General features: G+C 47.2%; 54 protein-coding genes (2 of these 54 cut by a window edge). 17 read left to right on the top strand and 37 right to left on the bottom strand.

Annotation, left to right across the window (positions count from 1 at the left end; translation table 11 throughout):
• Together V6Z81_01305 and V6Z81_01300 are read left to right on the top strand one after the other, a co-directional pair.
• On the top strand, nt 1–499 hold the 3' portion of the coding sequence (locus V6Z81_01305; GenBank protein ID MEG9861134.1) for a glutathione S-transferase N-terminal domain-containing protein. Its footprint begins 125 nt before the window's first position; only the last 499 of its 624 coding nucleotides appear in the window; its start codon lies beyond the left edge, outside the window; it ends in the stop codon at nt 497–499.
• Between the two features lie 993 nt (nt 500–1,492).
• Nucleotides 1,493–2,053, top strand: coding sequence for a Smr/MutS family protein (locus V6Z81_01300; protein ID MEG9861133.1), 561 nt, complete (start codon nt 1,493–1,495; stop codon nt 2,051–2,053).
• On the opposite strand, the gene hflX is transcribed toward V6Z81_01300, so the two are convergent.
• Genes hflX through V6Z81_01275 form a run of 5 tightly spaced genes read right to left on the bottom strand, consistent with a single transcriptional unit; the run spans nt 2,033 to nt 8,588 of the window.
• Nucleotides 2,033–3,391 carry a GTPase HflX gene (hflX, locus tag V6Z81_01295; protein ID MEG9861132.1) on the bottom strand — a complete coding sequence of 453 codons (1,359 nt, stop codon included), beginning with the start codon at nt 3,389–3,391 and terminating at the stop codon, nt 2,033–2,035. The genes V6Z81_01300 and hflX overlap by 21 nt on opposite strands.
• A gap of 42 nt (nt 3,392–3,433) precedes the next feature.
• A complete protein-coding gene (locus V6Z81_01290; protein ID MEG9861131.1) occupies nt 3,434–4,291 on the bottom strand; it encodes a D-amino-acid transaminase in 858 nt (285 codons plus the stop codon).
• Nucleotides 4,292–4,301: 10 nt separating this feature from the next.
• On the bottom strand, nt 4,302–5,771 hold the full coding sequence (locus V6Z81_01285; GenBank protein ID MEG9861130.1) for a potassium transporter TrkG: 1,470 nt from the start codon (nt 5,769–5,771) through the stop codon (nt 4,302–4,304).
• Between the two features lie 12 nt (nt 5,772–5,783).
• Nucleotides 5,784–7,160: a Trk system potassium transporter TrkA gene (trkA, locus tag V6Z81_01280; GenBank protein ID MEG9861129.1), complete on the bottom strand. Its 1,377-nt coding sequence runs from the start codon at nt 7,158–7,160 to the stop codon at nt 5,784–5,786.
• 30 nt (nt 7,161–7,190) lie between these two features.
• Nucleotides 7,191–8,588: a sigma-54 dependent transcriptional regulator gene (locus V6Z81_01275; GenBank protein ID MEG9861128.1), complete on the bottom strand. Its 1,398-nt coding sequence runs from the start codon at nt 8,586–8,588 to the stop codon at nt 7,191–7,193.
• Between the two features lie 293 nt (nt 8,589–8,881).
• Between V6Z81_01275 and ispF the strand changes: the two genes are divergently transcribed.
• From ispF to V6Z81_01260, 3 genes are read left to right on the top strand one after another with little or no spacing between them, the layout of a single operon-like run.
• Nucleotides 8,882–10,102: a 2-C-methyl-D-erythritol 2,4-cyclodiphosphate synthase gene (gene ispF / locus V6Z81_01270; GenBank protein ID MEG9861127.1), complete on the top strand. Its 1,221-nt coding sequence runs from the start codon at nt 8,882–8,884 to the stop codon at nt 10,100–10,102.
• Between the two features lie 3 nt (nt 10,103–10,105).
• A complete protein-coding gene (locus V6Z81_01265; GenBank protein MEG9861126.1) occupies nt 10,106–10,600 on the top strand; it encodes a phosphatidylglycerophosphatase A in 495 nt (164 codons plus the stop codon).
• 7 nt (nt 10,601–10,607) lie between these two features.
• The gene (locus V6Z81_01260; protein ID MEG9861125.1) at nt 10,608–11,105 is read left to right on the top strand and encodes a CinA family protein; all 498 of its coding nucleotides are present in this window, start codon (nt 10,608–10,610) and stop codon (nt 11,103–11,105) included.
• 2 nt (nt 11,106–11,107) lie between these two features.
• Here the strand turns inward: V6Z81_01260 and V6Z81_01255 are convergent, their stop codons facing one another.
• The 8 genes from V6Z81_01255 to eno form a co-directional block, all read right to left on the bottom strand.
• On the bottom strand, nt 11,108–11,554 hold the full coding sequence (locus V6Z81_01255) for a type II toxin-antitoxin system RatA family toxin (GenBank protein ID MEG9861124.1): 447 nt from the start codon (nt 11,552–11,554) through the stop codon (nt 11,108–11,110).
• Nucleotides 11,555–11,569: 15 nt separating this feature from the next.
• Nucleotides 11,570–12,535, bottom strand: coding sequence for a lipoyl synthase (gene lipA, locus V6Z81_01250; protein ID MEG9861123.1), 966 nt, complete (start codon nt 12,533–12,535; stop codon nt 11,570–11,572).
• A gap of 30 nt (nt 12,536–12,565) precedes the next feature.
• Nucleotides 12,566–13,978: a dihydrolipoyl dehydrogenase gene (gene lpdA / locus V6Z81_01245; GenBank protein MEG9861122.1), complete on the bottom strand. Its 1,413-nt coding sequence runs from the start codon at nt 13,976–13,978 to the stop codon at nt 12,566–12,568.
• A 2-nt stretch (nt 13,979–13,980) separates the two neighbouring features.
• Nucleotides 13,981–14,937: a 2-oxo acid dehydrogenase subunit E2 gene (locus tag V6Z81_01240; GenBank protein MEG9861121.1), complete on the bottom strand. Its 957-nt coding sequence runs from the start codon at nt 14,935–14,937 to the stop codon at nt 13,981–13,983.
• Between the two features lie 12 nt (nt 14,938–14,949).
• Nucleotides 14,950–16,338: a pyruvate dehydrogenase complex E1 component subunit beta gene (locus V6Z81_01235; protein ID MEG9861120.1), complete on the bottom strand. Its 1,389-nt coding sequence runs from the start codon at nt 16,336–16,338 to the stop codon at nt 14,950–14,952.
• 30 nt (nt 16,339–16,368) lie between these two features.
• Nucleotides 16,369–17,421, bottom strand: coding sequence for a pyruvate dehydrogenase (acetyl-transferring) E1 component subunit alpha (gene pdhA, locus V6Z81_01230; GenBank protein ID MEG9861119.1), 1,053 nt, complete (start codon nt 17,419–17,421; stop codon nt 16,369–16,371).
• Nucleotides 17,422–17,554: 133 nt separating this feature from the next.
• Nucleotides 17,555–17,887, bottom strand: coding sequence for a septum formation initiator family protein (locus tag V6Z81_01225; GenBank protein MEG9861118.1), 333 nt, complete (start codon nt 17,885–17,887; stop codon nt 17,555–17,557).
• Between the two features lie 142 nt (nt 17,888–18,029).
• Nucleotides 18,030–19,304, bottom strand: coding sequence for a phosphopyruvate hydratase (eno, locus tag V6Z81_01220; protein MEG9861117.1), 1,275 nt, complete (start codon nt 19,302–19,304; stop codon nt 18,030–18,032).
• A gap of 116 nt (nt 19,305–19,420) precedes the next feature.
• Here eno and queC point away from each other — a divergent pair, with 116 nt between their 5' ends.
• From queC to queF, 3 genes are read left to right on the top strand one after another with little or no spacing between them, the layout of a single operon-like run.
• The gene (gene queC / locus V6Z81_01215; GenBank protein ID MEG9861116.1) at nt 19,421–20,173 is read left to right on the top strand and encodes a 7-cyano-7-deazaguanine synthase QueC; all 753 of its coding nucleotides are present in this window, start codon (nt 19,421–19,423) and stop codon (nt 20,171–20,173) included.
• A complete protein-coding gene (gene queE / locus V6Z81_01210; GenBank protein MEG9861115.1) occupies nt 20,166–20,801 on the top strand; it encodes a 7-carboxy-7-deazaguanine synthase in 636 nt (211 codons plus the stop codon). Before queC ends, queE begins: the two co-directional genes overlap by 8 nt.
• Nucleotides 20,801–21,241 carry a preQ(1) synthase gene (queF, locus tag V6Z81_01205; GenBank protein ID MEG9861114.1) on the top strand — a complete coding sequence of 147 codons (441 nt, stop codon included), beginning with the start codon at nt 20,801–20,803 and terminating at the stop codon, nt 21,239–21,241. Before queE ends, queF begins: the two co-directional genes overlap by 1 nt.
• Here the strand turns inward: queF and kdsA are convergent.
• The 4 genes from kdsA to tpiA form a co-directional block, all read right to left on the bottom strand.
• Nucleotides 21,238–22,089 (bottom strand): 3-deoxy-8-phosphooctulonate synthase, encoded by an 852-nt coding sequence (gene kdsA, locus V6Z81_01200; protein ID MEG9861113.1) that lies wholly within the window; start codon nt 22,087–22,089, stop codon nt 21,238–21,240. The two genes, queF and kdsA, sit on opposite strands and share 4 nt — an antisense overlap.
• Before the next feature lie 17 nt (nt 22,090–22,106).
• Complete coding sequence (locus tag V6Z81_01195) at nt 22,107–23,735, bottom strand: CTP synthase (protein MEG9861112.1); 1,629 nt, start codon at nt 23,733–23,735, stop codon at nt 22,107–22,109.
• Nucleotides 23,736–23,840: 105 nt separating this feature from the next.
• The gene (gene secG, locus V6Z81_01190) at nt 23,841–24,206 is read right to left on the bottom strand and encodes a preprotein translocase subunit SecG (GenBank protein MEG9861111.1); all 366 of its coding nucleotides are present in this window, start codon (nt 24,204–24,206) and stop codon (nt 23,841–23,843) included.
• Nucleotides 24,207–24,313: 107 nt separating this feature from the next.
• On the bottom strand, nt 24,314–25,078 hold the full coding sequence (gene tpiA / locus V6Z81_01185) for a triose-phosphate isomerase (GenBank protein ID MEG9861110.1): 765 nt from the start codon (nt 25,076–25,078) through the stop codon (nt 24,314–24,316).
• Between the two features lie 198 nt (nt 25,079–25,276).
• On the opposite strand from tpiA, the gene V6Z81_01180 reads away from it, so the two are divergent.
• The 7 genes from V6Z81_01180 (at nt 25,277) to lexA (ending at nt 32,535) form a co-directional block, all read left to right on the top strand.
• Nucleotides 25,277–27,232, top strand: a complete 1,956-nt coding sequence (locus V6Z81_01180; GenBank protein MEG9861109.1) for a SurA N-terminal domain-containing protein — start codon at nt 25,277–25,279, stop codon at nt 27,230–27,232.
• A 32-nt stretch (nt 27,233–27,264) separates the two neighbouring features.
• Nucleotides 27,265–28,773 (top strand): anthranilate synthase component I, encoded by a 1,509-nt coding sequence (gene trpE / locus V6Z81_01175; GenBank protein MEG9861108.1) that lies wholly within the window; start codon nt 27,265–27,267, stop codon nt 28,771–28,773.
• Between the two features lie 31 nt (nt 28,774–28,804).
• Nucleotides 28,805–29,386 (top strand): aminodeoxychorismate/anthranilate synthase component II, encoded by a 582-nt coding sequence (locus tag V6Z81_01170; GenBank protein MEG9861107.1) that lies wholly within the window; start codon nt 28,805–28,807, stop codon nt 29,384–29,386.
• Nucleotides 29,379–30,407 carry an anthranilate phosphoribosyltransferase gene (gene trpD, locus V6Z81_01165; protein MEG9861106.1) on the top strand — a complete coding sequence of 343 codons (1,029 nt, stop codon included), beginning with the start codon at nt 29,379–29,381 and terminating at the stop codon, nt 30,405–30,407. Before V6Z81_01170 ends, trpD begins: the two co-directional genes overlap by 8 nt.
• A gap of 7 nt (nt 30,408–30,414) precedes the next feature.
• Nucleotides 30,415–31,215 (top strand): indole-3-glycerol phosphate synthase TrpC, encoded by an 801-nt coding sequence (gene trpC, locus V6Z81_01160; protein ID MEG9861105.1) that lies wholly within the window; start codon nt 30,415–30,417, stop codon nt 31,213–31,215.
• 10 nt (nt 31,216–31,225) lie between these two features.
• Complete coding sequence (moaC, locus tag V6Z81_01155; GenBank protein ID MEG9861104.1) at nt 31,226–31,714, top strand: cyclic pyranopterin monophosphate synthase MoaC; 489 nt, start codon at nt 31,226–31,228, stop codon at nt 31,712–31,714.
• Nucleotides 31,715–31,818: 104 nt separating this feature from the next.
• Entirely contained in the window at nt 31,819–32,535 is a 717-nt protein-coding gene (gene lexA, locus V6Z81_01150) for a transcriptional repressor LexA (GenBank protein ID MEG9861103.1), read from the top strand.
• 13 nt (nt 32,536–32,548) lie between these two features.
• Here the strand turns inward: lexA and V6Z81_01145 are convergent, their stop codons facing one another.
• The gene (locus V6Z81_01145) at nt 32,549–34,705 is read right to left on the bottom strand and encodes a ComEC/Rec2 family competence protein (protein ID MEG9861102.1); all 2,157 of its coding nucleotides are present in this window, start codon (nt 34,703–34,705) and stop codon (nt 32,549–32,551) included.
• A 97-nt stretch (nt 34,706–34,802) separates the two neighbouring features.
• On the opposite strand from V6Z81_01145, the gene gltX reads away from it, so the two are divergent.
• Entirely contained in the window at nt 34,803–36,215 is a 1,413-nt protein-coding gene (gene gltX / locus V6Z81_01140; protein ID MEG9861101.1) for a glutamate--tRNA ligase, read from the top strand.
• 93 nt (nt 36,216–36,308) lie between these two features.
• Here gltX and V6Z81_01135 read toward each other — a convergent pair whose 3' ends face one another.
• Together V6Z81_01135 and V6Z81_01130 are read right to left on the bottom strand one after the other, a co-directional pair.
• The gene (locus V6Z81_01135; GenBank protein ID MEG9861100.1) at nt 36,309–36,566 is read right to left on the bottom strand and encodes a hypothetical protein; all 258 of its coding nucleotides are present in this window, start codon (nt 36,564–36,566) and stop codon (nt 36,309–36,311) included.
• Nucleotides 36,567–36,828: 262 nt separating this feature from the next.
• Nucleotides 36,829–37,002 carry a hypothetical protein gene (locus V6Z81_01130; protein ID MEG9861099.1) on the bottom strand — a complete coding sequence of 58 codons (174 nt, stop codon included), beginning with the start codon at nt 37,000–37,002 and terminating at the stop codon, nt 36,829–36,831.
• A gap of 174 nt (nt 37,003–37,176) precedes the next feature.
• Between V6Z81_01130 and gltA the strand changes: the two genes are divergently transcribed.
• Nucleotides 37,177–38,487: a citrate synthase gene (gene gltA / locus V6Z81_01125; protein ID MEG9861098.1), complete on the top strand. Its 1,311-nt coding sequence runs from the start codon at nt 37,177–37,179 to the stop codon at nt 38,485–38,487.
• Here the strand turns inward: gltA and lpxB are convergent.
• From lpxB to V6Z81_01040, 17 genes are all read right to left on the bottom strand, one after another.
• Nucleotides 38,484–39,695, bottom strand: coding sequence for a lipid-A-disaccharide synthase (gene lpxB / locus V6Z81_01120; protein MEG9861097.1), 1,212 nt, complete (start codon nt 39,693–39,695; stop codon nt 38,484–38,486). The two genes, gltA and lpxB, sit on opposite strands and share 4 nt — an antisense overlap.
• Nucleotides 39,692–40,546, bottom strand: a complete 855-nt coding sequence (gene lpxI / locus V6Z81_01115; GenBank protein ID MEG9861096.1) for a UDP-2,3-diacylglucosamine diphosphatase LpxI — start codon at nt 40,544–40,546, stop codon at nt 39,692–39,694. The genes lpxB and lpxI overlap by 4 nt, the downstream gene beginning before the upstream one ends.
• 5 nt (nt 40,547–40,551) lie before the next feature.
• Nucleotides 40,552–41,367 (bottom strand): acyl-ACP--UDP-N-acetylglucosamine O-acyltransferase, encoded by an 816-nt coding sequence (lpxA, locus tag V6Z81_01110; GenBank protein ID MEG9861095.1) that lies wholly within the window; start codon nt 41,365–41,367, stop codon nt 40,552–40,554.
• Nucleotides 41,364–41,873 (bottom strand): 3-hydroxyacyl-ACP dehydratase FabZ, encoded by a 510-nt coding sequence (fabZ, locus tag V6Z81_01105; GenBank protein MEG9861094.1) that lies wholly within the window; start codon nt 41,871–41,873, stop codon nt 41,364–41,366. Before fabZ ends, lpxA begins: the two co-directional genes overlap by 4 nt.
• Nucleotides 41,870–42,934, bottom strand: coding sequence for a UDP-3-O-(3-hydroxymyristoyl)glucosamine N-acyltransferase (gene lpxD / locus V6Z81_01100; protein ID MEG9861093.1), 1,065 nt, complete (start codon nt 42,932–42,934; stop codon nt 41,870–41,872). Before lpxD ends, fabZ begins: the two co-directional genes overlap by 4 nt.
• A 24-nt stretch (nt 42,935–42,958) precedes the next feature.
• Nucleotides 42,959–45,265, bottom strand: coding sequence for an outer membrane protein assembly factor BamA (bamA, locus tag V6Z81_01095; protein MEG9861092.1), 2,307 nt, complete (start codon nt 45,263–45,265; stop codon nt 42,959–42,961).
• A gap of 186 nt (nt 45,266–45,451) precedes the next feature.
• A complete protein-coding gene (gene rseP / locus V6Z81_01090; GenBank protein ID MEG9861091.1) occupies nt 45,452–46,588 on the bottom strand; it encodes an RIP metalloprotease RseP in 1,137 nt (378 codons plus the stop codon).
• Between the two features lie 21 nt (nt 46,589–46,609).
• Nucleotides 46,610–47,845: a 1-deoxy-D-xylulose-5-phosphate reductoisomerase gene (locus V6Z81_01085; GenBank protein MEG9861090.1), complete on the bottom strand. Its 1,236-nt coding sequence runs from the start codon at nt 47,843–47,845 to the stop codon at nt 46,610–46,612.
• An 11-nt stretch (nt 47,846–47,856) separates the two neighbouring features.
• Entirely contained in the window at nt 47,857–48,708 is an 852-nt protein-coding gene (locus V6Z81_01080) for a phosphatidate cytidylyltransferase (GenBank protein ID MEG9861089.1), read from the bottom strand.
• Entirely contained in the window at nt 48,692–49,516 is an 825-nt protein-coding gene (locus V6Z81_01075) for an isoprenyl transferase (GenBank protein ID MEG9861088.1), read from the bottom strand. Before V6Z81_01075 ends, V6Z81_01080 begins: the two co-directional genes overlap by 17 nt.
• Nucleotides 49,517–49,535: 19 nt before the next feature.
• The gene (gene frr, locus V6Z81_01070) at nt 49,536–50,114 is read right to left on the bottom strand and encodes a ribosome recycling factor (protein MEG9861087.1); all 579 of its coding nucleotides are present in this window, start codon (nt 50,112–50,114) and stop codon (nt 49,536–49,538) included.
• Nucleotides 50,115–50,139: 25 nt separating this feature from the next.
• Nucleotides 50,140–50,862 carry a UMP kinase gene (gene pyrH / locus V6Z81_01065; GenBank protein MEG9861086.1) on the bottom strand — a complete coding sequence of 241 codons (723 nt, stop codon included), beginning with the start codon at nt 50,860–50,862 and terminating at the stop codon, nt 50,140–50,142.
• Nucleotides 50,863–50,871: 9 nt separating this feature from the next.
• Complete coding sequence (gene tsf / locus V6Z81_01060) at nt 50,872–51,801, bottom strand: translation elongation factor Ts (GenBank protein MEG9861085.1); 930 nt, start codon at nt 51,799–51,801, stop codon at nt 50,872–50,874.
• A 5-nt stretch (nt 51,802–51,806) separates the two neighbouring features.
• Nucleotides 51,807–52,649, bottom strand: a complete 843-nt coding sequence (rpsB, locus tag V6Z81_01055) for a 30S ribosomal protein S2 (GenBank protein MEG9861084.1) — start codon at nt 52,647–52,649, stop codon at nt 51,807–51,809.
• A gap of 202 nt (nt 52,650–52,851) precedes the next feature.
• Nucleotides 52,852–56,397: a DNA polymerase III subunit alpha gene (gene dnaE / locus V6Z81_01050; protein MEG9861083.1), complete on the bottom strand. Its 3,546-nt coding sequence runs from the start codon at nt 56,395–56,397 to the stop codon at nt 52,852–52,854.
• Nucleotides 56,398–56,537: 140 nt separating this feature from the next.
• On the bottom strand, nt 56,538–57,155 hold the full coding sequence (locus V6Z81_01045) for a GIY-YIG nuclease family protein (protein ID MEG9861082.1): 618 nt from the start codon (nt 57,153–57,155) through the stop codon (nt 56,538–56,540).
• 23 nt (nt 57,156–57,178) lie between these two features.
• A protein-coding gene (locus V6Z81_01040; protein MEG9861081.1) for an ABC transporter ATP-binding protein crosses the window boundary here: on the bottom strand, nt 57,179–57,671 show its 3' portion. Its footprint extends 209 nt past the window's final position; 493 of the gene's 702 nt are visible here — the last part of the coding sequence; its start codon lies off the right edge, out of view; its stop codon occupies nt 57,179–57,181.

Raw genomic sequence — 57,671 nt, 5'->3', positions numbered from 1 at the left:
GTTTCTGGCGATTTCGCCTAACGGTAAAATTCCGGCGATTGTTGACGGTGATCTGTCCATATTCGATTCTGGCGCCATCCTGATTTATCTCGCTGAAAAGACCGGCAAATTTCTTCCCACAGAGACTGCGGCCCGCTACCGGGTCATGCAGTGGTTGATGTTCCAGATGGCCCATATAGGCCCCATGATCGGTCAATTGGCCTGGTTTACGCGCAGTGCGCCGGAGCAGGTACCGCTTGCCATTGACCGGTACATGCAGGAAAGCGCCCGTCTGCTGGGTGTCATGACGCGGCAACTGGAAAAAACCCGGTATATTGCCGACGATGATTATTCGATTGCCGATATCGCACTGTATGGCTGGGTATCTCTCGCACATGAGCCGGTCAGCGAAGCTGCAGGGGACGCCATCGGGGATGCAACCGCACTGAAGCGGTGGCTGAAATCCGTTGGCGGCAGACCGGCCACGGTGAAAGGTATGGCTATACCTAAGGTTGACTGACGGCCTGTGTTAATAAACTCTCTATCAAACGCCTCCCGGCGTAAGATGGCTCAGGATAAAAGGCTTAAAAAGGGTCAAAATACCGTCGATAGTGAGTTGAAACTCTTAATTTGTGTGTAGATTTATATGTTAAAAAAATTATCGCTGATGATTTGTTTATCTTTTTTAGCTTCCTGCGTAACACCGTTGACCACTGGGGGTACACAAGTAGCTGAGATTACAAGCATGAGAGGGAGAGACATAGGGCAGTGCAAACATCTTGGGATTGTCGAAGCGTCCGAGAGCTATACTTGGTCAGTTAATGATGACCGAAAATCCGCATTGAACAAGATAAGAAATCAGGTTGCTGTCCGTGGCGGAAACGCATTTGTAATCAATGATCATTACTCAACAGAATTCACTACATCCATCCAGGCAGATGCTTACGGCTGCTAACATTGAGAGTATAGGCAGGAAATAGAGAGAATATTAGTCAAGCCGGTTAGCAAATTAGGGGATCTCTATGGCTGCCGAAGGCAGAAAACGCAAGAGTTAAAAAGGGGCATTCCGGTTTTGGGCACTAAAGTATATAAGCCAAAGGTCAAGGTGAATCATCGACGCTATCCATCTGAACATAAAAGAATTTAAGGGCAGGCCATTATTTTACCACTCTGGAAGTTGTCCTGCTGGCCACGCTGTGAATTGAGGTGCATATTACCCCAAAAATGAAAGGGCTAAAAAAGCGTCAAATGCCATCAATTAAGCTTATTAAACGTGAAAAAATGACAAAAGAGTCCTCATTCGGGATTAATACAAATCCCGGTACATAGATTTCCCCAGTCTTGTCCACAGTTTATAAGAACGGGGATAAGGAAAGCAACCGCTTAAACAAGAAATTTTATATAGTTAATGTGTTTTAGACTTATATAAATATTAATATCTGTTGTTAAACATATATTTATTATTTACCATAATATATATTATGCGCATAATGGAACATAGCGGACGAATGGAATGCCCCATAATCGATACGACAAAAACCGGAAAGATACCCGCTCTCTAACAAGTCAGGAGCAGGATTTATGGCAGAGTGTCACGGCAGGTGTCTCTCCCCTGTCCTCTCCTATGCGTGAAAAGCCGTTGAAGTCTTCCGGAAGACCTCGTCAGGAGTTGTCTCCGAAAACGGCCATCGGTAAATCAGCTCAAAAATCAGGTTTAATGAGGGCAAATCTGATGAAGGATGGACTTGACGGCCAGACGGAACGGCGTATTCGCCGGGGGCAGATTAACTGTGAAGCGCGTCTGGATTTACACGGTTTTAGACGCCGGCAGGCCTATAAGGAACTTATGAACTTTATTACACGCTCACGGGTCAGAAAACTGCGGTGTGTTCTGGTGATTACCGGCAAAGGCCCTCATACCTGGGGAGAAGACCCCAGAGGCATACTACGGAGCCTGTTTATGGAATGGCTGGAGAACGATACGGCCTTATCGGAACACATTATAGGCTCCCGCCCTGCCCATCCCAGACATGGTGGCTCAGGAGCCTTCTATTTATGGTTGCGCCACCCTTGAGGCTTCCAGACCTGAGAAGTCTGCCTGAGAAAGGGAAATCTGCGGAAATCGCTTTTGAAAGCGCCCCAGCGCTACGGAACTGAAGGCTACCTCAAGGAAAATCCGTCCGGCCTCGTTATGCTGGCTCACAATACGGCTATGACGGTAGAGCCAGGCACGGCAGGCCTCATCCGCCGGGCCAAGATCAAGAGAAATGATAGTCTCCTGAGCACCCAAAAGCGTATCCAGATGGTTGAGAAGAGCGTCAACCCCCTCTCCCGTCATGGCCGATATGGGGATGCCCTTATTGCTGCCGGTTTCCCTTGAATCATGAGGGAGGCGGTCAATTTTGTTGAGAACCTGCACAATTTTCGGGCTTTTTCGCATCTCGTCCTGACCCGAACCGGAGCATGGCTCATTGATACCAAACGAGCCCAAAACCTCAACGACATCGGCCGCCTGAGCACGCATATCCGGATGGGAACTATCCTGAACATGGAGGATAATGTCGGATTCTACGATTTCCTCGAGAGTAGCCCGGAAAGCCGCCACAAGATGGGTGGGAAGATTGGAGATAAACCCCACCGTATCGGATAAAACGACCCGGCGGCCCGAAGGCAGGTCAATATTGCGTATGGTCGGGTCAAGGGTGGCGAATAATCGATCATCCGCCATAACCGACGCGCCGGTTATGTGATTAAACAAGGTAGATTTACCCGCATTGGTGTACCCTACCAGCACAATGGTAGGCCACGGGGCTTTTTGACGCGGTTTACGGTGAAGCGCCCGGGTGCGCCTTACGGTCTCTAAGCGGCGGCGTAATTGGGTGATACGCTTCTGAATAAGCCGCCGGTCGGCCTCAATCTGGGTTTCACCGGGCCCCCCGACAAACCCCAAAGCGCCACGCTGGCGCTCAAGATGGGTCCAGGTACGCACAAGGCGGCTTTTTTGGTATGTCAGACGGGCAAGATCGACCTGAAGCCGCCCTTCTCTTGTGCGGGCGCGCGCGGCAAAAATCTCCAGAATCAGGCCGGTTCTGTCCAGAACTTTCACCTGCCATGCCCGCTCCAGATTGCGCTGCTGAACCGGCGTCAGGGCGTGGTTTACTATAACCACCTCAACGGAATGCTCCTTGAAGGTAGCCCCAAGGGCCTCCATCTTGCCCCTGCCGAAAAACGTTGCCGGGCGGATATGAGATAGAGTGTCAACCACTCTATGCGTATTTTTATCGTTATTTACGCCACGAGCCAAACTAACAGCTTCCTCTAATTGGGCGCAGTCACTACGACGTACGGATGCGCCACCGACCCCCCTCTCCTCTTTCAAGACAGGATGCAAAACAAAAATAACAGAGCCCATGCTGTTATCTGTTGTACCGGATCGGGTGAGAGTACCGATTATTCACGTCCTTTCCGAGAGTGCTCCGTAGGCCTGCTTCAAATTGGCAGCCATAAAACCCGGACCACCATTACCGATGATATGGTCATTAAGCCGGACAACCGGTAAAAGCACGGAGGATGATGCAGAGACAAATATTTCCCGAGCGTTGAGGGCCTCCTCTATCGTGAAAGCTCGCTCTTTTATAGGAATACCAGCCTGTCGTGCGGTTTTAAGCAAGATTTGTCGGGTGATACCGTTCAAAATGCCATGGTCTGCCGGGCGAGTTACCAACTGCCCTGCTTTATCTACAATCCAGACGTTTGTCGCCGCTCCCTCTGTTATGTAACCCTCACTGTCTACAAAAAGGGCTTCATGAGCACCTTCCCCTTGCGCTTCCTGACGGGCAAGAACATTGGGCAACAAAGAAAGACTTTTTATGTCACACCGTTTCCAGCGAATATCAGGAACGCTAATAGCACGAATACCGGTCTTCTCCATGGTTTCAAAACGGGTGCGGGGAATGGTACGTGCTATAACTACCAAAGACGGTGTAACAGAGGGCGAAGGAAAGACATGATCCCGACGAGCCACGCCTCGAGTTATTTGGCAATAAACCATGCCATCGCGCACCCTGTTTTGACGCATAGTCTCCCGCAAGATTTTTCTAAGAGCTGAGCTTGATACAGGCCAGTTTATTTTAAGAGCCTCAAGAGAGCGTCCAAGGCGGTCAATGTGAGCCATCTCATCAATGATCTGACCATCTTGTACGCCGTATGATTCATAAACCCCATCTGCAAATTGGTAACCACGATCCTCAACATGGACTAAACTGTCGTGATAACGCCGATAGTAACCGTTAACATAAATGATACGAGACATAAGAAAGTTTTTAAGCTCTGTGAAGAAGAATGGTTAAGACACTAAAAAAAGATAAAAATTCAAGCCTTCCTACTACCATACCAAGACTCAGCATGAGTTTAACGGTGGGGGAAAACACATCAAAAGCAGACCCTTCATGAAGTGATGTCGGTTGAATAATATCTAACAAGGGGCCGGTATTACTCAAAGCACTGGTAGCTGCTACTAAAGCAGGTAAAAACTCTATATCTGACCATGAGATCAGTAAAGATAGAACAACAAGGGCAAGAATAAGGGCAACTAAATGCGCCCATATAGAGGCCATCATATCGGAAGTGACCATTCGACCACCGATGCGGTTGATTATTATGGCATGAGGAAATGCAAGCTGCATCATCTCCCCCCTCCCCTGTTTGATCATTGCCAAAATGCGCACCACTTTTAGTCCCCCTGCTGTTGATAAGCTTGCACCTCCAATAAGAGTCAGAGCAACGAGAAAAAATGCCGGAAAAGCAAAAGAAAACTGCATCTCTCCATTATAATATCCTGTGGTAGATAAGAGGGAAGCAGCCATAAAAAATCCATTTCGCGCAGCCTCTACCCAATCCGGCAGCCCATAGTTAGCCATGGCGTTTTGAAAAAAGAACATCAAAATAAACCCTGAAGTGATAACTAGAATTATTTGAAAAATCCCCTCTTCATTTTCCCAATACCCTCTTAAATCTCCCCGTAGAATCTTCTCGTGGCAGATAAAACTATAAGCCCCCGCAATCATGAAAATAAGCAACACCATTTCTGAAAGTGGAGCCTGAAAAGAAGCAATCGAGCCACTTACCGTCGAAAAACCCCCTGTTGAAATGGTAGAAAGGCTCAAACAAAAAGCATCAAAAGCAGGAATGCCTCCAAGCCATGTCAGAGCAATACATAAAACAGTAAGGATGACATAAGGTGCAAGCAGCGCTCTTGCCGTTAGCTGTAAGCGCCTAAATCCATCGTCGGCTTCTTGTCGGACGATGTTGAGTTGAAGAGTTGCATCTGCAGACAAAACACCCGATGGTGCTAATAATCCGCCAATCATCACAAGAGTTGTAAATCCTCCGGCCCATTGCAGCAGGGCGCGCCAGACTAAGATAGAACGCGGGGCTTGTTCGGGGTCTGCCAGTACCGTAGCACCGGTAGTTGTAAATCCGGAAACGGCTTCAAAGTAGGCATTGATGGCTGAAAACTCGCCACTATAATAAAAAGGCACACCCGCAAACAAGGGTAGCGTAATCCAAACAATAATAATCAGTATGAAAATCTCAGGCCTGTTGATTTCCAACCGTCGTACGCCTTGAGAGGCAATAATCAGGCTACCACCAAAAAAACCAGCTATACAACTACCAAAAAAAAACCCTTGTGCCTCAGTTGCATGACCCGCCCATGCTAAAGGCAGAAGCATCAAGACAGCAAGAACGATGATAAACCAGCCATAAATATAAAGGATGGTGGCTTGGTTCATGAGGGTTTCCGCCTAAAAATACTCAAAACTTACTCGAAACATTTGCTCAACCTTATGTATCTGTTCTGCGTGAGCAAAAACGATAATTCTATCCCCTTCTCTGACGGTTAAATCTCCTGACGGCATGATGAATTGCCCCTCCCGTACGATAGCGCCGATGATAATACCCTCCGGCATATGAATCTCTGAGATCTTCATGCCCAGTAAGGGTGATGTCTTGAGTACTTCTGCATCAACCACCTCAGCCATGCCATCTGCAACGGAATAAAGAGCTTTAATGCGCCCCCGCCGTACATGCTGAAGAATAGACGAAATAGTTGTTGTGCGAGGATTGATAGAAACGTCAATACCAAAAGAACGCATCATCGGTGCATATTTGTTGTCATTGATAAGGCACAAAGTGCGCTGGCAGCCTTCACGATGGGCCATGACGCTGGCAAGAATGTTAACTTGATCATTGTTGGTGAGGGTCACAACAGTTTCGGTATTCATGGCTCCAGCCTCCCGTAAAATTTCCGGCTCAAGGCCAGACCCGTGAAGAACGATAGTGTTATCAAGATCCTTCGCTGCCATCATCGCACGATCCTTCTGCTGCTCTATTAGTCTTACACTCACCTTGGAGTCGGTTTCCTCCAGACGTTGCGCTACATAACGTCCTATATTACCTCCCCCAATGATAATAATATGGCGGGCATAAGGCTCTTCGTGACCAAAAATAGAGAGCGTTCGCTTGACTTTTTCTGTAGCGGAGATAAAAAACACATCATCCCCCACAAGTAGCTCTTCATCACTGTGCGGAATAAAGAGTTTTCCTTCCCGTACGACCCCTGTCACAATGGTAGATAAGTTAGGAAAGAGCGACGTAAGCTGCCGTAAAGGTGTATTAACAACAGGACAATCATCCTCAAGGGTAACTCCTACCAAGGTTACCTTGCCTTCTACAAAAGAAAAGGTTTCAAAAGACCCCGGCAACGCAAGGCGTCTGAGTACAGCATCTCCGGCTTCAATTTCAGGCGATATAATGACGTCAACAGGAGCGTGCTCACGACTAAAAAGATCATGCCATTCAGGTTTGAGATAATTTTGACTCCTAACGCGTGCAATTTTTGTAGGCACACTAAAAATTGAATAACAAACCTGACAAGCCACCATATTGACTTCATCGTGCAAGGTAACCGCTATTAGCATATCGGCATCTTGTGCTCCGGCTTTTTGCAGAACATCCGGATGAGAGGCATGTCCTATGATAGTTTTTACATCAAGAGTTTGACTTATATTCCGGATTAACTCCGGCGAGTGATCAATTACCGTTATGTCGTTATTCTCTTGCGACAAACGTCGCGCAATACCGGTTCCCACCTGCCCTGCGCCACATACAATGACTTTCATATCTGTTTTCTCCGTATAACGGTAATAGATCTATGTATCTTGATGGGCACGATTACTGATACCAAGAAATTTCAACTTGCGATGCAGGGCTGAACGCTCCATACCAATAAAATCAGCTGTTTTAGATATGTTACCCCCAAATCTCTTAACTTGCGCCTGCAAATAATCCCTCTCAAAAGATTCTCTGGCCGCCCGCAAGGGCATCGCCATAATATGCTCTTGGTCCGTGCTGGGCAAAGCCATTATTTGATCGGGCATATCATTGGGTAACATAGTAGCGGTTATAATATCTTCATTTCCATTAGCTAAAATCATTAAACGTTCAACATAATTACGAAGCTGGCGTATATTCCCAGGCCAAGTATAACTCTGCAGGACTGCAAGGGCATCATTGCCGATGCGACGAGGGGCCAGACCCGAAGTTGTGCATATCCGCTCTATGAGGTTTTCTACCAGTGCCGGAATATCAGCCCGCCTATCTGTCAAAGGAGGCACTCCTATAGGTGTTACGTTCAAACGATGATACAGGTCTTTACTGAAACGGTCCTTTTCAATCTCACCTTCCAAATTACGACTGGAGGATGAGATAATTCTCACATCAACCTGAACCTGACGACTGCCACCTACACGCTGAAAGCGCTGCTCTACTAAAACCCGAAGGGTTTTTTTCTGGGTTTTTAAGGGCATTTTCCCTATTTCATCAAGAAACAACGTCCCGCCATGCGCTTGTTCTAAAAGCCCCACTTTTTGGATACCCTGCCTTGGCTCTTCTATGCCAAACAATTCCTGCTCTACCCGCTCCGGAGTCATGGTTGCAGCATTCAGGGCAATAAAAGGAGCCGCCGCTCGTTTAGAGCGCGCATGAATGAGGCGCGCTACCATCTCCTTGCCCGACCCAATAGGGCCAGTGATTAATATGCGACTTGAGGTGGGTGCAATTTTCTCAACGGTTTGCCGCATGAGCATAACGGCGGGGGATTTTCCGACTAGTTCAATTATACCTCCTGCCCGAGCAAGGAGTTCCTGATTTTCTCGTCTTAGACGTGTAGTTTCTATGACACGGCGAATTGTCTGAATTAAATGATCTGCCCTGAAAGGTTTTTCTATAAAGTCATACGCCCCTTTTTTAATGGAGGAAACCGCCATATCTATATTGCCGTGACCGCTAATCATCACGACAGGAATCTCCGGATAATTTTCTTTGAGTTGTTCTAATATCCGCAAACCATCCATAGAATCATTCTGCAGCCATATATCAAGTAATATTAACCTGGGAATACGATCTTCAATTGCGCTAAATGCCTCTGCGCAACCGGTGGCAACTCGTGTCTCATAGCCATCATCTGACAAGACACCTGCAATGAGGTTGCGTATCTCAGCTTCATCATCAACAATTAGTATATCAGCAATTTTATCCTGAGTGCTCATGGCCCTCCTGATGACGAATATTAGCGTTTGATAGCATGTTACAAAAATGCAAGGCTAACTCTAGCGGCCAGATCTCATAACGCATACAGACTTTACCAAATAATGCGTGAGATGGCCGTATATCCGCATTGAATTGTAAAACCGCATATTGCGGACACCAAGGAACTGTCATGTACTTTTAACCCCAACAAGAGAGATGGCACCCCCAAACAAAGGGTGTTTAAACAAGACACACGTCTATTCTTATCCCTTATTAACTGTATTTCAATCATAATTGTGCCATGATGATGGCCATGATAATGCCCTCCCCGTCTCATTCTTGTAGCACTATTGCGCTGATTGTTGCCGCCGGACAAGGTGAGCGAGCGGGCGGTGGTATGCCTAAGCAATATCGTATGCTATGCGGAGAAACTGTTTTGCGGCGGGTGGTGCGCGTTTTTTTGGAAAATCCTGCCATAAGTGCTGTTCAAATTGTTATAGGTGACTCTCAGGAGGGTCATTATGAGATGGCTTTAGCAGATTTGGACGGTAGGGATGGTTTGCTTACTCCTGTTATAGGAGGGACAACACGGCAGATGAGTGTACGGGCGGGTTTGGAAAGTCTGGCGGAAAGAGAACCTCCACCGGATTATGTGTTGATACATGATGGTGCCCGCCCTTTTGTGTCTTATGAAGAAATCAGTGCTGTTTTGGATGCTCTTAAAACCAAATCTGCTGCTGTGCCGGTTTTACCGTCTACCGATGCCTTGAAATACCGCGATGAAAAAACAGGACAGGTTTTGGATATACAAAGATCGATAAAAAAAGAGAGCACTTTATGGCGCACTTTAACTCCCCAAGGGTTTCACTTTGCTGATATTATTGAGGCTCATCGAAAAACACAGCAAGAGTATGATGATGATATTGCTTTGGCTCAAGCGGCGGGGTTTGAGTGTCAATTTGTTGAGGGTCGTAACGAGAACATCAAACTTACTACCCATGCTGATTTTGAACAGGCAGAGCAAACTCTCAAGAGACAGTCCGTTCCTCTACCCCGAACGGGTTTTGGATATGACGTACATAGATTTGGTAAGGGTAATCACGTAATCCTATGCGGTGTGACTATTCCCTTTGAGAATGGCCTTGAAGGGCATTCAGATGCTGACGCAGGATTTCATGCCGTGACGGATGCTATTTTGGGTGCTTTGGGGGGCGGTGATATTGGAGATCATTTTCCGCCCCATGATGGTCGCTGGAAAGATGCGGCTTCTTTCGTGTTTTTAAATCATGCAGCGAGTCTGGTTAGTAATGATGGAGGGGTTATTAATCATGTGGATGTGACGCTGATTTGTGAGAAGCCTCATCTCATGCCCTATAAACAATCTATGAAAGAGAGCACTGCCCACGCTCTGGGCATAAAACCCCGCCAAGTGAGCATTAAGGCTACCACAACGGAAGGCTTAGGCTTTATTGGAAAAGGGCAAGGCATTGCTGCCTATGCCATTGCAACTCTTTTGTTTTATGGCAAGGAGTAGGCAATGAGCTTTTTAACTCCCCTCCCCTCATCTCTTACACCGTTTAACCCTGTGGTTCTCATGGCTACGTTTTTTGGTATAGGACGATTGCCTCATGCACCGGGTACGTGGGGGTCGTTGGTAGCCTTGCCAACAGGCATTGGGCTTGCCCTGCTTTGGGGGCCGGTTGGTGTTGTGGTGGGGTCTCTTGTAATGGTTTCTATAGGGTTATGGGCGGCCGATATTTACGGGCATCTATCCGGCAAACCGGATGCACCGGAGATTGTTATTGATGAAGTAGCCGGACAATGGTTAACCATGATGGCTATGCCCTTAACGCCCTTGGGTGTTATAACTGCCTTTGTATTGTTTCGTGTGTTTGACATTGTCAAGCCTTGGCCTATCCGCTTTGTAGATAAAAAACTTAAGGGTAGTTCCGGTGTGATGCTGGATGATTTAATTGCTGCGGTATATGCTTCGTGTATTTTTTTAGTTTTGCGTTGGGTTTTTGATTGGTGAGATTTATATGTTCTCGGAAGCAATTATAAAAAAAGTTCAAGCACTACTTGATGAATGCCGGCAACGGGAGTTGCGTACCGTAACGGCAGAATCTTGTACCGGTGGGTTGCTTGCGGCTTGTCTAACGGAACTTCCGGGCTCTTCTGCCGTTGTAGACAGGGGTTTCGTTACTTATTCCAATTGGGCAAAGCATGAAGTGCTTGGTGTACCAAAAGAAATGTTACGGGAGGCCGGAGCCGTAAGCAAGCCTGTTGCTTGTGCTATGGCACAAGGAGCACTTAAGGCCAGTCGCAATCGGGCAAATATCAGTGTAGCTTTAACAGGCATTGCAGGGCCAAGAGGAGATACAACAACCAAGCCGGTGGGGTTAGTGCATATTGCATCCGCTTATGGAGAAGAGCATCTTATTCACAAAGCGTTTCATTTCACGCCTACAAGCCGATCTTCCGTTCGCATGGATAGTCTTGAAGCGGCTCTTGATATGATGAAAGAAATCATACGGTAAAGTCACTCATATAATTCAGCAGCGCGCTCTTCAAAAGCGGTCATTAATCTAGCCCCTGCCCTGTCAAAAACAAGATCAAGCAAGCTGCGCAAGACAGGATTCTTAAACTCAAAATCTATAAAAAAATCTACCAGACACCCTCTGTGAGGTTGCTCATGAAATTGCCAGCGGTTGGTAAGATAACGCATAGCCCCTTGTAAGCCGGAAACATCAATTAAGTACTGTCGGGGGGTTAGTACCACACGGCTTGAAAAGCGTTCACGAAAGACTTTATAGCGAATGACCATGTCAGCTATGAGAACTTCACCTGTTGGTGTTATCTCCCGATCTTGAATGCGCACCGCTTCGCACCATGGCAAAAAAGAAGGATAGTTCTCAATTGCGGCAACCATCTCAAACATGCACTCGGCTTTGTAGGGTAATTCCCTTTGGCGGGTGTATGAAGACATGAGTGATAGCGCCGCTCAGACAGAACCCTTAAGACAGGCTTTGCGCAAAGCTTCAAAATCATCTCCGGCATGATAAGACGAGCGCGTTAAAGGACTGGCCGACACCATAAGAAAGTTTTTACTATAAGCGATGGTCTCATACGCCTTGAATTCGGCGGGTGTTACAAAACTTTCAACGGCTGCATGACGTCGGGTTGGCTGGAGATATTGACCGATAGTTAAAAAATCAATGCCGGCGGTGCGCATATCATCCATGACTTGCAGGATTTCGTCGCGGGTTTCTCCCAACCCCACCATAAGACCCGACTTAGTGAACTGGTCGGGGGCTATAGACTTAACCTGCTCCAATAAACGCAAAGAATGATAATAACGCGCCCCCGGGCGAATACGCGGGTATAACCTAGGCACAGTTTCCAGATTGTGATTAAACACATCAGGCTGTGCTTCTACTACTTGTTCTAGCGCTCCGGTTTTGCGTAAAAAATCAGGCGTTAAAACTTCAATGGTGGTTTTCGGTGTGGCGGCGCGTATAGATCTTATGACGGTGGCAAAGTGGGCCGCTCCTCCATCAGGCAAATCATCACGATCAACGGAGGTAATGATAACATGAGCCAACTCTAGGCGAGTAACGGCTTCGGCTACCCGTTGGGGCTCATCTCCATCAAGAGGGTTCGGCAGTCCGGTGCGTACATTGCAAAAGCTGCACGCACGCGTACAAATCTCCCCCATAATCATCATGGTTGCATGCTTTTTTGACCAACACTCACCAATGTTAGGACATCCGGCCTCTTCGCAAACCGTAACCAACCCCTGTTCCCGAATAATCGATAGAGTTTCTTTATAAACCGGCGAGTCAGGGGCTTTAACGCGAATCCAGGAAGGTTTACGCATCACTGATGTTTCCGGACGATGTACCTTTTCAGGATGGCGAGGTCCGTCGCTACGTTTGCTCCCATTTAGTGTATTTACAACAACAACCATAATGTGTTCACTTTCTGCCCTTATCTACCCTTATATGTGAAGGGCACGGCTATATGCCTCAAGTACGGATTCATGCATCATCTCGCTTAATGTTGGGTGAGGAAAGACAGCCCGCATTAAATCTTGCTCAGTTGCCTCTAGAGTTTTTGCTATACTATAGCCCTGAATAAGTTCGGTTACCTCAGCTCCGATCATGTGGGCGCCTAGTAGCTCCCCAGTTTTTTTATCAAAAATTGTCTTAACAAGCCCTTCCGTCTCACCAAGGGTTATGGCTTTACCATTGCCGGTAAAAGGGAAACGCCCGACATGGATGTCATAGCCTTGCTCGTTTGCCTGAGCCTCCGTCAAGCCGATACTGGCAATTTGGGGTTGGCAATAGGTGCATCCCGGAATAGCGTTTTTATCCAATGGGTGGAGGTTTCCGCCCTGCCCCGCGCATTGTTCTGCTACCAACACACCTTCGTGGCTGGCCTTATGAGCCAACCATGGCGGTCCTGCTACATCACCAATGGCATAAACATGAGGCACACCGGTTTCAAGGCGCTCATTAACCATAATATGCCCCTTGTCCGTCTTAACGCCGATAGCCTCAAGGCTCAGATTTTCTGTGTTGCCGGTGATGCCAACAGCGCTGATGATGCGGTCTACGATTATGGTGTTGGTTTTTTTGCCGTCCGCACTCCTGAGAGTTACGTGGGCTTGTTTTTTATCTTGTTTGACGCTCTCAACGGAGGTTTTTGTTAAAATGGTCATGCCCCGTTTTTTGAAAGCTCTTGTAGCCAGTTTGGATATTTCTTCATCTTCTACGGGTAAAATGCGTTCCTGAACTTCAGCAACGGTTACCTGTGCGCTAAGGGCGAGGAAGAAACTTGCAAACTCAATGCCAATAGCACCCGATCCTACAACAAGGAGATTGTTGGGCAGTATGTCAGGAACCATAGCTTCTTTGTATGACCAGATCATTTTGCCGTCCGGTTCTAACTCCGGTAACACCCGCGCCCGTGCGCCGGTTGCAATAATGATATTGGATGCTTCAAGGGAGCGTTTGTCGGTTTTTTCCTCAACAACCAAGCGTGTGGGGGTCTCGAAACGGGCCTTTCCCATGATGACGTCAATCTTGTTTTTCTTGAGTAGAAACGCTACTCCGTCAGACAAGCGTTTGGAGACGTCTCTGCTACGCTTCACTACGGTAGCTAAATCATAACGGGGATTATCAACTGACAAGCCATAGTCATCTAAATGGTTAAGAGAAGTATAAAGCTCAGCAGTATGTAATAAAGATTTGGTGGGAATACACCCCCAGTTAAGACAAATACCGCCCAGATGTTCGCGCTCTATAATGGCAGTTTGCAAACCCAATTGAGCGGCGCGTATGGCCGCTACATAGCCGCCGGGTCCGGCCCCGATGATAATTACATCATAAGAGGTTTTATTGTTTGTCATGGTTACACGAGCATAGTGATGGGGTTTTCTACGTACTGACGGAAAGTCCCCAATAACTCGGCACCGATAGCCCCGTCAATTACCCGATGATCACAAGACAAAGTAACAGTCATGAGGGTAGCAACGGTAATGGCGTTATTTGCACCAACTATGGTGCGTTTTTCTCCACTCCCAATAGCCAGAATAGAGGCCTGAGGAGGATTAATAACTGCCGTAAATTGACGAATGCCATACATACCCAAATTAGAGAGCGAAAAACTGCCCCCTTCATAATCCTGAGGGGTAAGTTTACGGTTGCGGGCTCGGGCAATAAGATCTTTGGAGGCGCTGGCGATGTCAGCTATTTGTTTCTCATCGGCCCGACGGATAATGGGCGTTATCAGGCCACCACCTTCCAAAGCTACCGCAATGCCAATATCGGCGTGATGGTGATATAGCAGTGCGTCTCCAGCCCAGCTGGCGTTGGCTTGCGGCACTTTCATGAGGGCGAGCGCAGCAGCACGCACCAGAAAATCATTGACACTTAATTTGAGATTTTCGTCAGTCCGGTTAAGGCTACGCCGTGCATCAAGTAATTTATCAATGTTGCAGTCTATAGTAAGGTAAAAATGAGGAATTTCGCTCATAGATTGAGTCATACGCCGAGCGATGGCACGGCGCATACCATCCAGCGGACGGCTTTCATACTCACCTTCATTGTAGAATAAGCGGGCATCGGGCAAAGCCTCCCCGCCTCTCCCGACAGGCGGTTTGCTTGTAGCCATATGGGCAACCAGCTCATGCTCCACACCGCCCCCTGCAACAGCGACCTCAATGTCCCGCTTAACAACGCGTCCATGAGGCCCCGAGCCGTTAAGGGTGTTGAGGTCAATGTTATGAGTTTTTGCCAGCCGACGAGCTAAAGGACTGGCCATAAGCCGTGAGCCTTTTGGAGCTTCCATTGGGGTGGCTTCAGGCATGGACTCAACACTTCACCGGTAGCAGACGGCTTTTACCGCCTCAATGACATCCCCAACGGAAGGTAGCGCCAGCTTTTCGAGATTAGCTGCATAAGGCATCGGCACATCCCGACCACTGATGCGCAAAGGCGGTGCATCAAGATCATCAAATGCCTCTGCTGTAACGCTTGCTGCAATCTCAGAGCCAATGCTGCACACAGGCCAACCCTCCTCTACAATAACAAGCCGATTGGTCTTACGCACAGAGGTCAGGATAGTCTTCATATCTAACGGACGCAAAGTGCGTAAATCAATAATCTCACCACTAATGCCATCACCAATAAGAATATCGGTAGCCTCTAAAATATGGTTAAGAGCAAATGAGTGTCCTACAAGGGTTACATGATCCCCCTCACGCAACACTCTGGCCTTGCCTATAGGCAACACAAAATCATCCAGTTCGGGAACTTCAAAAGAGCGACCATAGAGAATTTCATTTTCCAAAAAAACAACCGGATTAGGATCACGAATAGCAGCTTTTAATAAGCCCTTGGCATCCATGGCAGAAAAAGGGGCTACCACCTTTAAGCCCGGCACATGGGCATACCAGGCGGAATAGTCCTGACTATGCTGCGCAGCAACACGGGCGGCGGCTCCGTTTGGTCCGCGAAAAACAATAGGGCAATGAATCATACCTCCTGACATATAAAGGGTCTTCGCCGCAGAGTTAATAATATGATCAATGGCTTGCATGGCAAAGTTAAACGTCATGAACTCAACAATGGGACGTAACCCCCCAAAGGCAGCCCCTACACCAAGACCTGCAAAGCCATGCTCTGTAATAGGTGTATCCCGCACACGGGTTTCCCCAAATTCTTCCAGTAAACCCTGAGTTACTTTGTATGCTCCCTGATATTCTGCAACCTCCTCGCCCATGACAAACACCGTGTCATCGCGACGCATTTCTTCTGCCATGGCATCTCGCAAGGCCTCGCGTACAGTCATGGTTACCATGGCGGTATCGGGCGGCACATCCGGTTCGTGAACTACAACAGGCGGGCGTGCTTCCGGAACTCTTTCGGGTTCTTTCCTACTTACAATTTCCGGAGTTGTGAACTCTGGGGTTAGAGTCGCTGATGGTACAGTGGATTGGTGCTCCCCTATGGCATTGGCATCCTCCCCCTCCTGAAGCAAAACCGCAATGACGCTATTAACCGGTACATTCTCCGCTCCGTCCGGAATCAACAGTTTACCTATGTGCCCCTCATCAATGGCCTCTACTTCCATGGTAGCCTTATCGGTTTCAATCTCAGCAATAACATCCCCGGAGGAGACAGCATCCCCTTCTTTGACCATCCATTTGGCCAGCGTGCCCTCTTCCATGGTGGGCGATAAGGCAGGCATAAGAATCTCAATAGTCATATCTTTATCTGTATCCGTTTCTTATTGCGCTCAACGTAAAACATCTGTCCATAATTCTGCCGCCTCCGGTTCAGAATTTTCCTGAGCAAAAGTAGCCGCATCAGCAACAACAGCCCTAACCTCTTTATCTATTTCTTTGAGCCCTGCCTCATCAATAATCCCTCCAGTTATCAAGAGTTGACCGGTATTTTCAATAGGGTCGCGCTCGTTACGAACTTTATCAACCTCCTCACGGGCACGATATTTAGCCGGGTCCGACATAGAATGACCCCGATAGCGATATGTCATCATCTCTAAAATGTATGGGCCCTTCCCCTGACGACACCACTCAACGGCTTTCAAGGCGGCATCATAGACCTTTTTTACTTCCATGCCGTCAACCTGCTTACCGGGAATGTTAAAACTCTCACCTCGTTTAGATAAATTCGTCTGAGCTGAAGCGCGTTCTACGCTGGTTCCCATAGCATATTGATTATTCTCAATAATATAGATTACAGGTAACCGCCAGAGTTCAGCCATATTGAAACTTTCATAGACTTGCCCCTGATTGGCGGCACCGTCTCCCATATAAGTCAGACATACGCTGCTTTCACAGCGATATTTAATAGCAAAAGCAAGGCCCGAGCCTAGTGACACCTGTGCACCAACAATACCATGACCGCCATAAAAACCCTGCTCCGGGTTAAACATGTGCATTGAGCCACCCTTGCCTTTTGAATACCCCCCTGCGCGACCTGTCAATTCTGCCATAACCCCCCGGGCCTCCATACCACAGGCCAACATATGACCATGTTCGCGATAGGCTGTGATGACTTTGTCACCCTCGTTGAGGGCGGCTTGCAGGCCCACAACAACCGCTTCCTGCCCAATGTACAAATGGCAGAATCCTCCGATGAGACCCATGCCGTACATTTGTCCGGCACGTTCCTCAAAACGCCGAATGAGAAGCATGTCTCTATAGGCCTTTAACAGATCCAGTTTGGAACCTGCACCTTTACGGGATTTTTCCTTACAAGGTTTACGTGCAGAAGAGGCCATTTTTCTACGAACTGTTTTTTTTGCTGGTTGCTTGCGCTGTGGCACATTTCATCTCCCGCTATTTCCTGAGGCCATATCTCAGATATTACGACAGTATACTATACGGGAAATATCTTTCCGTTCCACAGGCAACATAGCCCACACACCCTCAAATATAGGGCACTGTTATTCAAAAAACCTAGAATTTATCGCGAAAAATAACGATTTCTTCAGGATAGGCCACCTCCAAAAGCCGCCGGGATTGCTCATCAAGCAAATCAAGATCAAGGCTTGCAAGCCGCAATCGGGAGCATTTGTCTTCCAAATTTTGCCGCACTGGGCGCAGTTCGGCTAATTCCATTTCCAGTGCTTTGATACGCTCGTCTAAGTGCGCGCCAGCAATCAGGCCATGGTTTCCATAGATGGCATGGTAGGTGAAATAGATCATCACGCACAAACACACAAACGGCACAATCTGATGCCGTAACCGGCGACGGGGGATTCCCCCTCGGGGTTGCTGATTCGCATACATGCAGCAAGAGAATCACAAACCGCTTCCCTGCGTCAAGCCTCTTTCTTACCCCTGAAGGAAATATACTAAAGCAGAGAATAAAAGTCCGCTCATCCAAAAGACACCTACTTTTGTTCTCATGCCGTATTCCCCTCAAAGTTTGTTAATGGCGACGCAATTGAGGTCCGGCATAGGTGGCAACCGGCCCTAACCGCTCCTCAATACGCAGGAGTTGATTATATTTGGCAAGGCGGTCCGAGCGAGACAAAGACCCCGTTTTTATCTGTCCACAATGAAGAGCAACGGCCAAATCGGCAATAGTGGCATCTTCCGTCTCTCCGGAGCGATGGGACATCACTGTTTTATAGCCTTCTTTGTAAGCCATAGTCACAGTCGCCATTGTTTCTGTTAGAGTGCCTATTTGGTTGGGCTTCACCAATATGGCATTAGCAACGCCCTTCGCAATGCCGTCGGCGAGGCGGTCAGGGTTGGTTACAAACACATCATCCCCCACAAGCTGGCACTTATCCCCCAATTTTTGAGTAATAAGCTTCCAACCCTGCCAATCATCCTCTGCCATGGGATCCTCAATGGAAACAATTGGATAGTTTTTAACTAACCCTTCATAGTAGGCGACCATTTTGTCAGACTTGAGAGTTTTGCCCTCACCGGTCAGATGATAAGAACCATCCTGATAAAATTCGGTGGCCGCCGGGTCAAGCGCAATAAACACGTCCTCTCCAGCTTTGTATCCGGCCTCTTCTATCGCCTCCATAATGGCATCCAGCGCCTGAGTAGCAGAACTTATGGCAGGTGCATAGCCTCCCTCATCACCCACATTGATGCTATAGCCTTCAGCTTTAAGCATATCGCCCAAGGTATGAAAAACCTCAACACCCATTCTAAGCCCCTCCTTAAAGGAAGGGGCCGATAACGGCATAATCATAAACTCCTGAAGATCTATGGCGTTATCGGCATGGGCACCGCCATTGATGATATTCATCATAGGCGCCGGCAACAGTTGTGCACCCGGTCCACCTAAATAGCGGAACAAGGGAACTTCCAAAGAGACTGCCGATGCTTGTGCCAAAGCCAGTGATACCCCAAGAATAGCATTGGCACCCAGGCGGGATTTATTAGGCGTACCATCTAAATCAATCAAAATGCCATCAATAAGCGTTTGCTCAGTGGCGTTCATGCCTGAGATGGCATCAAAAATTTCTCCGTTGATGGTATCTATAGCCCCCTGCACACCTTTTCCTCCATAGCGGCTACCGCCATCACGACGCTCTACGGCCTCATGAGCTCCCGTTGAAGCGCCTGAAGGAACAATCGCCCGCCCCTGACTGCCGTCTTCCAGCACGATTTCAACCTCAACAGTTGGATTACCCCGACTGTCAAGAACTTCCCGTCCAATAATATCTACAATCGCTACCATGACATTTACTCTTTCACATAAACTACACCCCCGTTTTAACCATTAATGATGTTAATGATAAGTGCTGAAAACGCTTTTTTGTTGACCTCACAAGTCGCACCCTGTTTTAAGTCTTTATGTCCTCTTCTTCTGTGCATTCTTCGACCGGCAAAGTGCTAACCTCATCCGATAAAGCCCTGATTTTATTTTCCGGCGGGCAGGATTCCACCATCTGCCTCGGTTGGGCGCTGGAGCACTATAACCATGTGGAGACGATTGGGTTTGAATATGGCCAGCGCCATAATGTTGAATTGGCTTGTCGTGCGGCTATACGCAAAAAACTCACGGATGATTTTCCTCTTTGGGCAGACAGGCTGGGTGCTGACCACATTGTGAACCTAAGCTTTTTCAAAGAACTGGGTGACAGTGCTTTAACAACGCACGACAAACCTATAAAAGTGTCCAACGAAGGGTTGCCTACGACTTTTGTACCTGGGCGCAATTTGATATTTTTTACCACTGCCGCTGCTTTGGGATGGCAGTTGGGTATATATCACCTTGTGGGGGGCATGTGTGAGACAGATACTACCGGTTATCCTGATTGCCGACAGGATGCCCTTGAGATGCTCAACCAAACTATTAATCTTGGCATGGGACAGGATTTCGTTATGCAAATGCCGTTGGTACTGTCAAGCAAAGCGAAGAGTTGGCAGTTGGCTCATACTCTTGGAGGTGAGACCTTTGTAGAACTGGTGCGTGAGGAGAGTCATACTTGTTATAGAGGTGATCGGAGGCATGCCCATGAATGGGGGTATGGGTGTGGCGATTGTCCGGCGTGTAAATTGCGGGCGCAGGGATATGAGGAGTGGAGGAGGAAATCTCATGTATAGCGTGAAAGAAATATTTTATACCCTTCAGGGAGAAGGATATTATGCAGGTCGCCCAGCGATTTTATGCCGCTTTGCCGGATGCAATTTGTGGTCCGGACGAGAAGACGACCGGACAAAAGCCATCTGTTCATTTTGTGATACAGACTTTATCGGAATAGATGGCCTTAATGGAGGTCGCTTTGCCACGGCAGAAGAATTGGCCACTGCCGTTGAGCGTATATGGCCTGTAGAGGAGCCTTCCCCTTATGTGGTATGCACCGGAGGAGAGCCCTCTTTGCAACTGGACGAGGCTGTTATTGAGTCCTTCCATGCCAGAGGCTTCACAGTTGCCATAGAGACCAATGGCACACACCCCCTACCTCAAGGTATAGACTGGATATGTGTCAGTCCAAAGGCCAACACCACATTGTCAATCACCAAAGGGCATGAACTGAAACTGATTTTTCCTCAAGTGGAACCGCAAGCTCATCCTGAGTGTTTTGAGCATTTGGAATTTGAGCATTTCTATCTACAACCTATGGATAGTTCCGCTAAAGTGGAAAACAGTCGGCAGGCCACAGCTTATTGTCTAAACCATTCACAATGGAAGTTAAGCGTACAACTTCATAAACTTATGGGCATTTCATAATGCAACAAATAAAGACACATTCCGCGGCGCCTGCCAACTCCGCAGAGGCAGAACTAGAGCGCATTCCCAACCCTCATACGGATACACCCTATCTGGCTCGCTTTACTGCACCGGAATTTACCTGTCTGTGCCCCCGCACCGGGCAACCAGATTTTGCCCATCTGGTCATTGATTATGCCCCTAATGAGTGGTTGTTAGAATCGCGCTCTTTTAAGATATATATGAATTCTTTCCGCAATGAGGGAGTTTTCCATGAAGACTGCACCTTATCAATCGGCAAGCGGGTATATGAGATACTAACCCCTCATTGGTTGCGCATCGGGGGTTATTGGTATCCACGAGGTGGTATTCCTATTGATATTTTCTGGCAACAAGGAACCATGCCTGATGGCTTATGGGTCCCGGAGCAAGGAGTAGATCCCTATCGGGGGCGCGGTTAGTCGGCACCGGCTTCCTTTTTGGCCAACCTATCAAAGGCTTGTAAGTCGCTGATGATACCCTCAAGTTCGTCCAGAACTACCATATTGGGCCCATCAGAAGGCGCATGATCAGGGTCCTGATGGGTTTCCATGAAAACCGCCGCCACCCCTACCGCAACAGCAGCTCGCGCCAGCACAGGAGCCATCTCTCTTTGACCACCGGAGGCTGCTCCCTGCCCTCCGGGCTGTTGGACGGAATGGGTGGCATCAAAAACAACCGGAGCCTTAAAAGAGCGCAAAATTGGTAACGACCGCATATCGGAAACCAGCGCGTTGTATCCAAAAGAAACCCCCCGTTCAGTGGCCATAACGTTAGAATTTCCAGCTTCTACCACCTTGGCCAGCACGTGCTCCATATCCCAAGGAGCTAGAAATTGACCTTTTTTAATGTTTACAACACAGTTTGTATGAGCAGCCGCCTGTAGTAAATCTGTTTGACGGCATAAAAATGCTGGTATCTGGAGCACATCAACTACTTTACCCACATGCTCACATTGATTTCTCTCATGAATATCAGTCAAAACCGGTAGGCCAGTTATCTCCTTAATTTCAGCAAATATATCTAATGCGGGAGATAACCCAATACCACGAGGTGATGCATTACTCGTACGGTTAGCTTTGTCAAAAGAGCTCTTGTATATGAGACCCACCCCTGTCCGGTTGGCAATGTCGGCAAGTGCTGTAGCAATCTCAAGAGCGTGAGCGCGGCTTTCTAAAGCGCAGGGTCCGGCAATAATCGTCAAAGGTAAGTCGTTACCGATGCGCAATTTTCCAATTTCAACTACCGTATTAGGTAATGATGAAGTCATGATTCTCTATCTCGGTTCTATACCAGACGGCTTTGGGCTACAGCAGCGCCGATAAAAGCCGTAAATAGTGGGTGTGGCGCAAAAGGCCGGGATTTCAATTCTGGATGGTATTGTACTCCCACATACCAAGGATGGTCAGGGATTTCCATAGCTTCCGGCAACAACCCATCTGGTGAGATGGCCGATAGGCTGAGGCCACAGGCTTCCAAGCGATCCCGATAGCTCATGTTAACCTCATAACGATGCCGGTGACGTTCATTAATCTTATGAGCCTTGTAGATATCGGCGATGCGGCTACCCCTCTCCAGTACTGCCTCGTATCCGCCAAGACGCATAGTGCCCCCCATATTATCATTGGCACGGCGTCTTTCCAGCTGATTATCACGCATCCACTCCGTCATGAGTCCGACAAGAGGCTCAGGCGTTACACTAAACTCCGTAGAATTTGCCTCCTCAATTCCCGCTAAATTACGAGCGGCCTCAATAATGGCCATCTGCATACCAAAACAAATACCAAAATAAGGCACTAAATGAGTGCGCGCAAAACCTGCAGCAGCAATTTTCCCCTCCGAACCCCGCACTCCAAAACCACCCGGCACAAGCACTCCATCAACATCTTTAAGGCATACCGAAGCCTCTTTATCCTCAAGACTCTCCGCATCAAGCCATCTCATATCAATTTGAACATTATTGGCAATGCCGCCATGAACCAGAGCCTCCGTCAGTGATTTGTAAGCATCTTTTAGACCTACATATTTGCCGACAATCGCAATAGTCACTTTGCCTTCCGGGGTGCGTAAGGCATTCATAATGTCATCCCAGCGGGCAAGATCAGGAGCACGGGCATCGTTCAGCCCAAAACAACGTAACACCTCACAATCAAGCCCTTGTTGGTGATAAACAACCGGTGCATCATAGATGCTTTCAACATCCAGTGCTTCCAGCACAGATGATTCACGGGCGTTGCAAAATAGCGCAATTTTACGGCGCCCTTCTGCCGGTATGGGGCGTCCACACCGACATAGTAAAATATCCGGCTGAATACCGATGGAGCGCAGCTCCTTGACCGAATGTTGTGTAGGCTTAGTTTTTATCTCCCCTGTCGTTTCAATATAAGGCAGTAATGTTAAATGAATAAAGAGGGATTTAGCCTGGGGCAAATCATTGCCTAGCTGGCGGATAGCCTCAAAAAATGGTAATCCCTCAATATCACCGACAGTTCCGCCTATCTCACATAAGACGAAATCTACCCCCTCCGTTCCAGCCAAAACAAATTGCTTAATTGCATCAGTTACATGAGGGATGACCTGAACCGTGCCACCCAGATAATCACCACGGCGTTCTCTGGTGATAATTTCCTGGTAGATGCGTCCTGCCGTTGTATTATCACCGGAAGTAGCCGACACGCCGGTAAAACGTTCATAATGTCCCAAATCAAGGTCTGTCTCAGCTCCATCATCGGTTACATAAACTTCTCCGTGCTCAATCGGGTTCATCGTGCCCGGATCTATATTCAAATAAGGGTCCAGCTTGCGTAAACGCACACTATAGCCGCGCGCTTGAAGCAAGACCCCTAAAGAAGCTGCTGCTATTCCTTTTCCAAGAGAAGAAACCACACCACCGGTGATGAAAATAAACCGTGTCATGGAACAACAGAATACATCAGAATGTGCTTCTGTCTGCTAAAAGTTTTACAAGAGAATTTGTAGGAGAAAAATCGACGAAAACTAAGCCTACAGGCCAAGCGGTAGTCATGGAGAACGGGGGACGACCGGCTGGTCTCCTGTACCTGTGCTATCTGATCCACCTGATGGTAAAGGCAGTGCCGGAGCGGGAGCTGGAGCCGGGATGGATTCAAATCCGGTACCGTCACCCCCAAAAAGAGAATCCGTTGTTTTGTCACGCGCCAAAATGGACAGCCCAATGCTGGTTAGAAAAAAACAGATACCCAATATAGTTGTAGTTTTAGTAAGGGGGTTTCCGAGACTGCGCCCTTGGGGCATACCACCGCCTGCATCTCCAATGCCCAAAGCGCCACCTTCCGAGCGTTGCAACAATACAAAGGCTACCAGCACAATGGCGATAACAACATGGGCAGTCAAAATCAAAACACTCATCTGCGATACTTTAGCTTTCTACTCATGGGAGATTCTACCTATGAGAGGTTTGAGGGGTTTTAGCGAATATTAAGCCTCTTTGTCCAGACTCGTTTGCCGGAACAGAGTTAGGGGGCCGAAAAAGCGTATATAATTTTCAAAAAATCACGATATTTAAGGCTTGCCCCCCCAACTAAAACACCATTGACCTGCTCTATAGAGGCCATCTGACCGGCGTTATTAGCCGTTACAGATCCACCGTAGAGAATAGGAATCCTGTCTCCCTGCCGGAGGCCAAAACGAAGGTTTAACCGTTTACGGATATGTTCATGAACTTCACGGATTGCCACCGGCGTAGGGGTTCGGGCTGCTCCGATAGCCCAGACTGGTTCATAGGCAATCATGACATCTCCGTCCATAGTTGCAGGTAGTGAGGCGCTCAACTGACGGGTGATGATCTGTAAAGTCCGTTTGGCATTGCGCTCAACGCGCGTCTCACCAACACATACAATCGCCGTGAGGCTAACCCGCCAAGCCGCCTGAACTTTATCATGTATGTCGGCATTGCTTTCTCCATGGTCACGGCGACGCTCGGAATGCCCGACAATAACAGCTCGCGCGCCCGCATCGTGTAGCATCTCGGTACTCACATCCCCCGTGTGCGCACCGGCAGTGTCAACATGGCAATCCTGCGCGCCTACCTGAAGGCGGGTGCGTTTAGATAATTTGGCGAAATCCCCAATAAGAGTTGCCGGAGGGCAAAGCATAACATTACAAACAGGATGCGGCATCTTTTTTAATCCGCCGATAAGTCGATTGACCTCTGTGGCGGAGCGTCTCGTGCCATTCATTTTCCAGTTTCCCACCACTATCGGGGTTATCTTACGCGCCATCCCTGATGCCATTATATCTTTAATACCTCCCTTTCCGTGAGATTATCTCTCAAGGTCTCTGCTTGTTAAAGTTATAGTGCTTATCTGCTCTTTTTTTGTTACTTCCGACTCTATTCACTTAGGTACACTTGAAGTGTTAACACACACCTCATATTATCGCACAGCCCCATTTTTCTTACTGCTTGTAGAATTACCATTATGTTGAAATCTTTGCGTGAAATTGTCACCAAATGGATTATTCGCCTATTCATAGGTGTTATTGCTTTAAGCTTTGCTATCTGGGGCATTGCGGACATTTTTCAACCTGACTATGACCCGATTCTAGCAGAAGTTGGAGGAGAAGAAATTCCGGCTTCCACCTTTCAGACAACCCTGAGGAATAACCTATACACTTTCTCTCAATTTGAAGGACGACCGATTACTCTGGAAGAGGCCCGCTCGGGAGGTCTTGGCCGCGAAGTCTTAAACAATTTAATTCAACAGGCACTCCTTAATGAGTCAGCCCATGATTTAGGCTTGAGTATTCCTAATGATGTAATTGTAGAGAAAATTAAAAAGGATGGCAGGTTTGTGGGAGCATCGGGTGAGTTTGAACGGACAATCTTTGACCATGTCATGCGCAACAGTAGTTCTACGGAAGCAACCTATGTGGATGAGCAACGTCGCTTAATGGCCTCTCGCCAGTTGGTGCAGGCTCTTACTGCCGGTATAATAGCTCCTGCTTCTATGGCGGATACGATTTATCGCTACGCCAATGAAATACGGGTGGCGGATTATATTGAACTGTCGTCTTCTGCCATCCCTTCTCCTGATGTTCCTGACGAGGCGCAATTGCGTATTCTTTATGATGATGTTAAGGAGAGTCGTTTTATAAGCCCTGAAGTACGCGCATTGGATATTCTTGTGCTAAATACGGAAGACATAAGAAGCATTATCAAGGAGCCTACAGAGGAAGAACTTCAAGAAGAATATAAAAACCGCAAATCACTTCTAGATATACCTGAACGCAGGGCCTTTGATCGACTGACTTTTTCTGATAAAGAGCAGGCACAAGTAGCAATAGTCAGAATTGATAACGAAGAGGTGGATTACGACACTCTTGTGACAGAACGCGGTTTTACGTTGGCAGATATTGATAGCGGGCTTCTCAGCCAAGATGAAATCTTGGGGAATGAACTGGCCGAAACGGTTTTTGCTCTTGGAGTGGGAGAAATTTCAAAAGAGCCTGTCAAAACCCCTCTTGGTGCTGTCTTACCTAGGTTAAGAGAGATTGCATCCGCTCAAGAGAGCCATTTTGAGGAAGAAAGGGATGACATTCGGGATAGTATTGTCAATGAGCGCACTCTTGATGAGATATATGGTGTTCGTGATTTAATTGAAGATAGCCGAGGTGCAGGGGAATCTTTGGAAGAGGCCACGAAAGTATTTGGTTTTTCTATTATTCATATTCCTGAAATCACAGAAGATCAAACAGATCTTGATGGCAACAGGATAACGGATTTTCCGAACATCACAGGTTTGTTGCCCTTGGCCTTTGAGTTGGATGTGGGTGAAGAATCTTTGCCGGGGGATACGGACGATGGTGGTTTTTACTGGATAGATATTGTGTCTATAAGTCCGGAAGACGTACGACCTTTTGAAGATGAAAAAGTGCGCACTGAGTTGGAGGTTCTGTATAGAGAGAATTTCGTGCAACGCTCTCTTGAAGAGTGGGCGGAAAAACTTGTAAGACGTGGCAATGATGGTGAAAGTTTTGAGCGGATCGCTGAGGGCTATAATCTTACGGTAAAAACAACGGAGGCTATGGAACGAGATGCTCCTAACAATGATTTTACGTCTGAGGCTTTACAGATATTGTTTGAAACCCCCCAGGGGGAGTTCAACTGGGGCATTAATAATGCAAAGGGCACGGTATTTGTGCTCCGCACCCACGATGTTATGATACCCACAGAGGCTGTTGAGGGGGAGGCCTTAGCTGAGATTGAAGATCAATTAAAGTATAATATATCTATTGATATGCTGGCCGATTATATTGCCGGTAGCCGTGATGAGGTGGGTGTTAGCATCAATCAGACTGTTTTAGAACGGGTATTATCCGGTGAACCTTTGGGGCCACCACCGGGGAGCATAGCTCCTGCAGGCGGCCTATTCTAAGGTCTTAACCAAGGACTTGAGTATAAATTTTGATGTTGCCGGATTTTGATACATTTAAGGAAATTTGGGACACCGGCAAACCGCAGGTATTATGGGTTTCATGCGTAGCTGATCTTGAAACGCCGGTTTCAGCTATGTTGAAACTATCGTCAGGGCAAGAGAATTGCTTTCTGTTGGAGTCTGTAGAGGGAGGCAACATTCGTGACCGTTATTCTATTATTGGTCTGACTCCTGATGCTATTTGGCGGACTCATGGCAACAAGGCAGAGATTAATCGCAATGCTTTGCATGAGGCTGATGCGTTCAAACCATGTGATGAGGATGCTTTAACATCGCTGAGATCATTTTTGGATGATGCTCGCTTGGACTTACCCGACCATTTACCCCCTATGGCGGCAGGCGTTTTTGGGTATATGGCCTATGACACGGTGCGCCTGATGGAGCATTTGCCTGTTGACAAGCCCGATCCTCTGGGAGTGCCGGATGGATTATTCTTGCGTCCGACTATTGTGGCGGTGTTTGATTCAGTAACTGACAGTATCACTATTGTAACCCCTGTGCGGGCTGAAGCCGATGTTATGGCACAAGCGGCTTATGTGCGTGCCGAGGAGCGACTTTCCGAAATCATTGATAAGTTAGAGCAGGGCCACCCCCCTTCTATTGAGACGCCTTTGCCTAAAAACCTACCCACGCCCGTATCTAATATTTCCCATGACGACTACATTGCCGCCGTCAAACAAGCTAAAGATTATATCACTCAAGGTGATGTTTTTCAGGTCGTTCTGAGTCAGCGCTTTACCACATCCTTTGACCTACCACCTTTTTATCTCTATCGGGCTTTGAGGCGTATCAACCCTTCCCCTTTTTTGTATTTTCTTAACTTTGGAGACTTCTCCGTGGTGGGCTCAAGCCCGGAGATATTGGTTCGGGTACGCAACGGCAAAGTGACCATCCGGCCTTTAGCCGGTACTCGTACACGCGGTAATAACCGCAAAGAGGATAAAAAAATCGGTGCCGAATTGCTTGCCAACCCCAAAGAGCGTGCAGAGCATCTTATGTTGCTTGACTTAGGCCGCAACGATACAGGCCGTGTCAGTAGCATAGGTAGTGTAAAGACAACAGAACAATTTTCTCTGGAATATACCTCGCACCTTATTCATATTGTCTCTAATGTAGAAGGCACACTGGCACCCTCTTATGATGCGATTTCTGCTTTGATTGCAGGTTTTCCGGCGGGAACCGTCTCAGGGGCACCTAAAATCCGGGCTATGGAAATTATCGATGAACTGGAAATGGAAAAGCGCGGCATATATGCCGGATGTGTAGGTTATTTCTCTGCTTCCGGAGATATGGATACCTGCATTGCCTTGCGTACAGCAGTCATTAAAGATAACACCATGCACGTACAAGCCGGTGGTGGAATCGTTGCGGATTCAAATCCCGAAGAAGAATATCAAGAGACAGTCAACAAAGCCAAAGCCTTATTTAGGGCAGCAGAAGAAGCCGTCCGTTTTGCTTCCTGTGCAAGGCGGGGGCAATAAAACGCTAATGCAATGTTAAAGGGACACTCCTATGTTGGTCCTGATTGATAATTACGACAGTTTTACTTACAATCTCTATCACTTTCTCGGTGAGTTGGGTGCTCGCATAGAAGTGCATCGCAATGATACAATCAGCGTTGAAGACGTGTTCGCTAAATCCCCTGAGGGCATTATTCTTTCTCCCGGTCCGTGCGATCCTGATAAAGCCGGTATCTGTCTTGAGTTAGTGCGTCAGGCAGCGCCTCGTATTCCGCTTTTAGGAGTCTGTTTAGGGCACGAGGCCATCGGTCAGGCCTTTGGAGGCCGTATTGTTCGTGCCCCCACGCTGATGCATGGCAAAACCAGCCCCATCTATCACAACGGCGAAGGTTTGTTTGCTGACTTAAGCGGGCCTTTTGAAGCTACCCGCTATCACTCTCTTATGGTTGAGTCTGACCCCCTCCCCGATTGCTTAAGCGTTACCGCTCACAGTGATGATGGTGTTATTATGGGGCTTCGCCATAACAGTTTTCCGGTTTATGGCGTTCAGTTTCATCCGGAAAGTATTGCCTCTCACCATGGTCACGATATTCTCCGTAATTTTTTGCAAGTGATACCCACCCGCCATGACTGATGCCCCAAAACAGGATATAAAACCTTTCCTTATCAAGGCTACCGAGGGGATTCTTTTCACTTGCGAAGAAGCGGTGGAGATTTTTGGAGCCATCATGTCGGGTGGTGTTGCTCCAGAGCAGGTTGCTGCTTTTCTGACAGCTTTACGGATGCGTGGAGAAAGCGTTGAAGAAATAACCGCCGGTGCTCAAATTATGCGAGCAAAGGCCGTGCCTGTAGAGGCCCCCATCAATTCTTTGGATTGTTGCGGTACAGGCGGCGATGGATCAGGTACATATAACAGTTCAGCAGCGGTATCTTTTATTGTTGCGGCTTGCGGGATTCCGGTTGCCAAACATGGCAATCGGGCGCTTACGTCGCGATCAGGCTCTTCTGAGGTTCTGGAGAAGCTCGGCATCAAGCTGGATATAACACCTGAGCACATTAGTAAATGCATCAGCGACGCTGGTATTGGATTTATGTTTGCGCCCACTCATCATACAGCCATGAAATATGTGGGACCTGTTCGAGGAGCTCTCGGGTTTAGGACAATTTTTAATCTGCTGGGGCCTTTATCCAATCCGTCAGGAGCACGGCGGCAGCTATTAGGTGTATTTGATGCTCAATGGGTAGAACCATTAGCTTATGTTTTGAAAAATTTAGGTACTGAACGTGTCTGGGTGGTGCATGGCAGTGACGGGCTGGACGAATTGACAACCACCGGCCCTAGCCATGTAGCAGAACTTAAGGATGGTACGGTGCAGAGTTTTACCGTAAATCCTGAAGAGGCAGGACTACCCCTTGCAACATCTGAATCTTTACGGGGTGGCACCCCTGAAGAGAATGCTATAGCTTTGCGGGCTTTGCTTAAGGGTAAAAAAAGTCCCTATCGTGATATCGTGCTGTTGAATGCGGCAGCGGCCTTGATTGTAGCGGACAAAGCCGAAACACTCAGTCAGGGCGTTGCCATGGCAGGTGAAGCTATTGATACGGGAGCCGCCCTCACCCGCCTTGATGATTTAATCAAACTCACGAACGGATAGGCATTTTGTGGCAGCTATATTGGACAAAATTACCGATTATAAACGTGAAGAAATTGCCTACGCCAAACAATCATTCCCACTGAAAAGTCTGAGAGATGTGGCAAGGCAAGCGCCTCCGGTGCGTCCCTTCCGTGAGGCATTACTGAAGGCCGTGGATGAAAAAAAAGTAGCGCTGATTGCTGAAATCAAAAAAGCTAGTCCAACAGCAGGCATCATTCGTGAAGATTTTAATCCGACGACCATTGCCCGTGCCTACGAAGCGGGAGGGGCCTCTTGCCTTTCGGTCTTGACTGATACTCCCTCTTTTCAAGGGTCTCCTGATTTTTTAAAACAGGCCCGTGGCGCCACATCATTACCTGTCTTGCGCAAGGATTTCATGCTTGACCCCTATCAGATTGTTGAGTCCCGTGCTCTTGGGGCAGACTGTGTCCTTATCATTATGGCTATGATTAGCGATGATAAGGCCAGGCTTTTATACGATGAAGCCTCTAAGTGGGGCATGGCAGTTCTGGCGGAAGTTCATGATGAACCAGAATTGACCCGCGCTCTTAATTTAACAAACGCAGTTATCGGTATTAATAACCGTAATCTCAAGACTTTTGTAACAGACATTGCCGTTACGGAGCGGCTGGCTCCCTCAGCCCCAACGGACCGTCTTTTGGTATCTGAAAGTGGCATCAAAAGGCCGAACGATATAGACCGCCTTATGGCGTGTGGTGCTCATGGATTTTTGGTAGGAGAGAGCCTGATGCGCGCTGATGATATTGAAGCCGCCACCCACATGCTTTTGTCATGTTCTCATGAGTAGTAAGATGGACATAAAGAAACTCTCTCACATAGATGAGGCCGGTAACGCTGTCATGGTAAATATCACCGATAAGCTGGAGAGCATGCGTCAAGCCACGGCGGCTGGGCGCATCATTATGTCATCAGAGGCGCTGGATATGGTATTGGAAGGTCGGGCAAGAAAAGGTGATGTTTTAGGAGTAGCCCGTCTGGCTGGTATTATGGCGGCCAAACGTACCAGTGATTTGATACCTTTGTGTCATCCCCTGTCTCTATCTGGTGTTACTGTCAATTTTACTTCCAATAAGGAGGTAAGCGGGATCGAGGTTGTAGCGTGCGTTAAGATTACCGGTCGCACCGGCGTTGAAATGGAGGCTCTCACCGCCGTTAGTGTGGCGTGCCTTACCATATATGACATGATTAAGGCCATAGACCGGGGGGCTTATATTGAGGAATTGCATGTACGCCATAAATCTGGCGGAAAATCCGGAGAATGGTACGCTCCTCCGGATAAATTATGAAACGCTCATGGCAGCTTTGCACATTATGGCTTGACCTTAGAGGGAAACCAAACTAGAACATCAAAGTTCTTGTTTTGGTCCTGTTTTCTATAGGGATAAAGTCTATGCTTACACCCAAGCAGCATGAATTGCTTATGTTTATCAACGAACGAATCAGGGAGCGCGGTGTTTCCCCTTCCTTTGATGAGATGAGGGAAGCTCTTCAGCTACGCTCAAAATCTGGCATTCACCGCCTTATTAAGGCTCTGGAGGCACGCGGGTTTTTGCGACGCCTACCCTATCGCGCCCGCGCCTTGGAGGTTTTGAGACTTCCGGTCGCTGCCGCCTCAAAATCAACATCTGACGATCGTGACGCTTCAGCACATGGGACGTCAGCCCATGACGTTTCAAGAGACGATATTGTTCAGGGGTCTTTCCCGTCAACTTCTTCAACAGCGCCTATCGTAGAAGTACAAATCATGGGACGTATCGCTGCCGGCACACCTGTTGAGGTTATACAACAAAATATGGGGTCTGTGGAAATGCCTGCCGATGCCCTTGGGTCAGGGGAGCATTACGCCCTTGAAGTAAAAGGTGATTCCATGATTAATGCGGGCATTTTAGATGGCGATACGATTATCATTAAACGTACCGAAACGGTTAACAATGGCGATATTGTCGTTGCTTTCATTGATGATGAAGAAGCGACCCTTAAAAGATTACGCCGCAAAGGGACTACTCTGGCCTTAGAACCGGCAAATCCTGCCTATGAGACTCGTATTTTCAGCCCTGAGCGAGTCAAGATTCAAGGTAAGATGGTTAACCTTATGAGGCATTATTGATGCCTCAGAGGTTTTAAGGTCCCCAAGGGCGTTGACGTGTGTTCCGGGACAATCTTTGTGTGTGCAAGCCATCTTTCTCCAGATAGATTCCATGGGCTCCATGGGACTCCAGATCACGACCTCTGATAAACAGATCAGCTGAAGGGCATGGCGTTTCAACAGAAAGCGGTGTGATAACAATATCCGCTTGTTGACATTGTCGATCAAGGGAAATGAGAGTTTCGGCCAGCACAACAGTACGCCCATCAGCCAGTTCGGCAGAACATTCCTCATCCGTACACTGCCATGGTGATGATTGAGCAAGATTGGCAGGTTTTAGCGGTGAACCGTCTCGCTTTCGCCAGATTCCCACAGCATAGGTTCCCCGGCGTGGACGCGCTGAATATCTAAGCCCCTCATGGAGCAAACCAACGGTACGACCCTGCCGGTCAATAAGAATATCGGGACGCGCCTCAAATAAAGGTAATACAACCGCTACAATAATAGGCAGCACTCCCCACCATCGCCATGAATAATGCCATAGGCATAACCAGCCCCCGCCAATAGCCAAAAGAGCAAGAGTCCATGGTGCACCGGATGGCATGTGGTGTATGGCACCAAGCCATGAAGCGATCTCTCTTCCGAACCACACAATGCTATTAATAGCCATGCCCGCACCATGAAGAGGATAGGCTTCGAGTCCCAAGGGCATCAGTGCCACAGATAAAAGAACCAGAGGCATAACGATGGCTCCCAACAAGGGTACAGCCAGCAAATTAGCTATTAAACCATAAACGGCAAATCGGTTAAAATGGTAGGCAGCAAAAAGACCCGTCGCCGTTCCAGCAATTAGACTGGTAAGTACAAGGGTAGCAGCATATCGACTGCCGGTTTTTATCAATCCGGCTTGCTTACCGGAGAACCAGCTTTCTATTCTATCCCCTCTCCCCTCATAAACGGCGATAAGTGCCATTGTGGCCGCAAAGGACATTTGAAATCCAGCCTCCAGCAAACTCTCCGGTTGAACAAGAAGAACAAGTATGGCGGCAATGGCAATATTGCGCATTGTCAGAGCGGGCCTGTCCAGCATAACCGCAATCGTCATAATCGCAATCATGATAGAGGCACGTTGAGTGGCAATAGAAGCGCCGGAAATAACTAAATAGAATAAAGCCCCCGCAAGAGCCGCCCCCGCCGCCCATTTACGTACCGGTAAACGGAGCGCTACCGACGGTAGTCTTAAGAGAAGCCAACGCATGAGCCAGAATAAAAGACCACTTACCATGGCCACATGAAGTCCAGAAATAGCCAGAATGTGCGCCAGACCGGAATCTCGCAATGCTTGTTCAGCTTGCTTTGGAATAGCCTCTCTATGACCTGTGATAAGGGCAGAGGCTATCCCCCCTTCCGGATTATCCAGAACAGCCTGAATACGCTTGGTTATATCCACGCGTATGGCATGCACTGCTGTCATAACATCTGATTTTACTTGTGCACGGAGAGGGTAAGGTGGACCGAATGTCACCCCCGTTGCCCCATTCTGCTCAAACCACAAACGCCGGCCATAATGATATGCTCCGGGTTCAACCGGCCCGGGTAGAGGGTTCAAAAGCGCTCGCGCCCAAATGCTGTCTCCCGGCATAAAATGTTCCGGCATGGTATGAGAGCGCAATCTAATCCGATGAGGTAGAGCATCAATAGGTAAAGTCTCAATGTATGAGGGTTCGAGAATCCAGCGGGCACCTTTTCCGTTTTCTTGATACTCAAGAGATATAATCCTGCCCTCCACCTCAACGCCTTTCATTGACGCCTGTAAGACTGGTGCTTGAACCTGATATGCCCTATGCCCGGCAGCCAGAAAACCAGCGCTGACAGCGAGAACAGATGCTGATAGCAGAAATACCCACGGCTTGGCCCATAATCCGGGCAGGCAAAACAAAAAAACGATAACAAGCACCCCATAAGCAACAAGAGTCGGCTCCGTTGGCCACAGAAAATAGACGCTTATGCCAACCCCCATCAAAATGGGAATCCACAAAAACCACTGCTCTCTTTCTTTTTCCAGAATCCCCCACACCCTTTCAATGAGAAACACTCCAAAGATACGCCACATAGCAACGGAAATTGATAACCATAGCCTCGGCAAGATTTTTGATTTATATTCTTCGTTCTCTGGCGTGCTTAGTTGCATGCCTTATTCCCTCTTGTGCTCTTTTGCTTAACCGTTTTATCAAAATTGCTGCAAAAGTGCTTTGTAATATTTATTATTTTGGCATTAAGAAACAAATATGGCAGCGCAACAAGTAATCACTCGTTTTGCTCCTTCCCCATCAGGATATTTACATATCGGTGGCGCACGCACGGCTTTGTTTAACTGGCTTTATGCCCGCCATTATAGAGGAAAGTTTCTTTTGCGTATTGAAGATACGGATCGTGACCGCTCTACAGATGAAGCGGTATCTGCCATTCTCGATGGCTTGCGTTGGCTGGAATTGGACTGGGACGAAGAGCCAGTTTTTCAGTATTCCCGTAGAGAGCGCCATACTCAGATTGCCAATGGCCTTTTAGAGAGTGGTGAAGCCTATCACTGCTACTGCACACCTGAAACTTTGACAGAAATGCGCGAAAAGGCGAAGCGTGAGGGAAAGCCTATCCGCTACGATGGACGATGTCGGAATCTCGAAAAAACCCCCTCTACCTCCACCGATATAAAGCCCGTACTGCGTATCCGCATGCCACAAGCGGGAAAAACAACCTTGCAAGACCTTGTGCAGGGCACAGTAACAGTTCCTGCAGCCGCACTGGATGATTTCATTCTCTTACGTAGTGATGGCTCTCCTACCTATATGTTATCGGTTGTTGTTGATGACCATGATATGGCCGTAAGTCATGTTATTCGTGGGGACGACCATTTAACCAACGCCTTACGTCAACTGAGACTTTATAAAGCTCTTAACTGGATTACCCCCACCTTTGCCCATATTCCTCTTATTCACGGGGTTGATGGTGCAAAATTATCCAAACGTCATGGCGCTCTGGGCCTGGAAAGCTATTGCAAACAGGGGTATTTACCTGAAACTCTTCGCAATTATCTAAACCGTCTTGGGTGGAGCCATGGAAATGACGAGATTTTTTCCACGGATCAGGCCATAGAGTGGTTCACCTTGGATAAGGTGGGACGCTCTCCGGCACGGTTTGACAAGAATAAACTGAAAAACCTCAATGGCCATTACATACGAATCGGCGATGATACTCTGTTGATGAGAGTGCTTACTCCCCTGTTGCAAGAGCGCTATGAGGTATTTAGTTCCGACCGTGAAGAACAGGTTAGATCTCTCCTACCAGCCTTGAAAGAACGTACAAGCACAGTGGTAGAGTTAGCAGATGGCGTTGCATTTCTATTTGCCGAGCGCCCTCTTGTTCTTGATGCTAAGGCTGATACACTCATTAATGAGGGTACAAAACCTCACTTGCAGGATATTGCCGAGCGCCTATCAACCCTGCAAGACTGGACGCCGGAGGCTCTTAATAAAACTATCCGCGATTATGCCGAAACTCATGACATAGGATTGGGAAAAATTGCTCAACCTCTGCGCGCCGCTCTGACAGGTAGTAGCATCTCACCGGGTATTTTTGACGTTTTACGGGCGTTAGGAAAAAGCGAAACTCTGGCGCGGTTACAGGATCAGATTAGCGGTTAAATTAAAGCGAAAACCCCCTGAATAGGATTTCAGTTTGAATAATCACCGCATGGCTACACATACAATTCTACCTATGGAAAAATTTGACGGGAATCATTGCTGGAAGCACAAACTATGGTTGCTGAAAATATCAACATCATGATTTTTGTCCGCTTCGTATAAGATTATTTTTCTCTCTTGTTTCTCCTTAACGTGTATTTTCATAACATCTACAACATACCGCTCAATATAACGAACCTCATGGTCAACAGTTAATTCTGCCGCCCGAACTCCATATGGGTAATAAGAAATTCCTAAAAAAATGCTGTAGCCTCTTGGGTGACCTCCTCGTCTTGTAGGTTCACTATTCATAGGACAAAGACATATTTCACCGCGATGTGCTTTGATTAAACAGAGTGTGCATACTTCAAGGACAGTATGTGACTTATTCTTATAGGCTTCTGCTGAAGCTAGTACACGTAGCTCCATTTTTTATAAAAAAAGAAAACTTTACCGTTCAGTATCCTATACCAGTAAGCAGCTGTAATACGCTTAAGTAGTAGTCTCTTGAGACCTTTATCACACGTAAGACCTTGATCTCTTATCACCACACCCTATTTAATCTCAAAGCTTTCTAAACGACGTTGCTCTTCAATTTTCTTTTCTCCCCGGTAATACCGTGCGTATCGAGTAGCGCGCTCGTGTTAAATAAATCTTCATTTTTAATTGAAGGCCAAGAGTCATTTCCAATCATATGATAAAGTATAGAATTGTCATTGATAAACTCTTCAAGTTTTTCTTCTATCACCCTGATCTCCCGTCAATAACATCCGGTTAATTAAAAGAGGGACAGGACACTATTCTACACAATTATAGAAATATCGTAGAAACTAAACCCTGCTGAAACCTCTAACAGGTTTGGCAAAGTGTAGTACATTGTGCTATGGTACGCAGGATCGTATCCCAAAGCGAAAGCAACGTTATGACCGAGAAAAAAAATGGAAAAACTGCCGGAAGTGCCGCCTTATCTCTGAAGGGAACGAACTATGACTTGCCTGTTTATGAGGGAACGATTGGGCCGGGGGTTGTTGATGTGGCGGCACTTTATAACAACAGTGACCACTTTACGTATGATCCGGGTTTTATGTCAACGGCGAGTTGTCGGTCCAATATTACTTACATTGACGGCGATGAAGGCATACTGCTCTATCGCGGGTATCCCATTGAGCAATTAGCCGAGAGTGGAAGTTTTATTGAAACCTGCTATCTGTTGCTTTATGGCGAATTGCCTAATAAGGCTGAACTAAGTGATTTTGAAGGTGCCATCGTCAAACATACGATGGTGCATGAACAGTTGCAACGATTTTTCACCGGCTTTAGACGCGATGCTCATCCTATGGCAATTATGGTCGGCATTGTGGGAGCACTCTCAGCTTTCTATCATGATTCAACCGACATTGCAGATCCCCATCAACGCATGGTGGCCAGTCGACGTTTGATTGCCAAAATCCCGACAATCGCTGCCATGGCTTATAAATATTCTATCGGTCAGCCGTTTGTTTATCCCCGTAACGATCTGGACTATGCTTCTAACTTCCTAAACATGTGCTTTTCCGTACCGGCAGAAGAATACAAGATTAGTTCGGTCTTAGCTGATGCTATGGACAAAATTTTTATTCTTCACGCCGACCACGAGCAAAATGCTTCAACCTCTACGGTGCGTTTGGCTGGTTCATCGGGTGCCAACCCCTTTGCCTGTATGGCAGCCGGTATCGCCTGTTTGTGGGGACCGGCTCATGGAGGAGCTAATGAAGCTGTCCTTAATATGCTGGAGGAAATTGGAGAGGTTAAGAATATCCCTAGCTACCTCAAGCGTGCCCGCGACAAGGATGATCCCTTCCGATTGATGGGATTTGGGCATCGGGTATATAAAAATTACGACCCCCGTGCACGAGTGATGCAGAAAACATGTCACGCGGTTCTTAAAGAACTGGGGATAAAAGACGATTCCATGCTTGATATTGCCATGGAGTTAGAACGTATTGCTCTTGAGGATGAGTATTTCGTGGAGAAAAAGCTTTACCCCAACATAGACTTCTACTCGGGCATTACCCTAAAAGCTATGGGCTTTCCGAAAGATATGTTTACGGTCTTGTTTGCATTAGCCAGAACCGTTGGATGGGTCGCTCAGTGGAACGAGATGATTGAAGATCCAACTCAGCGCATTGGTCGCCCCCGCCAGCTTTATACGGGCGCACTGCAACGCGATTACTTATCTATGGGTAAACGCTAAACGCTCAGGTCTGTTCTCTTACTTTTCTCTCTTAAAAGCCCCATAATTTCGCCTGCGGCCTTTTGTGTTGGGCTTGAGCCGGTCACGCTCATCAGTTTTTGAAAGTCTGCAAACCCTTGAAAAACCACATTTCTTTTGTTATCGTCTGTTAAGAGTTTTAAAACGCTTTGGGAAATTTTTTTTGGATTCAACCTGATCGCTAAATGTTCAGGTACAATTTTTCTCTGCAAGGCGATATTCACCAAACTTGCATATTCTAAATTCAGAAACCCCGTACCGTGTAATGAGTGCACAATAACCCCTGTAAGAACACCGGCCGTATAAGCAATTACCGTGGGCACATTGGCAAGAGCCAGTTCAAGGGATATTGTTCCCGAAGCGGCTAAAGCCACATTCGAAGCTCTGAAAAGGTCAACTTGCTCGCTGTTCTCTATAACAAGCACGTGAGGCACAGACCAACGGGAAACAAGATCACGCACCTGAGGCTCAACGGAAACAGTAGCCAACACAACAGGCCGCAAACGGGGATAACGCTGACTGAGTAAAGATAACGTCCTCTCAAACACTGAATTTAAGCGCTGAATTTCATTATAGCGGCTACCCGGTGCTAACAGAAGGATGGTTTCGTTGTCTGAAATGTTATATTTTTGCCTAAAACCTCTCCCCCTTTCCTGATCACCGTTCATATAAACTTCAACCGCCGGATGACCCGTATAAATACATGGCGGGCCCTTTTCTTGCTCAAAGACTCGAGGCTCAAAGGGCAAAAGCGAAAGAATTAAATCAACATATTTTCTCATGCGCCGCGCCCGGCCCTTTCGCCATAACCAAACTGTGGGGGGAACGTAATTGACGATGGGGATTTCCGGTGCCAAGCGCCGCACACGACGGGCTACTCTGTGAGTAAAATCTGGACTGTCAATAATAACAAGCAGATCAGGTTTTTTCTCTATGGCAAAATCCGCTACTTGTTTTATATGGCGCAACAAATGTGGTATTCGCGTTATAACTTCCTGTAATCCATTAACAGAGATCTCCTGAATGGAAAACAATGAGTTTAACCCTTGTGCAGCCATGAATCCCCCACCCACCCCATAAAAAGAGATACCCTGAGGTGAATCTTCTTGTAAGGCGGACATCAATCTCCCCCCTAAATAATCGCCGGAAGGTTCACCGGCCACCAACATGATGGATGGCGATTTATTCAACTCAACCTCAATTCATCCCCGGATAATCCATAAATGAAAAGCCCCTTCTCATTAGCCTCTTTTATAACCGATGATCTCTCTAAAATTAAAACCTCGCCCGCTTCAACAGCAATGCCCGCAAGTCCTGCAAGAGCTGCATTTTTTATCGTCTCATCTCCGATAGTGGGTAAATCAATCCGCCGATCTTGTTCCGGTTTAAGCAGCTTCACCATTACGCCGGATTTTTTCTCATCTGATATTTTGAGAGATTCAGCATTTCTCAGCATATCGTTTGTGCCTCCCATAGCCTCCACTGCAACCGTTCTACCTTGACGCACAACACAAGCTTGCCCGATATCTAATTTTCCTAATGTCTGAACAATCCTCACTCCCTGCATTATATCCTGCCAAACTTTCTCCCCTGAAGGAAATATATCTCCCAATAATCCAGCCGGGGAACCAATATCTGCTATAATATCCGTCACGCTCAGGATAGAAAATCCATACTCTTTTTCAAGCCATTCAATAATGGCAACCACCAGAGCATTATCTCCATATCCCGTGAGATTAGACAACACACCCATGCTGTCCTTATCTTTGGCATTACCTGCAACCTCAAGAGCGCCTTCAAGGCTTTGCTGTTTTAATCCCCCGGCAAAAACCAGCTGACTTACCTGAGCCTCCCGAGCGGCTTCAAGAGCACCCCAAATCCCCAAAGAGGTTACAGAAGCACCGGAAACAGGAGAAAAATAATCTTTGTCATTATCAGATAAAAAAAGAGGGAAGATTGCCTTTCCCTGCCGACGGGCTTCTTCAGCCACGACAATGGGTAACTTTCCACTACCCACAACTATACCCAAAACGTCACCCATGACCTTCAGGTTTCAGGTTGACCTCTGGAAGCACCCTTGCGCGGTTGAATAACATGGCACTGGCTGTTTTTTATAAAATTTAAAATCTCCACCGCATCAGGGTTATCAGAAAATTTACTGCGCACTTCTTCAATTCTATCACTCAACTGACCCTTGTCAGAAAAAAGCGTTTGATAGATTTTCCATATCTTACGGATACGCTCTTTACCAAAGTCATGCCGTTTTAACCCTATAGCGTTTAGCCCTGTTAATTCAGATGGGTATCCCATGGTAGAACAAAATGGGATGACATCCCCCGTTACTCCCGCATGACCGGCTATAAAAGAATATCGGCCAACATGGGCAAATTGGCGAATGCTGGACTTGCCACCAAAAACAGCATAATCTCCAATGTCACAATGCCCCGCCACGACAGCATTGTTGGCCATAATAACATGATTACCCACAATACAATCATGGGCTATATGGCAGCCTACCATAAAGAAACCATGGTTACCGATGCGCGTGATCCCTCCTCCTCCTTTCGTGCCCGGATTAATGGTAACATGTTCGCGGATAACTACGTGCTCGCCAATTTCAAGACGACTCTCCTCTTCCCCCTTATATTTTATATCTTGAGGAATGTGACCTATAGAGGAAAATGGGTAAATTGTCGTTCCCTGTCCTATTGTAGTTTTCCCCTCAATAACCACATGAGAGAGAAGACGAACATTCTCTCTGAGAGAAACATCATCCCCAACATAGCAATAAGGACCAATCTCAACTTCCTTTCCTAAAGAAGTACCCTCTGCAATAATAGCTGTTGAGTGTATCTTACTCACAAGGATGATCCCTCAAGCAACATGGCACTATAACCCGCCTCGGCTCTTAATTCTCCATCAACTAAGGCTTTACCTTCATATTGCCAAACATTGCCTCGTTGCCTTTTTAATTTAACGAAAAGCTGAAGTCTATCTCCTGGTATAATAGGTTTCCGAAAGCGTACCGATTGGATACTACCCAATAGTACGCCAATTTTCTCTTCCTTAGTTTCTTTTTTGGTAGTAAAATAATGGCTGACAATAGCCGCGGACGTTTGCGCCATAGCCTCGACAATTAAAACGCCAGGCATAATGGGATTACCGGGGAAGTGACCCTGAAAAAACTCTTCATTAAAGGTTAGATTTTTAATGCCAACAGCACTCTCAACTCCGTTGACTTCTTCAACCCGATCAAGAAGAAAAAAAGGATAGCGATGAGGTAGCAGTGCCATCAACCGTTGAACATCTAATGTAACAAGGGAGGGATTATCGGTTGGGTTTTCATCAATCTTTTTTGTATTACTCAAGAATTTCCTCCTTTATTTTCATCCGATTGCCTTGATCGTTTGGCAAGTGATGATAATGTCCCTATCTCTCGTAGCCACTCCTTGACGGGCTTAGCGGGTAACCCTCCATACCGACCCCCGGATGGCATATCGCGCATAATGCCGCTACGCCCAGCATAAAAAGAATAACTACCCACCTTAAGGTGGCCGGCAGAAGCCGTCTGCCCTCCCATTACAACAAAGTCACCACATATGGTACTACCGGCAAGACCTGTGCATCCGGCAATAACACAATGCCGTCCCAGCACACAATTATGCCCAATATGAACTAGATTATCAATTTTTGTACCTTCCCCAATGATAGTATCGCTAAGGGTTCCACGATCAACGGTTGTGTTGGCTCCAATGAGAACATCATTCTGGATGATAACCCGGCCTAGCTGAGGGATTTTTGTGTGATGATCAAGGCTCATGGCAAAGCCAAAACCGGGCTGTCCAACACAAGCCCCGCTTTTCATAACGACGCGATCTCCGATAAAAGCATGAGTAACGGTGACATTAGGATAAAGGATACACCCCCTACCTAAAGTAACACTCTCCCCGACGTAGCTGTTTCCCATGATCAGAGTATCCTTACCAATGATAGCATTTGCCCCAATAACAGCGCCAGATTCAATAATAACTCCTTCTTCCAAAATGGCCGAGGGATCTACATATCCTCCTGATTCCGGACTTAAATGTCTCTGGTTTGGGTGGTAATCTGTCTCCGGATAAAACAAATCTGAAATAACAGCAAAAGATCGCGCAGGGTCATCAGAAAAAATACAATGCATACCGGAAGGTGTTATTGATTTATCTTGCTCCTTAAGAATACAAGCCCCCGCCCGACTGATCCGTAGCAATTTTCGGCTCCGGCTATTGGACAAAAAACTAATGTCATAGGGAGTTGCCGCTTCAAGACTTGCTACGTCATTTATTTTCAGTGCAGGATTAGACGTCTCATCCAATGTGCCATTTATTTTTCTGGCAATTTCCTCCAGAACATATGGACCTGTATTCAGAAAAAAACGTTTATCCGCCACCCAACTACCCCACTCTTCAATGGTTTAGAACTGAGTTCCGGCGCTAAAGCGGAAAAGCCTAGTTCGGTCATAGTCTTCCTTTATGAAAGCCTCTGCAATATCGAACCGAACGGGACCTATGGGGGACTCCCAAAAGAAACTCGTGCCAGCAGACGCCCGAAACTTTAAATCATCCCTTATTTCTTGTTGATTTAGAACACTCTCAGCATCGCTTTTTCCAACCCAGCCAAAATCAACAAACACAGAACCGTTAAAACCAAACTCCTCAGGTAGAGGGAGTGGAATAGACACATCAATCGTGTTGATATTATAGAGTTTGGCTCCCACGGCATCATCAGAGAATGAATCTCTCGGCCCTACACCACCACTCCGCCGGAAGCCTCTAAAAGTCACACCGCCCCTAAAAAAACTATCATTTATGCGAATAGGTTCTCCTGTTAGGCTGTCAATATAACCGCCGGTTAATCGCAGGGAGGCAATCCACCCCTCCGATACCTCATAATATTGCCTAAACACAAAATCCTGACGCAGATAGTCTATACTGCTAAGGAAACCAGCATAACTTTGATTCCAACTAAAGGCCCATCCGCTTGTTGGTAGGATGGGATCATCTCTCTTATCAAGAATATAGCTATATCCCAATACCAGCCTGTCTGTGGATCCCGTAGCGTTTTGGACAGCGAGGGAAGCGTTGCTGGCTACGTTAAAAATTCTTGAGTTAATATAACTTGTATTGAGAGATAAACGGGAATGTTCTGTCAGAGGGAAACCCAGCGTAAAGCCTCCACCCAATGATCTTTGATCGTAACTAGAGGTCCCTGAGTCGGAATCTATCTCCGTTATATAAACATTACTACCGAAACTCAAATTACGGTCAAGAAAATAAGGTTCCGTAAACTGAAAATCTAAAGTTTGGCGCCTTCTACCATAGTTCAATCCTAAGCTAACGATCTGTCCGCGACCTAAAAAATTTCTTTCTGATAAAGACGTATCAAAAATAAAATCATCAGCAGATGACACCCCAACACCAAATGAAAGCCGCCCTGTCGACTGTTCCTGAACGGAAATATCCACAATGGTTTGATCTTCGGCAGTACCAGGTTCCTCGCTCAATTCAACGGCAGAAAAATACCCAAGACTTCTTATGTTGCGCTGAGAATTTGATGAAAGAACCCGACTAAAGGCATCTCCTTCTGCGAACCGCAATTGACGACGGATTACTCGATCAAGAGTTCGGGTATTTCCGTTGATATTAATACGCTCAACATAAATCCGACGTCCCTTATCGAGTTCAAAAACAACGTTAATAATCCTGTTTTTCTCATCCCGGGAAACCCGGGGCGTTACCACAGCGAAGGCATATCCTTCAACTCCGGCACTGTATGTCAATGTGTTGATCGTCTCCTCAAGTTTAGCAGCATCATACAACTCACCAGTCTGGAAACTCACCTGCTCATAAAGGTGCTCAAGATTATAACCCTCTATGTTTGATTCAAAACTCACTTCACCAAAAGTATAAACTTCCCCCTCTTCAACAGTGAAGGTAATAAAGAAAAATTCGCCGCTGGGGGTTAACTCAGCAACAGCGGATATAACCCGAAAGTCGGCGTACCCATTATTTAAGTAAAACCTCCGCAAGAGTTCTCTGTCAAAAGCTAAACGATCCGGGTCGTAATTATCGCTAGCTGAAAAAAACTTCCACCACGCCGATTCGCTGGTGGCTATCTCAGATCGCAATTCTGAATCGCTAAAAACTTTATTGCCAACAAAATTAATAGCACCCACCTTTGTAATTGGCCCCTCTGTGATTTCAAATACCAAATCAACTCGATTTTGGGGTAATTGGATGATTTTGGGATCAATAATCGCTGCGAAACGTCCTGATCTTCTATAATGTGTCAGAAGGCTTTGCACATCATCCTGCACTTTAGCTCGTGAAAAAATAGAGCGTGGCTTAAGTAGCACTTCACTTTCCAGTGTGCTGTCATCAACGGCTACATTCCCCTCAAAAGCCACCCGGTTAATAATTGGGCTTTCCGTAATCTGAACAATGAGAGAATCTCCCTGCCTGATAATATTTATGTCAGCAAAAAGCCCTGTTGCAAACAGCGCCTTCAGGGATTTATCAATAAGAGTCGCATTATACCGTTGTCCTACCCTGAACTGCATATAAGAAAGGACGGTTTCTGTTTCTATGCGTTGGTTACCTTGAACAATGATTTGAGAGATAGTATCCTTTGACAATCCGACTCCCGTATTTTCCTGAGATAAAGTCTCAGGCATATTAAAAAAAATTATCAAGGCAAAAACAAACAATCCTCCCATAATCATTCTTAACAATTGTTGCACCTCCTTTATAAGATGACTCTCCACAAAGTTATATTCGTGGGTATGTTCGCAGCGCAAACTTAGTAAATTCTTTTGTCTTATAATCATCCTCACGGAGCCCTTACCCTAACCTATTGTTTTACCCTTATTAGCCCATGCAGGATGAACTTTCAAGGAAACCAAGGGATTTCAGCCAATAACATCCAGATGCTGTAAATCGTTCCAAGTGACAAAAATCATAAGGGCCAACAGCGCTATTAACCCAAACTGGAAGCCAATTATCTGAGCACGTTCATTGAGCGGTTTTCCCCGAACGGCTTCAATAGCATAATAGAGTAAATGCCCCCCATCCAGCATTGGCACGGGAAACAGGTTTATCAACCCGATACTGACAGAAAGAACGGCCGCAAGGTTCAATAAAGCCACAAAACCGATGCTAGCAACCTGACCGGACATTTGCGCAATACGCAATGGTCCTCCCAATTGGTCTGCCGGTTGCTGACCTACAATAATATCACCTATATAGGAAAGGGTGCTAGTGAGAATGAAGACCGTTTGCTCAATGGATTTTTGAACGGCGTCAACAAGACCGTAGCGTATATGCTGAATGTCATCTGCATCAGCACGGTTAGAGAGACCAAGATACCCTACCCGATAGCTATTGCCGAAATCATCAGTTATATCTTTATATTGCGGAACAACAGTCAACGTAACAGGTACGCCCTTCCGAATAACACCAACGGAAAGAGTCTTTCCGGCGCTGACAGAAACAATTTGCTGAACATCCAAAAAAGCCTCAATTTCATTACCATCAATGGTACTGATAAGGTCTCCAGAGTGAAATCCGGATTCGGCGGCGGGGCTATTTGGCAATACTTCGTCTACGACAGGAGTTACAATCTGCTGACCAACAGTTATATTAAGACCTATAAAGATAACAATCGTCAAAATGAAATTGGCAATAGGTCCTGCAGCTGCAATAGCTGCCCGCGAACCTACAGGTTTCGCGTGATAACTTTGGGCACGTTGTTCCGGCGACAAATTTTCCAGGGCTTCATGATCGGGGGCACTGGCTACATTATCATCACCTAAAAATTTGACGTATCCTCCTAAAGGAATCCAACTTACTTTCCATCGTGTTCCCCGCTTGTCAGTACGCCCAAAGATTTCAGGTCCAAAACCGACAGAAAAAACTTCAACATGAACCCCCCGCCACCGCGCAACCAGAAAGTGCCCCAACTCATGAAAAAAAACTACAATAGTCAACACCACAAGAAACGGGATAATATAATCCAGCACAAATGAAGTTCCATCACCTAATGTCATAAAAATGTCCATAATATCCGCCTAATATTTGCTCTTCGCTTCTACTTTCGTTATCAATTTTTTTATTGTCTGATTATTATTAATTAACTCTTCGACCAATCTCCTAGCCTCCGTATCCAGAGACATAACCTGCTCCAAAGTAGAGGGCATTTCTCTAATCATCGGTGAATTCATTTTATCCATTTGCTCAAGCGCATCCCCGACAAGTTTGGCAATCGCTATAAAATTGATGCGACCTTCCAAAAATGCCTGAACTGCTACTTCATTGGCGGCATTCAGAACAGTAGTAGTCCCGCCCCCCATTTGCAAGCAATCCTGTGCTAATTTAAGCGCCGGAAAGCGTTCATAATCAACCGGCTCAAATGTTAATGAGTCGGCCTGGGTTAAATCAAGACGTCCTGTAGAGGTTTTCATGCGGCGGGGCCAGGCCAGAGTATGGGCTATAGGAATACGCATGTCAGGAACACCCATCTGCGCCAATATTGACCCATCAACATATTTTACCATGCCGTGAACCACCGATTGAGGATGGATAAGAACGTCTAATTGTTCAGGCTTAACCGAAAAAAGCCTCTGGGCTTCAATGAGTTCTAACCCTTTATTCATCATGGTAGCCGAATCAACCGATATTTTAGCTCCCATACGCCAGTTTGGGTGGGTAACTGCCTGAGCAGGCGTTACCCGTGCTAATTCCTCCCTGTCAAAAGTGAGAAACGGTCCCCCTGAAGCCGTCAGAGTAATCCCCTCTATGTGCTCTTTATTGGTTTCATTCAGTATCTGAAAAATGGCATTATGTTCAGAGTCAACTGGCAGAATCGTCGCACCTGTCTCTTGCGTTGTCGCTAAAAGCAAATGTCCTGCCGATACAAGAGATTCTTTATTGGCTAGCGCCACATAACACCCCTGTCGAATACAGGCCAGCGTCACTTCAATACCCGCCGCCCCAACAATGGCTACCATTGCCCACTCCACAGGCATACTAGCAGCTTCTAGGAGAGCCGCTCGTCCGGCGGTTACCTCAATATTGCTTCCTGCTAATTCTCTTTTGGCCGTGTCATAAAAAGAGGCGTCTCCGATAACAATACACTCCGGTTGGAAATCCAGCGCCTGCTTTATAAGCAATTTTATGTTTTGATGGGCTGTAAGCGTTACAATGGAATAGAGTTCCGGCTGTTCGGCAATCAATTTCAATGTGCTACAGCCTACAGACCCTGTAGACCCCAGAATAGAGATCCGCCGCTTGCTCTGCGGAGACATGTTCGCCATGTTCAGGGCCACAATAAGATTCCGGAAACAGGGGGCTCCTTAAAGCGCCACAGAGCTATCAAACCGGCACCAAGGGTTACAAAGAGCAAACCATCTACCCTGTCAAACAATCCTCCATGACCCGGCATAATCTTTCCGGAGTCCTTAACCCCTGCCCACCGCTTCAAAGCGGATTCTACAATATCCCCTGTCTGACCCAAAACAGCGCTTAAGGCTCCCATAATGGCCAAACTGGTAAGGCTTACGGATATCCCCATGTATCCTATAACCCAAAGGCCTATAATGATTGCTGCGATAATTCCCCCTATCATCCCTCCCATCAATCCCGCCCATGTTTTATTAGGAGATAAGCGGGGAGCCAATCGTGGCCCCCTAATCAGCCGACCTGCACAATAAGCCCCCGTATCTGACAACCAACTCACCGCAAATAAAGCCACAACCGTTATCAACCCCCATTGTGCATCATCGCGCACCCATAGCATGATCGTTAGTGGCACAATCAGCCAGATGAGAAAGGCCACAAATAAAAATCCACGCCCTGTTAGAGTGCTCCACGCTAAAGTCAGGAGCCCAACACCCACTATCATCAACAAAGCGACCAGCAAACCTAAACTTACAAGCCATACCGCCAGCACAAGGACGAGAGATAAAACAACCAAAGGAGCAATGCTGACTCTGGAGTCAGCTCTGGAGCGGGCCAAAGTCCATCCTTCATACACCAACAGCAATCCGGCAAAGATCACCAAAGCCGTAAATGCCGCCCCTCCATACCACGTACACAGCAGTGCCAGTACTATGGCAGGCACAGCAGTTATAATGCGGGTTAGAATGTCCCCCTTATAGGCATCCGTCATCAAGCGCTCCCCGGTCAGCGGATGGTCCTCCAAAACGGCGTTCGCGCTTTTGGTATTCGCCAACGAGAGCAATTAAATCATCTGAGGTGAAATCCGGCCAGAATTTATCTGTAAACATCAATTCGGCATAAGCACTCTGCCAAAGCAGAAAATTGCTCAGGCGCTGTTCACCGCTGGTTCTGACAATTAAGTCAGGAGGGGGTAAGTCAACGGTCTGCATATATTGGCCAAACAGGCTTTCCGTTACGTTCTCCGGGGCCAAATGTCCTTTTGCTACGGCATGGGCAATCTGCCGGGCCGCTCCCGCAATTTCACGGCGGCCTCCATAATTAAAGGCAATAGTCAGAAAATAGCTATTATTATGGCGGGTTTTTTCTTCCGCTTTTTCAATCAGCTCTGCAATATCGGGTTGCAAATTAGTCCGTTCGCCGATAATCCGCAGGCGCACATTTTTCTCGTGTAATGTTTTAAGATTTTCTGATAAATATAAGCGAAATAAGCCCATTAAGGCATTAACTTCCATAACCGGACGGCTCCAATTTTCAATGCTAAAGCCATAAAGGGTCAAATAACGGATATCTAAATCTGCCGCCGTTTGCACCACGGACTTTACCGTTTCAATACCCTTACGGTGACCCGCCAAACGCGGTAGATTGCGCTGCAAAGCCCAACGGCCATTACCATCCATGATAATGGCGAGGTGCTGAAGCAGGGAGGCACTACTCTCCGGCTGAGGGCTGGGATGATCTTTATGGCACTCTTTTTTTAATGTGGCGGGATAATCCGCTATGGCATTAGATATTCCCATATTTTACCCCACTTCTCCCTCAAACCTGCATTATCTCTTGTTCTCTCTCATGCAATAAACTATCAACCTCCTTTACAAAACGATCTGTTGCGTTTTGAACTTCCGTCGAAAGTTTCTTGGCGTCATCTTTACCAATATGACCATCTTTTTCCAGAGATTTAAGCGAATCCATACTATCCCTGCGTACGTTACGAATAGCCACCCGTGTCTGCTCGGCATATTTGGCCGCCAGACGAACCAGTTCCCGTCGTCTTTCTTCATTAAGGTCAGGAATAGGAACACGGACATTTTGACCATCTATAATAGGATTAACTCCCAAATTAGCATTTTGAATTGCTTTTTCCACAGCCCCTACAAGTCCTTTGTCCCAGACCTGAATTAGCAAAGAACGAGGTTCGGGAACACTCACCGTACCCATTTGAGCTATGGGCATAGTTTGCCCGTAAGCCTCCACCATCACCGGCTCAAGAAGGCTTGCTGATGCACGTCCGGTACGTAAGCCTCCTAATTCCCCCTTCAAACTGGTAACAGCTCCCGACATGCGCCGTTCCATGTCTTGTACGTCTAACTCTTGTGCACCATTCTTATCAGCCATCATCTCTCTCCACTTTAGCTACCGGCACTTAACCGGAGGATACAAGTGTATAGTTGCCCTGTCCCGTAATAGTCTTCAAAAAACTACCTTCTTCTTCAATAGAAAAAACAATGACAGGAATATTATTGTCCCGTGACAGAGCAATAGCAGAGGCATCCATAACTCGTAAATCCTGCGCTAATACATCCTGATAGGTAAGAGTGTTATATCGTTTAGCATTGCTATGTTTATCAGGATCTCTGGAATATATCCCATCAACGTGGGTTCCCTTAAGCAAGACATCGCACCCCATTTCGGCAGCCCGAAGAGCAGCTGCCGTATCTGTGGTAAAAAATGGATTGCCTGTTCCGGCCGCAAAAATAACCACTCGTCCCTGCTCCATATGACGTATAGCCCGTCGGCGAATATAGGGCTCACAAACAGTTTGCATGGGAATTGCTGATTGAACACGGGTGGGAGCCCCCATACGCTCCAGAGCATTCTGTACCGCCAGAGCGTTCATAACCGTTGCCAACATGCCCATATAGTCAGCCGAGGCACGCTCCATACCCTCTGCTGCACCGGATAACCCCCGAAATATATTACCTCCCCCAATAACAAGGCAAATTTGTACCCCTTCAGCCAAGACCTGTTTTATGTCTTCTGCAATTCTAAAAACAACAGCAAGATCAATACCAAATGACATCTCCCCCATAAGGGCTTCACCGGAAACCTTGAGAAGAGCACGCCGGTATAGTGGGTGAGGGGCCATGAATTATATTTATCGCGACCCTGAAACGGCTTCCGCAACTTCTGTGGAGAAATCTTTACCGGGTTCAATATCAAGCCCTTCTCCCAGCGCATAACGTGCAAACCCTGTAAGGGTGATCGGCGCTCTACAATCCTTAGCAGCATCTTTCACAAAAATTTCGATGGTGCGTTCATTATCAATAACAAAGGTTTGCGAAAGCAAGACAACCTCTTGGTAGAATTTACGCATCCGCCCTTCTACCATTTTTTCTATGACACCTTCGGGTTTACCAGACTCTTGGGCTTCCGCTAACAAAATAGCACGTTCTCTTTGAACAAGGGAGGGGTCTATATCCTCAATAGTCAGTGCCAAAGGAGACGCAGCTGCAATATGCATGGCAATCTGCCGGCCTATCTGTGAAATCTGCTCTTTGTCTCCTGATGACTCCAGAGCTACTAAAACGCCAATGCGGCCCAGATTATCTCCTACGGCATTATGGATATAAGAACAGACAACACCCTCCTTAACGGCTAGAGAGGTTGAGCGCCGCAGTGATATATTTTCACCAATAGAGCCTGCCGTACCGGCAACATAATCGCTTACGATTGTATTTTCCTGACTAATCGTTTTCCCAAGGAGAGTCTCCGTATCGCTGCTGGTATCAAGAGCCGTTTGGACTACAAGTGTTACCATATTCTGAAACTGCTCGTTACGGGCAACAAAATCCGTCTCTGCATTAATTTCAACAATAGCCCCACGATTACCCTCAACCGCCACGCCAATAAGCCCTTCTGCGGCAGTACGACCCGCTTTTTTCGCCGCCTTTGCCAATCCTCGCGTACGCAACCAATCTATAGCAGCTTCCATATCGTTGTTGTTTTCCTTAAGGGCATTCTTGCAGTCCATCATCCCTGCACCGGTTTTTTGCCGCAGTTCCTTAACCGTTTGTACGGACACCATGGCAACTACCCCTTTCCCTGCTCTGCAGTAGCAGGTGTTATCGACCCTGATATTTCTGCTACCTGTGGCATTGCCGGAGATTGAGAGCCCTCATCAGAGGGCAAAGATTCAACAATCGGGTCTTCAGCACTCCCCGGGTCTTCCCCCAGAACGCTCTGGTTCATGGACAAGCCATCAATCGCCGCTCGTGCGATCAAATCGCAATAGAGCCCTACCGCACGGCTGGCATCATCGTTGCCCGGTATAGGATATGCAATACCATCGGAATTTGAATTGCTATCCAATATAGCAACAATAGGAATACCCAATTTTTGCGCCTCTTTGACAGCAATTTCTTCCTTATTGGTATCAATGATAAAGATCATATCCGGTACACCACCCATATCCCGAATGCCCCCTAGCGCCCGCTCCAGACGATCACGCTCACGGGTGAGGTTCAAAAGTTCTTTCTTGGTCAGGCCTGACTCGGACGTCTTTTCCAGAATACCCTCCAATTCAACCAGCCGCTTGATGGAATTGGTAATCGTCTGCCAATTCGTTAGCGTACCGCCGAGCCAGTGGTGATTAATATAATACTGAGCCGACTGTTTAGCCGCCCCCATCACCGGTTGAGAAGCTACACGTTTAGTCCCTACCATCAAAAGACGGCCACCGCCCGCAACCACGTCCCGCACCGCCACAAGAGCCTGATGCAATAAGGGCACGGTCTGCGATAGGTCAATGATATGAATATTGTTGCGCACCCCAAACAGATAAGGTGCCATACGTGGGTTCCATCTATGTTTCTGATGACCAAAATGGGCGCCTACTTCCAGCAGTTGGCGCATCGTAAAATCAGGCAAAGCCATGCCTTTATCTCCTTACTCCGGTTATACCTCCGCAAACCATGTCAGCGCTTCTCTCTTAATCAGCCAAAGACCTGAAAAAAGCACCGCACCGGAAGCCACCCCTGTCTCTCACAGAACATGCCTTAGCCCGCGTGTGGAATAGTACCCATATACGAAAAAATGCTCCGTTTTGCAACTCCCCTTCTCACAGTTCTCCCTCCGGTTAATTAGGAACTGGTATATCCTGCACCGCCTCAACACCATTTATTGCTTTAAGAGCACGGCATCTCTCAGGAGTTACGGCATAACCACCAGGCAGAGTGAGTTCTACCTCCATATCCGGATTTTGACATAGCACAACAAGGGAAACTTGCCCTTTACCGGTTTCTTTACTCAAACATACTTCAATTTCCTGTATGGCAGCCTCTACACTGATAAAAATACGCAAATCATCAACCTTATCACTCACCATGTCATTAAACGCGCGGATGGAGCGTGCCCGAAGGCGTATGTCCTCCCCCTCCCGGTCAATATCCACATAAAGGACCACAGCACGTCCGGCCTCCAAAATGTCTCCCGCTTTTTCAAGAGCCTCCGAGAAAACAACCGCCTCAAACTCTCCAGACAAATCAGAAAGTTCAACAAAAGCATATCTGTTACCTTTATTAGCTCGGCGTTCCCGAACGGCCTTTACGGCACCGGCAATTTTTCCTTGTGTCACCGTACTCTCTGCCAACTCGCTATACGTCATGATTTGTTCATCTTTTAGAAAGACCCCATAATCTTCCAGCGGATGACCAGACAGATAAAAACCGATAACCTGATTTTCATACGTTAACCGCTCCGCTTGAGACCAGTCTTCCTTCTCAGGCAGGGTAAGTTCATCTACGGCATCATCACCCTCACCAAACAATTGCTGCTGCCGACTACGGCGGTTCTCGGCAGCACGTGCGGATAGGCTCAGGATACGGTCTGCACTACCGTATACTTCCGCACGGTTATTATGAAGTACATCAAACGCCCCCGCCTGAGCTAGACTTTCTATAGCCCGCTTATTCAGACGGCCGGCATCCAGGCGGTTTGCAAAATCTGATAGATTTTGAAACGGTCCCTGCTCTTGACGATTTGCCACCAAATCCGCCATTGCTCCTCGACTGACATTTTTAATGGCACCCAAAGCATAGGCAATGTTACCGTCTTCGGTCACTGTAAACACATCATCAGAAATGATGACAGAGGGTGGTAAAACCAAAATACTCATCCGCTCGGCCTCTTGCCGCAGGACACTTAATTTATCGGTATTATTGACGTCAAGGGTCATCGATGCGGCCAAAAACTCCGCCGGATAGTGACACTTCATCCATGCTGTTTGATAAGCCAACAATGCATACGCTGCGGCATGGCTTTTATTAAATCCATAACCGGAAAACTTATTGACCAAATTAAAAATGGATTCCGCTTTCCTTTCATCAACACCGTTTTCCACCGCACCCGATATGAACCGCTTTTTTTGCTTATTCATTTCAGAACGTATTTTTTTACCCATGGCACGGCGCAATATATCGGCTTCACTTAAGGTATAACCCGACAATTTCTGGGCAATCTGCATGACCTGCTCTTGATAAATAATAACGCCGAATGTCTCTCGTAAAATGGACTCAAGTGAGGGATGCAAATAGTCAGGATCTTCGCGGCCATGCTTACAGGCAATATATTTGGGAATATTATCCATCGGGCCCGGGCGGTATAAAGCCACAAGAGCAATTATCTCTTCTATGCGATCCACCCCCATGCGCCGTAATGTATCGCGAACCCCGGTTCCTTCCAGCTGAAACACACCTACCGTATCCCCCCGGCTTAACATGCTGTAAGTTTTGGCATCATCCAGCGGAATAGTTTCAAGTTTTATATCTGTACCCCGCTCCCGCAAAAGCCCCATTGTTTTTTCCAAAACAGTTAGAGTCTTTAAGCCTAAGAAATCAAACTTAACCAACCCCGCCTGTTCTACCCACTTCATATTGAATTGAGTAACCAGAATGTCAGAGCGGGGATCTCTATAAAGAGGTACAAATTTTTCTAATGGCCCCTCGCCAATCACCACCCCCGCCGCATGGGTTGAAGCGTGGCGGTATAAACCCTCCAGATTGAGGCTGATGTTTAACATTCTTTCCACCAACTCATCCTCGCGACGTGCTTCCTGAAGGCGTGGCTCGCCCTCAATAGCCTCCGTCAAAGTAACCGGATTGGCAGGATTGTTAGGTATCATTTTACACAAACGGTCCACCTGACCATAAGGCATTTGCAGAACCCGCCCTACATCTCTCATAACGGCGCGGGCTTGTAATTTTCCGAAAGTAATGATCTGAGCAACCCGGTCCTTGCCATATTTTTCCTGAACGTAACGAATGACCTCGTCACGACGCTCTTGACAAAAATCAATGTCAAAATCCGGCATAGAGATGCGTGCCGGATTTAAAAAGCGCTCAAAGAGAAGATTAAAACGCAGAGGATCCAGATCTGTAATAGTCAGGGCATACGCTACCAGAGAACCGGCGCCGGACCCTCGCCCGGGCCCCACGGGAATGCCTTTTTTACGTGCCCATTGCACGAAATCGGCAACAATCAGAAAATACCCCGGAAATTGCATTTTAATAATAACATCCAACTCAAATTCCAACCGCTCCCGGTACACACTCTCCTCTGCAACAAGGGTGAGGTCTTTTAAACGCTCTTCAAACCCTTGCCTGGCCTGTTGGCGTAAGGCCTCTGCCTCTTCTTCCAGAGTGCCGGCCAGGCGTGGTAACATAGGTGCGCGGGTTTCAGGGCGAAAACTGCATCGCCGGGCGATTTCAACCGTATTGCTAAGAGCTTCAGGAATATCCGCAAACAATTTCGTCATTTCTCCAACTCCCCTGAAATGATTCAAGGGCGTCAGACGTCTGCGGTCTTCCTGCACCATATAAGACCCTCCAGCGATGCAGATCAGTGCATCATGAGATTCAAAATCTTGGGGAGTGGTAAAATAAACCTCATTCGTAGCCACCAGAGGAATATCATGTTCATAGGCAAGCCCTATGAGGGAGTCTTCAACTTGTGCTTCTTCCCGCAGACCATGGCGTTGTATTTCTATATAAAGCCGGTCACCGAATAGGTTTGATAATCGGGTTAACATGACCTCCGCTGCCGGACGCTGGCCTTGCTCCAAAAGAAGATTAAGCGGCCCCCCCTTACCGCCCGTTAGGCAAATAAGTCCCTCTTCATACGCATGCAAATCTTCAAAACTGATATGCGGCTTTTGCACATGGTCGCTCTCCGCCAGATAGGCCCTGCTGGCCAGTTTTACAAGGTTTTGATAGCCGGTTTCATTGGTCGCCATAAAGACCAGAACGGGCATTTCTTTTCCATAAACGGTATGGGTAGAATCGGTGGCTTCTTCCTGATTATCATAGAAACTCAAAGAGCACCCGATTATGGGTTGAATACCCTTGCTTGCCAGAGTTTCGGAAAACTCCAGAGCCCCAAACAGATTATCACTATCCGTGACAGCCACCGCCGGCATGTTTTCTTGCTCACACAAATCCGCAATCTTATCAATCCGGACCGCTCCTTCCAAAAGAGAATAAGCCGTATGAACTTTTAAGTGAATAAATTCAGGCGATGTTAATTTTTTATCTTCCGTAGTCTCAATTACGGCCGGTATGTGATTCGAGGCTGTGCTTGATGGTGTACCATTTTCACTATCAGTATTTCTTTCCACTAGCCCTGTCACCGGTTTTAGCCCTTGTCCAATCTGTGCATGTTAGCCTGTATTATCAGGACCTGTTTATAGCATAAGCTAATATCTAAACGGGGCCCTCTATCCGCTCAGGGATAGCTCCGGTAGTGCTTCAATCTAACTCATTTTGCCCATCAGCTCGACGAGGTCTCCATACGAATCCGTCTTTCCGTTAAGGTTTCATTTTCAAACACCCAATAATCAGGTCCCCTACAGGCAGTCCCTATTTTACCAAAATGCGTCACGAGTATATTTAGGGCAAATTTACTGAGAGAACCCTTTTCTCCTTCATATTCAATCTCACGCTCTCCGGTTACCGTCGATACTCTTGTCTCATCTCGGAGAAATGTCAATTTAGATCCGATGGGAATGTCTACCATTGAGAAGGTAAAGGCGGGTTGTATTGAACGCTGACGATTAAGGGAATCCTGTTCTTCCTGACTATCAACAACATCTTTCTCAAGGATCACCTCTCTAATTGCCCATCCCTCAAGGAGAATTTTCGCCCTTTCAGGATTGATCCGAAAGAATTCCCGCTTAGGATTGATACGGTGATCCCCAAGTCCGAAGTGAAGACGTTTCTCAATGTCCGAAGCGTTCTCAACCTCACAACAGTAATAGCACTCAAAAGGTACAGGGACACCAGAAGGACGGGATAAATCCTTCAATCGTTCTTCAAGATTTGTTGCCCGGCCGATCTTTACCAGATCGGGAATTACTGGATTTGTCAGGATGTAGACGAGTTCAGACATATTTTTCCTCCTGAATTAGTTTATTAGCAATTAACGGGAGATTCTTGCAAAACTCCCTCATGAAGCGTATATGTACGGTCCATATGGGCGGCCAGTTCCAGATTATGGGTTGCAATAATAGTGGCTACCCCATGCTCCCGCGCCTGGGCCAGCAACTGCTCAAAGACCAACAAAGCCGTCTTGTGGTCCAGGTTGCCGGTTGGTTCGTCAGCCAGCAAAAGAACAGGGTCATTGGCCAAAGCGCGTGCTATGGCCACACGCTGCTGCTCACCGCCGGAAAGTTGCGCCGGACGATGATCCAGCCGCTCTCCCAGCCCCATATCCGCCAGTAAATCAGCCGCTTTGAGGCGCGCCTCTTGCCGGTTTTTTCCGGCTAAGCGTTGAGGAATAATAACATTTTCCAGCGCCGTAAACTCATCCAGCAAGTGATGAAATTGATAAACAAAACCCACCCGTTCACGCCGGATATAACTCAGGACCTGATCCCCCAGCCCTCTTGTTGCCTCCCCAAGGATA

The organism is Parvularculales bacterium (assembly GCA_036881865.1).
Lineage (GTDB): Bacteria > Pseudomonadota > Alphaproteobacteria > JAPOUT01 > JBAJNM01 > JBAJNM01.
This window is presented reverse-complemented; position numbering and strand designations above follow the sequence as displayed.

Bases quoted from the DNA above. Each gene is read 5' to 3' on its own strand.
- V6Z81_01300 (MEG9861133.1), top strand. From the start codon at position 1,493: ATGCCCCATAATCGATACGACAAAAACCGGAAAGATACCCGCTCTCTA.
- hflX (MEG9861132.1), bottom strand. From the start codon at position 3,391: ATGGGCTCTGTTATTTTTGTTTTGCATCCTGTCTTGAAAGAGGAGAGG.
- V6Z81_01290 (MEG9861131.1), bottom strand. From the start codon at position 4,291: ATGTCTCGTATCATTTATGTTAACGGTTACTATCGGCGTTATCACGAC.
- V6Z81_01285 (MEG9861130.1), bottom strand. From the start codon at position 5,771: ATGAACCAAGCCACCATCCTTTATATTTATGGCTGGTTTATCATCGTT.
- trkA (MEG9861129.1), bottom strand. From the start codon at position 7,160: ATGAAAGTCATTGTATGTGGCGCAGGGCAGGTGGGAACCGGTATTGCG.
- V6Z81_01275 (MEG9861128.1), bottom strand. From the start codon at position 8,588: ATGAGCACTCAGGATAAAATTGCTGATATACTAATTGTTGATGATGAA.
- ispF (MEG9861127.1), top strand. From the start codon at position 8,882: ATGATAATGCCCTCCCCGTCTCATTCTTGTAGCACTATTGCGCTGATT.
- V6Z81_01265 (MEG9861126.1), top strand. From the start codon at position 10,106: ATGAGCTTTTTAACTCCCCTCCCCTCATCTCTTACACCGTTTAACCCT.
- V6Z81_01260 (MEG9861125.1), top strand. From the start codon at position 10,608: ATGTTCTCGGAAGCAATTATAAAAAAAGTTCAAGCACTACTTGATGAA.
- V6Z81_01255 (MEG9861124.1), bottom strand. From the start codon at position 11,554: ATGTCTTCATACACCCGCCAAAGGGAATTACCCTACAAAGCCGAGTGC.
- lipA (MEG9861123.1), bottom strand. From the start codon at position 12,535: ATGGTTGTTGTTGTAAATACACTAAATGGGAGCAAACGTAGCGACGGA.
- lpdA (MEG9861122.1), bottom strand. From the start codon at position 13,978: ATGACAAACAATAAAACCTCTTATGATGTAATTATCATCGGGGCCGGA.
- V6Z81_01240 (MEG9861121.1), bottom strand. From the start codon at position 14,937: ATGCCTGAAGCCACCCCAATGGAAGCTCCAAAAGGCTCACGGCTTATG.
- V6Z81_01235 (MEG9861120.1), bottom strand. From the start codon at position 16,338: ATGACTATTGAGATTCTTATGCCTGCCTTATCGCCCACCATGGAAGAG.
- V6Z81_01225 (MEG9861118.1), bottom strand. From the start codon at position 17,887: ATGTATGCGAATCAGCAACCCCGAGGGGGAATCCCCCGTCGCCGGTTA.
- eno (MEG9861117.1), bottom strand. From the start codon at position 19,304: ATGGTAGCGATTGTAGATATTATTGGACGGGAAGTTCTTGACAGTCGG.
- queC (MEG9861116.1), top strand. From the start codon at position 19,421: ATGTCCTCTTCTTCTGTGCATTCTTCGACCGGCAAAGTGCTAACCTCA.
- queE (MEG9861115.1), top strand. From the start codon at position 20,166: ATGTATAGCGTGAAAGAAATATTTTATACCCTTCAGGGAGAAGGATAT.
- queF (MEG9861114.1), top strand. From the start codon at position 20,801: ATGCAACAAATAAAGACACATTCCGCGGCGCCTGCCAACTCCGCAGAG.
- kdsA (MEG9861113.1), bottom strand. From the start codon at position 22,089: ATGACTTCATCATTACCTAATACGGTAGTTGAAATTGGAAAATTGCGC.
- V6Z81_01195 (MEG9861112.1), bottom strand. From the start codon at position 23,735: ATGACACGGTTTATTTTCATCACCGGTGGTGTGGTTTCTTCTCTTGGA.
- secG (MEG9861111.1), bottom strand. From the start codon at position 24,206: ATGAGTGTTTTGATTTTGACTGCCCATGTTGTTATCGCCATTGTGCTG.
- tpiA (MEG9861110.1), bottom strand. From the start codon at position 25,078: ATGGCGCGTAAGATAACCCCGATAGTGGTGGGAAACTGGAAAATGAAT.
- V6Z81_01180 (MEG9861109.1), top strand. From the start codon at position 25,277: ATGTTGAAATCTTTGCGTGAAATTGTCACCAAATGGATTATTCGCCTA.
- trpE (MEG9861108.1), top strand. From the start codon at position 27,265: ATGTTGCCGGATTTTGATACATTTAAGGAAATTTGGGACACCGGCAAA.
- V6Z81_01170 (MEG9861107.1), top strand. From the start codon at position 28,805: ATGTTGGTCCTGATTGATAATTACGACAGTTTTACTTACAATCTCTAT.
- trpD (MEG9861106.1), top strand. From the start codon at position 29,379: ATGACTGATGCCCCAAAACAGGATATAAAACCTTTCCTTATCAAGGCT.
- lexA (MEG9861103.1), top strand. From the start codon at position 31,819: ATGCTTACACCCAAGCAGCATGAATTGCTTATGTTTATCAACGAACGA.
- V6Z81_01145 (MEG9861102.1), bottom strand. From the start codon at position 34,705: ATGCAACTAAGCACGCCAGAGAACGAAGAATATAAATCAAAAATCTTG.
- gltX (MEG9861101.1), top strand. From the start codon at position 34,803: ATGGCAGCGCAACAAGTAATCACTCGTTTTGCTCCTTCCCCATCAGGA.
- V6Z81_01135 (MEG9861100.1), bottom strand. From the start codon at position 36,566: ATGAATAGTGAACCTACAAGACGAGGAGGTCACCCAAGAGGCTACAGC.
- gltA (MEG9861098.1), top strand. From the start codon at position 37,177: ATGACCGAGAAAAAAAATGGAAAAACTGCCGGAAGTGCCGCCTTATCT.
- lpxI (MEG9861096.1), bottom strand. From the start codon at position 40,546: ATGGGTGACGTTTTGGGTATAGTTGTGGGTAGTGGAAAGTTACCCATT.
- bamA (MEG9861092.1), bottom strand. From the start codon at position 45,265: ATGATTATGGGAGGATTGTTTGTTTTTGCCTTGATAATTTTTTTTAAT.
- rseP (MEG9861091.1), bottom strand. From the start codon at position 46,588: ATGACATTAGGTGATGGAACTTCATTTGTGCTGGATTATATTATCCCG.
- V6Z81_01085 (MEG9861090.1), bottom strand. From the start codon at position 47,845: ATGTCTCCGCAGAGCAAGCGGCGGATCTCTATTCTGGGGTCTACAGGG.
- V6Z81_01080 (MEG9861089.1), bottom strand. From the start codon at position 48,708: ATGACGGATGCCTATAAGGGGGACATTCTAACCCGCATTATAACTGCT.
- V6Z81_01075 (MEG9861088.1), bottom strand. From the start codon at position 49,516: ATGGGAATATCTAATGCCATAGCGGATTATCCCGCCACATTAAAAAAA.
- frr (MEG9861087.1), bottom strand. From the start codon at position 50,114: ATGATGGCTGATAAGAATGGTGCACAAGAGTTAGACGTACAAGACATG.
- pyrH (MEG9861086.1), bottom strand. From the start codon at position 50,862: ATGGCCCCTCACCCACTATACCGGCGTGCTCTTCTCAAGGTTTCCGGT.
- tsf (MEG9861085.1), bottom strand. From the start codon at position 51,801: ATGGTGTCCGTACAAACGGTTAAGGAACTGCGGCAAAAAACCGGTGCA.
- rpsB (MEG9861084.1), bottom strand. From the start codon at position 52,649: ATGGCTTTGCCTGATTTTACGATGCGCCAACTGCTGGAAGTAGGCGCC.
- V6Z81_01045 (MEG9861082.1), bottom strand. From the start codon at position 57,155: ATGTCTGAACTCGTCTACATCCTGACAAATCCAGTAATTCCCGATCTG.